The organism is Bacillus sp. FH, assembly GCF_052216825.1.
Taxonomy (GTDB): domain Bacteria; phylum Bacillota; class Bacilli; order Bacillales; family Bacillaceae_G; genus Bacillus_A; species Bacillus_A paranthracis.
Genome location: NZ_JBQOUU010000001.1, coordinates 1,441,089 through 1,497,955 on the forward strand (window position 1 = coordinate 1,441,089; position 56,867 = coordinate 1,497,955).

65 protein-coding genes, 1 tRNA gene and 2 riboswitches (2 of these 68 cut by a window edge) are annotated in these 56,867 nt (G+C 35.5%); of the genes, 18 read left to right on the forward strand and 48 right to left on the reverse strand.

Translation table 11 applies throughout. The features are described 5' to 3' along the window. From ACTT1L_RS07650 to gcvT, 7 genes are all read right to left on the reverse strand, one after another. Nucleotides 1–218, reverse strand: partial view of an ABC transporter ATP-binding protein gene (locus tag ACTT1L_RS07650; RefSeq protein WP_442821856.1) — the beginning only. Its footprint begins 655 nt before the window's first position; the window shows 218 of its 873 coding nt (coding positions 1–218); the start codon lies at nt 216–218; its stop codon lies beyond the left edge, outside the window. Nucleotides 219–221: 3 nt separating this feature from the next. Continuing rightward, entirely contained in the window at nt 222–596 is a 375-nt protein-coding gene (locus ACTT1L_RS07655; RefSeq protein WP_001021352.1) for a GntR family transcriptional regulator, read from the reverse strand. Between the two features lie 116 nt (nt 597–712). After that, a complete protein-coding gene (locus tag ACTT1L_RS07660; protein WP_000535935.1) occupies nt 713–904 on the reverse strand; it encodes a hypothetical protein in 192 nt (63 codons plus the stop codon). Nucleotides 905–974: 70 nt separating this feature from the next. Then, on the reverse strand, nt 975–1,178 hold the full coding sequence (locus ACTT1L_RS07665) for a DUF3929 family protein (protein ID WP_000262495.1): 204 nt from the start codon (nt 1,176–1,178) through the stop codon (nt 975–977). A gap of 361 nt (nt 1,179–1,539) precedes the next feature. Then, a complete protein-coding gene (gene gcvPB, locus ACTT1L_RS07670) occupies nt 1,540–3,015 on the reverse strand; it encodes an aminomethyl-transferring glycine dehydrogenase subunit 2 (protein ID WP_000795699.1) in 1,476 nt (491 codons plus the stop codon). Further along, nucleotides 3,012–4,355 (reverse strand): aminomethyl-transferring glycine dehydrogenase subunit 1, encoded by a 1,344-nt coding sequence (gene gcvPA, locus ACTT1L_RS07675; protein ID WP_000903231.1) that lies wholly within the window; start codon nt 4,353–4,355, stop codon nt 3,012–3,014. The genes gcvPB and gcvPA overlap by 4 nt, the downstream gene beginning before the upstream one ends. Nucleotides 4,356–4,375: 20 nt before the next feature. Beyond that, nucleotides 4,376–5,476: a glycine cleavage system aminomethyltransferase GcvT gene (gcvT, locus tag ACTT1L_RS07680; RefSeq protein WP_000631771.1), complete on the reverse strand. Its 1,101-nt coding sequence runs from the start codon at nt 5,474–5,476 to the stop codon at nt 4,376–4,378. 391 nt (nt 5,477–5,867) lie between these two features. On the opposite strand from gcvT, the gene ACTT1L_RS07685 reads away from it, so the two are divergent. Together ACTT1L_RS07685 and ACTT1L_RS07690 are read left to right on the forward strand one after the other, a co-directional pair. After that, a complete protein-coding gene (locus tag ACTT1L_RS07685; RefSeq protein WP_076874707.1) occupies nt 5,868–7,550 on the forward strand; it encodes a DEAD/DEAH box helicase in 1,683 nt (560 codons plus the stop codon). Next, nucleotides 7,537–8,331: a YqhG family protein gene (locus ACTT1L_RS07690; RefSeq protein WP_001183969.1), complete on the forward strand. Its 795-nt coding sequence runs from the start codon at nt 7,537–7,539 to the stop codon at nt 8,329–8,331. Before ACTT1L_RS07685 ends, ACTT1L_RS07690 begins: the two co-directional genes overlap by 14 nt. A gap of 36 nt (nt 8,332–8,367) precedes the next feature. Here the strand turns inward: ACTT1L_RS07690 and ACTT1L_RS07695 are convergent, their stop codons facing one another. Further along, nucleotides 8,368–8,499: a hypothetical protein gene (locus tag ACTT1L_RS07695; RefSeq protein WP_000064661.1), complete on the reverse strand. Its 132-nt coding sequence runs from the start codon at nt 8,497–8,499 to the stop codon at nt 8,368–8,370. A gap of 98 nt (nt 8,500–8,597) precedes the next feature. After that, nucleotides 8,598–8,825 (reverse strand): hypothetical protein, encoded by a 228-nt coding sequence (locus tag ACTT1L_RS07700; RefSeq protein ID WP_000032699.1) that lies wholly within the window; start codon nt 8,823–8,825, stop codon nt 8,598–8,600. A 73-nt stretch (nt 8,826–8,898) separates the two neighbouring features. On the opposite strand from ACTT1L_RS07700, the gene ACTT1L_RS07705 reads away from it, so the two are divergent. Together ACTT1L_RS07705 and ACTT1L_RS07710 are read left to right on the forward strand one after the other, a co-directional pair. Then, nucleotides 8,899–9,015 carry a GTP pyrophosphokinase gene (locus tag ACTT1L_RS07705; protein WP_071727059.1) on the forward strand — a complete coding sequence of 39 codons (117 nt, stop codon included), beginning with the start codon at nt 8,899–8,901 and terminating at the stop codon, nt 9,013–9,015. Nucleotides 9,016–9,149: 134 nt separating this feature from the next. Further along, on the forward strand, nt 9,150–9,782 hold the full coding sequence (locus ACTT1L_RS07710; protein ID WP_001073109.1) for a VC0807 family protein: 633 nt from the start codon (nt 9,150–9,152) through the stop codon (nt 9,780–9,782). Nucleotides 9,783–9,849: 67 nt separating this feature from the next. Here the strand turns inward: ACTT1L_RS07710 and ACTT1L_RS07715 are convergent, their stop codons facing one another. The 10 genes from ACTT1L_RS07715 to comGA form a co-directional block, all read right to left on the reverse strand. Further along, nucleotides 9,850–10,050: a YqzE family protein gene (locus tag ACTT1L_RS07715; protein WP_000106079.1), complete on the reverse strand. Its 201-nt coding sequence runs from the start codon at nt 10,048–10,050 to the stop codon at nt 9,850–9,852. A 38-nt stretch (nt 10,051–10,088) separates the two neighbouring features. Beyond that, nucleotides 10,089–10,586: a shikimate kinase AroK gene (gene aroK, locus ACTT1L_RS07720; protein WP_000836625.1), complete on the reverse strand. Its 498-nt coding sequence runs from the start codon at nt 10,584–10,586 to the stop codon at nt 10,089–10,091. Nucleotides 10,587–10,705: 119 nt separating this feature from the next. Further along, a complete protein-coding gene (locus ACTT1L_RS07725; protein WP_061132206.1) occupies nt 10,706–11,356 on the reverse strand; it encodes a 2OG-Fe(II) oxygenase in 651 nt (216 codons plus the stop codon). Nucleotides 11,357–11,531: 175 nt separating this feature from the next. Beyond that, nucleotides 11,532–11,903, reverse strand: a complete 372-nt coding sequence (gene comGG / locus ACTT1L_RS07730; protein ID WP_074543059.1) for a competence type IV pilus minor pilin ComGG — start codon at nt 11,901–11,903, stop codon at nt 11,532–11,534. Continuing rightward, a complete protein-coding gene (gene comGF, locus ACTT1L_RS07735; protein ID WP_000923058.1) occupies nt 11,900–12,370 on the reverse strand; it encodes a competence type IV pilus minor pilin ComGF in 471 nt (156 codons plus the stop codon). Before comGF ends, comGG begins: the two co-directional genes overlap by 4 nt. Beyond that, nucleotides 12,340–12,642: a competence type IV pilus minor pilin ComGE gene (comGE, locus tag ACTT1L_RS07740; protein ID WP_000829518.1), complete on the reverse strand. Its 303-nt coding sequence runs from the start codon at nt 12,640–12,642 to the stop codon at nt 12,340–12,342. Before comGE ends, comGF begins: the two co-directional genes overlap by 31 nt. Next, complete coding sequence (gene comGD, locus ACTT1L_RS07745; protein ID WP_000810387.1) at nt 12,635–13,090, reverse strand: comG operon protein ComGD; 456 nt, start codon at nt 13,088–13,090, stop codon at nt 12,635–12,637. Before comGD ends, comGE begins: the two co-directional genes overlap by 8 nt. Next, the gene (gene comGC, locus ACTT1L_RS07750) at nt 13,087–13,386 is read right to left on the reverse strand and encodes a competence type IV pilus major pilin ComGC (RefSeq protein WP_001178694.1); all 300 of its coding nucleotides are present in this window, start codon (nt 13,384–13,386) and stop codon (nt 13,087–13,089) included. Before comGC ends, comGD begins: the two co-directional genes overlap by 4 nt. Nucleotides 13,387–13,397: 11 nt before the next feature. Continuing rightward, entirely contained in the window at nt 13,398–14,429 is a 1,032-nt protein-coding gene (gene comGB, locus ACTT1L_RS07755) for a competence type IV pilus assembly protein ComGB (RefSeq protein ID WP_074543057.1), read from the reverse strand. Beyond that, the gene (gene comGA / locus ACTT1L_RS07760; protein WP_074543056.1) at nt 14,422–15,465 is read right to left on the reverse strand and encodes a competence protein ComGA; all 1,044 of its coding nucleotides are present in this window, start codon (nt 15,463–15,465) and stop codon (nt 14,422–14,424) included. The genes comGB and comGA overlap by 8 nt, the downstream gene beginning before the upstream one ends. 205 nt (nt 15,466–15,670) lie before the next feature. Between comGA and ACTT1L_RS07765 the strand changes: the two genes are divergently transcribed. The 3 genes from ACTT1L_RS07765 (at nt 15,671) to ACTT1L_RS07775 (ending at nt 18,236) form a co-directional block, all read left to right on the forward strand. Next, nucleotides 15,671–16,366 (forward strand): helix-turn-helix transcriptional regulator, encoded by a 696-nt coding sequence (locus ACTT1L_RS07765; RefSeq protein ID WP_000434109.1) that lies wholly within the window; start codon nt 15,671–15,673, stop codon nt 16,364–16,366. A gap of 125 nt (nt 16,367–16,491) precedes the next feature. Further along, a complete protein-coding gene (locus ACTT1L_RS07770; RefSeq protein WP_000440714.1) occupies nt 16,492–16,734 on the forward strand; it encodes a DUF2626 domain-containing protein in 243 nt (80 codons plus the stop codon). A 107-nt stretch (nt 16,735–16,841) separates the two neighbouring features. Continuing rightward, entirely contained in the window at nt 16,842–18,236 is a 1,395-nt protein-coding gene (locus tag ACTT1L_RS07775; RefSeq protein WP_001094339.1) for an L-cystine transporter, read from the forward strand. 173 nt (nt 18,237–18,409) lie between these two features. On the opposite strand, the gene ACTT1L_RS07780 is transcribed toward ACTT1L_RS07775, so the two are convergent. Both ACTT1L_RS07780 and ACTT1L_RS07785 read right to left on the reverse strand, forming a co-directional pair. Then, the gene (locus ACTT1L_RS07780; RefSeq protein ID WP_000877912.1) at nt 18,410–18,817 is read right to left on the reverse strand and encodes a hypothetical protein; all 408 of its coding nucleotides are present in this window, start codon (nt 18,815–18,817) and stop codon (nt 18,410–18,412) included. Between the two features lie 87 nt (nt 18,818–18,904). After that, nucleotides 18,905–19,120 carry a DUF3912 family protein gene (locus ACTT1L_RS07785; RefSeq protein ID WP_001008331.1) on the reverse strand — a complete coding sequence of 72 codons (216 nt, stop codon included), beginning with the start codon at nt 19,118–19,120 and terminating at the stop codon, nt 18,905–18,907. Between the two features lie 254 nt (nt 19,121–19,374). On the opposite strand from ACTT1L_RS07785, the gene ACTT1L_RS07790 reads away from it, so the two are divergent. Beyond that, nucleotides 19,375–19,686: a hypothetical protein gene (locus ACTT1L_RS07790; RefSeq protein WP_001093243.1), complete on the forward strand. Its 312-nt coding sequence runs from the start codon at nt 19,375–19,377 to the stop codon at nt 19,684–19,686. Nucleotides 19,687–19,722: 36 nt separating this feature from the next. Here ACTT1L_RS07790 and ACTT1L_RS07795 read toward each other — a convergent pair whose 3' ends face one another. From ACTT1L_RS07795 to ACTT1L_RS07815, 5 genes are all read right to left on the reverse strand, one after another. After that, the gene (locus ACTT1L_RS07795) at nt 19,723–20,211 is read right to left on the reverse strand and encodes a hypothetical protein (RefSeq protein WP_000764271.1); all 489 of its coding nucleotides are present in this window, start codon (nt 20,209–20,211) and stop codon (nt 19,723–19,725) included. A 147-nt stretch (nt 20,212–20,358) separates the two neighbouring features. After that, a complete protein-coding gene (locus ACTT1L_RS07800; RefSeq protein ID WP_000817964.1) occupies nt 20,359–20,619 on the reverse strand; it encodes a DUF3966 domain-containing protein in 261 nt (86 codons plus the stop codon). A gap of 96 nt (nt 20,620–20,715) precedes the next feature. Continuing rightward, a complete protein-coding gene (gene murG, locus ACTT1L_RS07805) occupies nt 20,716–21,774 on the reverse strand; it encodes an undecaprenyldiphospho-muramoylpentapeptide beta-N-acetylglucosaminyltransferase (protein ID WP_071741837.1) in 1,059 nt (352 codons plus the stop codon). A gap of 18 nt (nt 21,775–21,792) precedes the next feature. Further along, nucleotides 21,793–25,191 carry a methionine synthase gene (gene metH, locus ACTT1L_RS07810; RefSeq protein WP_309422256.1) on the reverse strand — a complete coding sequence of 1,133 codons (3,399 nt, stop codon included), beginning with the start codon at nt 25,189–25,191 and terminating at the stop codon, nt 21,793–21,795. Then, a complete protein-coding gene (locus tag ACTT1L_RS07815) occupies nt 25,191–27,023 on the reverse strand; it encodes a bifunctional homocysteine S-methyltransferase/methylenetetrahydrofolate reductase (RefSeq protein ID WP_000770344.1) in 1,833 nt (610 codons plus the stop codon). The genes metH and ACTT1L_RS07815 overlap by 1 nt, the downstream gene beginning before the upstream one ends. Before the next feature lie 70 nt (nt 27,024–27,093). Continuing rightward, nucleotides 27,094–27,203, reverse strand: a riboswitch (SAM riboswitch). A 203-nt stretch (nt 27,204–27,406) separates the two neighbouring features. Continuing rightward, nucleotides 27,407–27,516, forward strand: a riboswitch (SAM riboswitch). A gap of 93 nt (nt 27,517–27,609) precedes the next feature. Between ACTT1L_RS07815 and metI the strand changes: the two genes are divergently transcribed. The 4 genes from metI (at nt 27,610) to ACTT1L_RS07835 (ending at nt 31,277) form a co-directional block, all read left to right on the forward strand. After that, nucleotides 27,610–28,722, forward strand: coding sequence for a cystathionine gamma-synthase/O-acetylhomoserine thiolyase (gene metI / locus ACTT1L_RS07820; RefSeq protein ID WP_000103875.1), 1,113 nt, complete (start codon nt 27,610–27,612; stop codon nt 28,720–28,722). Further along, entirely contained in the window at nt 28,719–29,882 is a 1,164-nt protein-coding gene (gene metC, locus ACTT1L_RS07825) for a cystathionine beta-lyase (protein WP_061132154.1), read from the forward strand. The genes metI and metC overlap by 4 nt, the downstream gene beginning before the upstream one ends. A gap of 158 nt (nt 29,883–30,040) precedes the next feature. Then, nucleotides 30,041–30,553 carry a cysteine hydrolase family protein gene (locus tag ACTT1L_RS07830; RefSeq protein ID WP_000379161.1) on the forward strand — a complete coding sequence of 171 codons (513 nt, stop codon included), beginning with the start codon at nt 30,041–30,043 and terminating at the stop codon, nt 30,551–30,553. Between the two features lie 433 nt (nt 30,554–30,986). After that, nucleotides 30,987–31,277 (forward strand): ArsR/SmtB family transcription factor, encoded by a 291-nt coding sequence (locus ACTT1L_RS07835; protein ID WP_000894375.1) that lies wholly within the window; start codon nt 30,987–30,989, stop codon nt 31,275–31,277. Nucleotides 31,278–31,420: 143 nt separating this feature from the next. Here ACTT1L_RS07835 and ACTT1L_RS07840 read toward each other — a convergent pair whose 3' ends face one another. Next, the gene (locus tag ACTT1L_RS07840; protein ID WP_071741840.1) at nt 31,421–32,533 is read right to left on the reverse strand and encodes a class I SAM-dependent methyltransferase; all 1,113 of its coding nucleotides are present in this window, start codon (nt 32,531–32,533) and stop codon (nt 31,421–31,423) included. A 9-nt stretch (nt 32,534–32,542) separates the two neighbouring features. Further along, the gene (locus ACTT1L_RS07845) at nt 32,543–33,172 is read right to left on the reverse strand and encodes an MBL fold metallo-hydrolase (protein WP_000871248.1); all 630 of its coding nucleotides are present in this window, start codon (nt 33,170–33,172) and stop codon (nt 32,543–32,545) included. A 170-nt stretch (nt 33,173–33,342) separates the two neighbouring features. Here ACTT1L_RS07845 and ACTT1L_RS07850 point away from each other — a divergent pair, with 170 nt between their 5' ends. Then, nucleotides 33,343–33,516 (forward strand): DUF2759 domain-containing protein, encoded by a 174-nt coding sequence (locus tag ACTT1L_RS07850; protein WP_000524853.1) that lies wholly within the window; start codon nt 33,343–33,345, stop codon nt 33,514–33,516. 80 nt (nt 33,517–33,596) lie between these two features. Here the strand turns inward: ACTT1L_RS07850 and glcK are convergent, their stop codons facing one another. The 14 genes from glcK to ACTT1L_RS07920 all read right to left on the reverse strand — a co-directional run bounded on the left by glcK (nt 33,597) and on the right by ACTT1L_RS07920 (nt 47,820). Then, complete coding sequence (gene glcK, locus ACTT1L_RS07855) at nt 33,597–34,580, reverse strand: glucokinase (protein WP_061132152.1); 984 nt, start codon at nt 34,578–34,580, stop codon at nt 33,597–33,599. Between the two features lie 19 nt (nt 34,581–34,599). Then, nucleotides 34,600–34,800, reverse strand: coding sequence for a YqgQ family protein (locus ACTT1L_RS07860; RefSeq protein ID WP_000949156.1), 201 nt, complete (start codon nt 34,798–34,800; stop codon nt 34,600–34,602). Nucleotides 34,801–34,903: 103 nt separating this feature from the next. Beyond that, complete coding sequence (locus ACTT1L_RS07865) at nt 34,904–35,482, reverse strand: 5-formyltetrahydrofolate cyclo-ligase (protein WP_061132151.1); 579 nt, start codon at nt 35,480–35,482, stop codon at nt 34,904–34,906. Nucleotides 35,483–35,586: 104 nt separating this feature from the next. Next, nucleotides 35,587–35,736, reverse strand: coding sequence for a 50S ribosomal protein L33 (gene rpmG / locus ACTT1L_RS07870; protein WP_001265616.1), 150 nt, complete (start codon nt 35,734–35,736; stop codon nt 35,587–35,589). 69 nt (nt 35,737–35,805) lie between these two features. Next, nucleotides 35,806–38,160: a sugar phosphate nucleotidyltransferase gene (locus ACTT1L_RS07875; protein ID WP_061132150.1), complete on the reverse strand. Its 2,355-nt coding sequence runs from the start codon at nt 38,158–38,160 to the stop codon at nt 35,806–35,808. Between the two features lie 379 nt (nt 38,161–38,539). Beyond that, nucleotides 38,540–39,196 (reverse strand): phosphate signaling complex protein PhoU, encoded by a 657-nt coding sequence (gene phoU / locus ACTT1L_RS07880; protein WP_061132149.1) that lies wholly within the window; start codon nt 39,194–39,196, stop codon nt 38,540–38,542. Nucleotides 39,197–39,360: 164 nt separating this feature from the next. Next, entirely contained in the window at nt 39,361–40,176 is an 816-nt protein-coding gene (pstB, locus tag ACTT1L_RS07885) for a phosphate ABC transporter ATP-binding protein (protein WP_000226683.1), read from the reverse strand. Nucleotides 40,177–40,204: 28 nt separating this feature from the next. After that, on the reverse strand, nt 40,205–41,071 hold the full coding sequence (gene pstA / locus ACTT1L_RS07890) for a phosphate ABC transporter permease PstA (protein WP_442821857.1): 867 nt from the start codon (nt 41,069–41,071) through the stop codon (nt 40,205–40,207). A 1-nt stretch (nt 41,072) separates the two neighbouring features. Further along, nucleotides 41,073–42,023, reverse strand: a complete 951-nt coding sequence (gene pstC, locus ACTT1L_RS07895) for a phosphate ABC transporter permease subunit PstC (protein ID WP_442821858.1) — start codon at nt 42,021–42,023, stop codon at nt 41,073–41,075. 27 nt (nt 42,024–42,050) lie between these two features. Further along, complete coding sequence (phoX, locus tag ACTT1L_RS07900) at nt 42,051–42,968, reverse strand: phosphate ABC transporter substrate-binding protein PhoX (protein ID WP_061132146.1); 918 nt, start codon at nt 42,966–42,968, stop codon at nt 42,051–42,053. Between the two features lie 321 nt (nt 42,969–43,289). Beyond that, the gene (locus ACTT1L_RS07905; RefSeq protein ID WP_000516826.1) at nt 43,290–45,410 is read right to left on the reverse strand and encodes a peptidoglycan D,D-transpeptidase FtsI family protein; all 2,121 of its coding nucleotides are present in this window, start codon (nt 45,408–45,410) and stop codon (nt 43,290–43,292) included. 109 nt (nt 45,411–45,519) lie between these two features. After that, nucleotides 45,520–46,797, reverse strand: coding sequence for an MFS transporter (locus ACTT1L_RS07910; protein WP_000871368.1), 1,278 nt, complete (start codon nt 46,795–46,797; stop codon nt 45,520–45,522). A gap of 116 nt (nt 46,798–46,913) precedes the next feature. Then, entirely contained in the window at nt 46,914–47,525 is a 612-nt protein-coding gene (gene sodA, locus ACTT1L_RS07915; RefSeq protein WP_001052031.1) for a superoxide dismutase [Mn], read from the reverse strand. 221 nt (nt 47,526–47,746) lie between these two features. Beyond that, nucleotides 47,747–47,820 (reverse strand) — tRNA-Ile (locus ACTT1L_RS07920). 242 nt (nt 47,821–48,062) lie between these two features. Between ACTT1L_RS07920 and ACTT1L_RS07925 the strand changes: the two genes are divergently transcribed. The 3 genes from ACTT1L_RS07925 (at nt 48,063) to ispG (ending at nt 50,514) form a co-directional block, all read left to right on the forward strand. Continuing rightward, nucleotides 48,063–48,827: a DUF1189 domain-containing protein gene (locus ACTT1L_RS07925; protein WP_000021910.1), complete on the forward strand. Its 765-nt coding sequence runs from the start codon at nt 48,063–48,065 to the stop codon at nt 48,825–48,827. A 53-nt stretch (nt 48,828–48,880) separates the two neighbouring features. Further along, nucleotides 48,881–49,246, forward strand: coding sequence for a hypothetical protein (locus ACTT1L_RS07930; protein ID WP_000825406.1), 366 nt, complete (start codon nt 48,881–48,883; stop codon nt 49,244–49,246). Nucleotides 49,247–49,410: 164 nt separating this feature from the next. Continuing rightward, entirely contained in the window at nt 49,411–50,514 is a 1,104-nt protein-coding gene (gene ispG, locus ACTT1L_RS07935; protein WP_011040674.1) for a flavodoxin-dependent (E)-4-hydroxy-3-methylbut-2-enyl-diphosphate synthase, read from the forward strand. An 80-nt stretch (nt 50,515–50,594) separates the two neighbouring features. Here the strand turns inward: ispG and ACTT1L_RS07940 are convergent, their stop codons facing one another. The 4 genes from ACTT1L_RS07940 to ACTT1L_RS07955 all read right to left on the reverse strand — a co-directional run bounded on the left by ACTT1L_RS07940 (nt 50,595) and on the right by ACTT1L_RS07955 (nt 53,684). Further along, complete coding sequence (locus ACTT1L_RS07940; protein ID WP_001054512.1) at nt 50,595–51,008, reverse strand: Fur family transcriptional regulator; 414 nt, start codon at nt 51,006–51,008, stop codon at nt 50,595–50,597. Nucleotides 51,009–51,021: 13 nt separating this feature from the next. Continuing rightward, complete coding sequence (locus tag ACTT1L_RS07945; protein ID WP_000613823.1) at nt 51,022–51,855, reverse strand: metal ABC transporter permease; 834 nt, start codon at nt 51,853–51,855, stop codon at nt 51,022–51,024. Then, nucleotides 51,855–52,625: a metal ABC transporter ATP-binding protein gene (locus ACTT1L_RS07950; RefSeq protein ID WP_001059652.1), complete on the reverse strand. Its 771-nt coding sequence runs from the start codon at nt 52,623–52,625 to the stop codon at nt 51,855–51,857. The genes ACTT1L_RS07945 and ACTT1L_RS07950 overlap by 1 nt, the downstream gene beginning before the upstream one ends. 180 nt (nt 52,626–52,805) lie before the next feature. Then, complete coding sequence (locus ACTT1L_RS07955) at nt 52,806–53,684, reverse strand: YitT family protein (RefSeq protein WP_000435966.1); 879 nt, start codon at nt 53,682–53,684, stop codon at nt 52,806–52,808. Between the two features lie 150 nt (nt 53,685–53,834). On the opposite strand from ACTT1L_RS07955, the gene ACTT1L_RS07960 reads away from it, so the two are divergent. Beyond that, entirely contained in the window at nt 53,835–54,089 is a 255-nt protein-coding gene (locus tag ACTT1L_RS07960) for a DUF2624 domain-containing protein (protein ID WP_001048963.1), read from the forward strand. Between the two features lie 26 nt (nt 54,090–54,115). On the opposite strand, the gene ACTT1L_RS07965 is transcribed toward ACTT1L_RS07960, so the two are convergent. Together ACTT1L_RS07965 and ACTT1L_RS07970 are read right to left on the reverse strand one after the other, a co-directional pair. Next, entirely contained in the window at nt 54,116–55,012 is an 897-nt protein-coding gene (locus ACTT1L_RS07965) for a deoxyribonuclease IV (RefSeq protein ID WP_000912469.1), read from the reverse strand. A 230-nt stretch (nt 55,013–55,242) separates the two neighbouring features. Then, complete coding sequence (locus ACTT1L_RS07970) at nt 55,243–56,553, reverse strand: DEAD/DEAH box helicase (protein WP_000194027.1); 1,311 nt, start codon at nt 56,551–56,553, stop codon at nt 55,243–55,245. Between the two features lie 180 nt (nt 56,554–56,733). Here ACTT1L_RS07970 and vrrA point away from each other — a divergent pair, with 180 nt between their 5' ends. Next, nucleotides 56,734–56,867, forward strand: partial view of a VrrA/YqfQ family protein gene (gene vrrA, locus ACTT1L_RS07975; protein WP_000484140.1) — the start only. It continues 604 nt past the right edge of the window; only the first 134 of its 738 coding nucleotides appear in the window; its start codon is at nt 56,734–56,736; the stop codon falls past the right edge of the window.

The window sequence follows — 56,867 nt, forward strand, 5'->3', positions numbered from 1 at the left end:
TGCTTTATTTCCTTTTCGGCTTTCTTATTGTCCTTGCCAAAAATTTTTATATCGCCGCTATCTTTTCGAATTAAATTCATAATCATTTTGATCGTCGTACTTTTCCCGGCCCCATTCGGTCCGACAAATCCCATAATATATCCGCGTGGTAATGTAAAACTTATATTTTTTACTGCAAAATCTTCATAGCTTTTACATACGTTTTTTAACTCTAACATCTCTTATTCCCCCTCATATAAACACGCAATCATCTGCTGTAATTCTTCAAGTGAAAGCTGTAACGCTTTACTTTCATTTACAATCTCTTCCGCTTTACTTTCCAATAGACGAAGCCTTTGTTCTTTTAATAGTTCATTATTTTTACGTGAAACATAAGTCCCCTTCCCAGCAACAGTTTCTATATATCCTTCTTTCTCAAGCTCCTCGTACGCACGCTTCGTAGTAATTACACTAATCTGTAATTCCTTTGCTAAGCTACGAATAGACGGTAATTGGTCTCCACCCTTTAAACCACCATTTAAAATAAGCTGGCTTAATTGTTTTCTTATCTGTACATAAATAGGGTCTTGGGAAGAATTCGAAATAATAATATTCATGTTTTCCTCCAGTGTGTATATACTGTATATACCTTATATATACAGTATATACACAACATCCTATTTTTGGCAAGAAAAAAAGACCAACATTTTCCTGTTGGCCTTTCGTATATGTATCACTTTTCAAAGCGATCTAACATCTCATCTCTCATTCCGAAACTCACTACCGCAATTCCTACATACATAAACAGAAGGAACGCCGGATGAACTGTGTTGTACCAAGTGCTATCAACAATTAAATAAATCGTTAATGCCACAACAAGAACAAACGCTAAGATAAACATATAAAAGTGTCTTGTACTACCCATGATAAACTCCTCTCTTCTCACTTCACCATTCAACAGTATATTTTATCGAATAATTCGATATGACTCAAGGTTAACTTTCTGTTATGTAATCAAGTTCCACCTTTACAATGTCCTCACATGCTATTGAAATGATCGTTCCTTGCTTATCAATTGCCGTCACTTCTCTATTATCCATTACACGATGCGCTACTCTTTCTAGTACTTTTCCTTGATCTCGGTAACAAAATTCTTTTACATCTTTAATTGTTTCTCCATTTTCTAAATGGTATACCATCCTATAACATCGATATCCCACACTTTCACCCCCGTCTTGCTCGTTTTTTCACATATACATAAAAATGAGTAATTTTTGCCTCATCACACCTTCTTAATTTCAATAAAATTCTAACAAAAATAAATACTTTTATCAAACTGACTTTTTCAACAAAATCACCTATAAAACTGCTTCTTTACACCATTATGAAACAAAAAATATAAATTTTTAACATTTTCTTCACCACTTCTGCATAAAGTGAAACTTTAATCAGTGGGTGTTTTTGTTCATCTCTACTGATTACCAGGCCACAAATTGCGGAACAAATTCTCCATACAAAAAAAGAACTCGCATATAGCGAGTTCTTCCTTTGTTATTCTAATCAAACTTGTACAGGAGCTGGCTTTTCATAACGTAAAACTGGTTTACGTGCAGCCATCGTTTCGTCTAAACGTTTAATGACTGTTGTATGAGGTGCTTCTTGTACAACTTCTGGATTTTCTTCTACTTCTTTAGCGATTTGAATCATCTTATCAATGAAACCGTCTAATGTTTCTTTTGATTCTGTTTCCGTCGGCTCAATCATAATACATTCTTCCACATTTAATGGGAAGTAAATTGTTGGTGGATGGTAACCGAAATCAAGCAGACGTTTTGCGATATCTAATGTACGTACACCAAGTTTCTTTTGACGACGACCTGATAATACAAACTCATGCTTACAATGTCTATCGAATGGAAGATCATAAAATGGTGCTAATCTTCTCATCATATAGTTCGCATTTAATACCGCATACTCTGTTACTGCACGTAGTCCATCTGGCCCCATAGAACGAATGTATGTGTATGCACGAACGTTAATACCGAAGTTACCGTAGAATGGTTTTACGCGCCCAATTGCTTCTGGACGATCATAGTTAAAGTGATAGCCATTTTCCGTTTTCTCTAAAATTGGTTTTGGTAAGTACGGAATTAAATCAGCTTTCACACCTACTGGACCAGAACCTGGTCCACCGCCGCCGTGAGGACCTGTAAATGTTTTATGAAGGTTTAGATGCACAACGTCAAACCCCATATCTCCTGGGCGCGCTTGGCTTAATACCGCATTTAAGTTTGCACCATCATAGTATAATTTACCGCCTGCGTTATGGACGATTTCTGCCATTTCTAAAATATTTTCTTCGAATAAACCTAATGTATTAGGGTTTGTTAACATAAGTGCTGCTGTTTCTTCATTTACAACACGTTTTAAATCTTCTAAGTCAACAAGACCATGTTCATTTGATTTTACTGTAATTGTTTCAAAACCAGCTACAGTTGCAGATGCTGGGTTCGTTCCGTGAGCAGAGTCAGGAACAATTACTTTCGTACGGTTAAAGTCACCATTTGCTTCATGGTATGCACGAATTAACATTAAGCCTGTCCATTCTCCGTGTGCACCAGCTGCTGGTTGTAATGTAACAGTATCCATACCTGTAATTTCAATTAAATGCTCTTGTAAATCGTACATTAATTCCATTGCACCTTGTACTGTCTTTTCATCTTGCAACGGATGAATATTTGCAAATCCTGCGAAACGAGCTACACTCTCATTAATTTTCGGATTATATTTCATCGTACAAGATCCAAGTGGATAGAAACCAGAATCAACACCGTGGTTACGGTTTGAAAGTGCTGTATAGTGGCGCATAATATCAAGTTCAGATACTTCTGGTAGCTCTGCATCTTCTACTCGAATATAATCGCTCTCAAATACATCTTCTAGTTTCACTTCTTCTACATCTAATTTTGGCAGGCTATATCCTATGCGTCCTTCTTTACTTACTTCAAAGATAAGTGCTTGGTCTTGGTTCTTCATTGGATAGCCCCCATTTCGTTTACAAGTGTGTCAATTTCCTCTTTTGTACGAAGCTCAGTTACTGCTACAAGCATATGGTTCTCATGCTCTTTATAATCACGGCCTAGGTCGTAACCGCCGATAATATTCTTTTGTAATAATGCATCGTTTACTTCTTTCACTGGGCGCTTGCAATCTACAACGAACTCATTGAAGAATGGTCCAGCAAATGTAACTGTGAAGCCTTTCGCTTCAAATTGACGTTTTGCATATTGTGCTTTAGAAATGTTTTGACGCGCCATTTCTTTCACACCTTGTTTACCAAGTGCCGTCATTGCAACAGAAGCTGCTAATGCATTTAACGCTTGGTTTGAACAAATGTTAGACGTCGCTTTATCACGGCGAATATGCTGTTCACGTGCTTGTAACGTTAATACAAATCCACGTTTACCATCTGAATCTACAGTTTGCCCGACAAGACGTCCTGGAATTTTACGCATGAATGCTTTCGTCGTTGCAAAGTAACCACAGTGTGGTCCACCAAACTGCGTTGGGATACCAAATGGTTGTGCATCACCGATGACAATATCAGCACCAAATTTTCCTGGTGGTGTTAATGCGCCTAATGATAATGGATTTGAAGAAACGATAAATAATGATTTTTGTTGATGAACGATTTTTTCAATATCAGCTAATTTTTCAACCTGTCCGAAGAAGTTTGGATATTGAACGATTACACAAGCAACTGTATCATCTACTTCACTTTGTAATACGTCTAAATCTGTTACACCATCTTTATGATTAATTTCAACAACTTCAAGATGTTGACCTTTTGCATACGTTTCAAGTACAGCTCTTGATTCTGGATGAACTGCGCTAGATACAAGAATTTTCTTTTTACGAGTATGGCCAGCTGCTAGCATTGCCGCTTCAGCTAAAGCTGTACCTCCGTCGTACATAGAAGAGTTTGCTACATCCATTCCTGTTAACTCACAAATCATTGTTTGGAATTCAAAAATTGCTTGTAATTCCCCTTGTGAAATTTCCGGTTGGTATGGCGTGTAAGCTGTATAAAATTCTGAGCGAGAGATAACATGATCTACGATTACTGGAGCGTAATGGTCGTATACGCCTGCTCCTAAGAAAGAAGCATACTCTTTTAAGTTCGCATTTTTACTAGCCATTTGAGATAGCTCTTTTAAAAGCTCTGGCTCTGATTTTGCTTCTTTAATTTTTAAATCCCCTTTAAAACGAACACTCTCTGGAATATCAGAGAATAACTCATCGATCGTTTGAACGCCGATCGTTTGTAACATTTCTTTTTTGTCTTCTTCTGTCATTGGAAGATAACGATGCAACATGAAATCTACCCCTCTCCCCGTTACTTTGAACGTTTATAAAATGGTGTTGGAACAACTACTGCTTTGACGCGTTTATTACGAATTTCAATTTCTACTTCTGTATCAACTGCTGCGTATTTTACATCAATTAGTGCTAAACCAATGCTTTTCTTTAACGTTGGAGATTGTGTACCACTTGTTACTTCCCCGATCTTTTCTTCTCCAATAAATACAGGGTAATGCGTACGAGGAATTCCACGTTCAATTACTTCGATGCCGACTAACTTACGAGGTGCACCGTTTTCTTTTTGCTCTTTTAACGTTGCTTTTCCAAAGAAGTCTGCTTCTTTATTTGGTTTTACCGCAAAGCCAATTCCAGCTTCAATCGGTGTAATATCTTTTGATAATTCTTGACCGTAAAGTGGTAATGTTGCTTCGAAGCGAAGTGTATCACGAGCACCTAAGCCACATGGTTTTAAGCCTTCTTCTGCTCCAACTTCAAGAAGTTTCTCCCAAAGTTTTGCAGCATCTTCACTCTTACAGTAAATTTCAAATCCATCTTCACCTGTATAACCTGTACGAGATACAAGTGCTGGAATTCCATCTACAAGAATATCGTTTTTAAATTTAAAGAACTTAATTTCTTTCAAATCTTCTGACACAACTTTTTGTAAAATGCCTTCTGCTTTTGGTCCTTGAATTGCAAGCTGTGCAACTTCACTAGAAACATTGACTACTGTCGCATCGCCAATTACATGGCTAGCTAACCATTCGTAATCTTTCTCGATATTTGATGCGTTGATAACTAATAAATAGTCTTCTTCACCACGTTTGTAGATTAATAAATCATCTACTGTACCACCATTTTCGTAGCACATTGCTGTATATTGTGCGCCCCCTACCTTTAAGGTAGATACGTCATTTGTAACAACACGTTGTAAAAATGCTAAACTATCTACACCTTTTACCTCAACTTCTCCCATGTGAGACACATCGAACAAACCTGCCGCTGTACGTACAGCTTCATGTTCTTCTTTAATGCTTGAAAATTGAACTGGTAACTCCCAACCACCGAAGTCGATTGTTTTCCCACCATACTTCGCGTATACATCAAATAACGGTGTACGTTGTAATGTAATCATGATCTCTCCCCCTTATGCTCTGACAAATCAATAAAAGTTGTTACTCATTTCTAAACATTTTCATTCTAAAAAGATAGGATATACGGAATCTCATTATATTTTTTTATGAAAGCGTAAATAAAAAATCACTTTCTTGGATAAAATACGAAAGATTCCACACATTTCACACCATTATCCTAACATTATTCGCTATATTTCATCAATATTCTAGCATAAAAAATAATTTAGAATTTTTTACGCTTAATCTTATTACATACAGTTTTTAAGATTTAGTCCTTTATCTTTACTTATTGTTTACCTTTCAGTAAGTGTAATAGCGCCTTATTACAAGGCTTATATATTAAAGATTTTTTCATAATTACTTTAGTTTATAAAAGGTGGGAGAGTCGTAATGAATGTCGATATTTCCATAGATCGAACGTGGCAAAACAATTTTTTAAATAGAATTGATGAAGATGGTCCTTGGACAAACTGGGATTTATATCATTTAGCTTATGAAACAGAAAAATCATTACTTGTTCCTACTTTTGATGGATTACAAGCACCGAAACATTTATCCCATTTCACACCACTGCCTCATCAATTAGAAGTCGCTCAAAATGTTATTGAACAAATGAATGGTAAAGCGATTCTAGCAGATGAAGTAGGACTTGGAAAAACGATTGAAGCTGGACTTATTTTAAAAGAATATATGGTCCGCGGCCTTGTGAAAAAAGTACTTATACTCGTTCCAGCCTCTCTCGTATCACAATGGGCATACGAATTAAATACAAAGTTTTTCATTCCAGCTGTAGCTCAAAAGAAAAGCTACTCGTGGGAACAAGCCGATGTGATTGTATCATCAATTGATACTGCAAAACGTTCCCCACATCGTGATATCATTTTGAACTTAGAATATGACCTTATTATTATCGATGAAGCACATAAACTTAAAAATAATAAAACAAAAAACTATGAATTTGCACAGCGATTAAAAAAGAAATTTTGTTTATTATTAACCGCTACTCCTGTTCAAAATAAGATTGATGAAATTTTCAACCTTGTTTCTTTATTAAAACCAGGACACTTAGGCAATCAATCCAATTTCGAAGAATATTACGCTTCAAAAAATCGTTCAGCCGAATCTGATGAAGATTTAAAAGCTCTTATTAACAAAGTGATGGTCCGAAATCGGCGCCATAATACTGGGATTGATTGGCCAAAGAGACATGTACGTACAATTTTTGTTGAGTTTAATAAAGAAGAGCAAGATTTATATAACAATATTGAAAATTGGCGAGGACAAGATGCATTCACATCAGCTTTCTCATCGTTAACTTTAAAACGGGAAGCGTGTAGTAGTCGTGAGGCTGTTTACTATTCATTAAAAAAACATGTAGAAAAACGACAGAAGGAAAATGAACATTACGTAAAAGATCCGCATATCGATGTGCTAATGGAGAAAATTAATCATATTCCTTTTAACTCAAAAGCAAATAAAGCGCTAGAGCTTATAAAAGAAATTGATGATAAAGTCGTCATCTTCACAGAATATCGAGCATCACAAATGTACTTACAATGGTTTTTACAACAACACGGTATTTCTTCCGTCCCATTCCGCGGTGGATTTAAACGCGGGAAGAAAGATTGGATGAAGGAACTTTTCCAAAATCATGCGCAAGTGCTAATCGCAACGGAAGCTGGTGGTGAAGGAATTAACTTACAGTTTTGTAGCCATATGATCAATTATGATTTGCCATGGAATCCAATGCGTCTTGAACAAAGAATCGGACGTATTCACCGCCTTGGTCAAAAAAATGATGTTCATATTTATAACTTAGCCACAAAACACACTGTTGAAGAACATATTTTGAAACTGTTATATGAAAAAATCAATTTATTTGAGCGTGTGATCGGTGAACTTGATGAAATTTTAACGAGAATTAATATGAAAAACATCGATGCACACATTCAAGAAATATTTGCGCAATCAAAAAGCGAAGGAGAAATTCGAATTAAGATGGAAAACTTAACATCTATTATCGACTTTGCGAAACGAAATGAAGCTGAGGTGCAAGGCTATGCAGCAACATGAAATTCATAATTACTTATACAATTTTTTTGAGGCGAATAACTGTGAAATTTTAGAACGTTCTCCTCATCTATTGGATGTGCAATTAACAATTGAGATGGATAAATTATTAATGAACCGTCCTTTTTATTGGCACTATCTTGAGAAGACAGGAGGCGTACCGAATCCGATGCGCCTTACTCTTATTACAAATCCAGAAAATGAAGAAAACGATGGTGAACTTATTCACTACGGTTCACCACGTCTTCATCAAATTTTTCAAACGACAAAAGAATTAGGCTCTTACATACGCTTATATGAGGAAGTACGGCATAGCGGAGCGACACATACACCGCTCCATCCGTGGCTCGGTGTAAATATAAAAGTTTCCTATCAATGTGATCGAAAAAAAGATATCCTCCACTCCATTGGCATTCATCTTATTTCTGGCACAATGATTGCAAACTTTCATGAAACATTAACTAAAATTAAACTTACACCGAAAATACCTGACTTTTGTTTTACGCTCTCGCCTATTATTAAACCGCAAAGCGGTTTACAACGTATAGAGGATGCTTTAAAAAATATTATTGCAGAAGATGACCATACGTGGGCGAAAGAAGCAAGAGTGCGCTGGAATCACGATTTGGACCTTTTAAATCGTTTTTATGAAGAAAGTGATGAACTTCCTGAAAGCTATGAAATTGAAAAACAAGCACTGCAAGAACAATATGAACCCCGCATTACAGTACAAATTATTAACGGTGGACTCTTTTATGTTACGGCGAATCATTTTCTAACTTAAAAAGCCCCTTCTGTTTTAGAAGGAGCTTTTTTTGAGTTATCCTCTATCGCCATTACGCTCTTGTTGTTTTTGCTTTGCCATGCGTTTTTGATGCGCACGATCCTTTGCACTCACATGATTAGCATCAGTTGGAAGATTTTCTTTTGAACGACCAATTCCATTGCTCATTATTTCCCCTCCTTTTTATACCTTTCAAAATACACCCTTATTTTCAGCTAGAGACACCATCCTTATACAAAAAAAATAAGAGTAGCCAATGGCTACTCTTACTCACTCACATATTTTTGAAACATATCATGGATGCCTTTATTTACTAGGTTCGAGATCTGCTCGTCAGATTTATTCGGATAACGATCACGCAATCTGATAGATGCCTTCACCATTAAATTTTCTAATACAGAACGGCCGCCTTCTCCATAAATAATTTCAGCATATTCAACAAGCCTTCCATCCTCTACTGTCGCTGGATTATGATTGAAGAAAAATTTACTCATTGCCTCCACCTCTCTCTTTTGTTAACGTTTACATTTATATAAATTATTTATGTTATTTATTTCACAATATTGTATGCATGTATATTTAATTAGTTTCATTATAAAGCAACATATCGATAGTAAATATGTGATTTTCCGTCTATTTTGTGAACAAACTAAAAATGAAAGCGTTTCCTTTATTGTATACTAAAAAAACTTACTACGCTAGGGGTATTTTTTTCAATCTACTAAACATATACTTTTTCTTTTTCTTTTCCCACTAAACCTTATACAATTTTCAGAAATTATATTATAAAATATATGTATGACTTAAGGAGGCTGTATATGAATCAAAATAAAAAAGCTATATTAGATCTTGTCTTTTATCTCGTAATCCCATTCCTCATTTGGAAATTTGCAAAACCTTATATCGATCCTTATTACGCGATGTTACTTTCCTCTGTTCCGGGGATTATTTATACACTGTATACCTTTAAAAAAGAAAAACAGTTTAACGTAACAGGGTTCTTTATTTTAATTACACTCATTTCTAATACGACAGTAGATTTATTATCTGGATCAGCTGAACGAATGTTGTGGAACGATGCATATTATCACATCGTACTCGGCATTATCGTTATATGTACAATTTTTATAAAAAAACCACTTATGTTATATTTCGCAGCAGATATTGCTGCACTGCAAGGCCATGACCGTGATAAAAGTCGTGAACTGTATCGTGATAGTCGTATCTATCCAGCATTGCAATATTTAACGCTCTTTTTCGGTCTACAATTCATATTAAAAAGCTTCTTAAAAATTTATTTCATCTCTGTTTTCGGTGTAGATGGCTACGGTGAAATGAGAGCAATTATGACCGCTGTTGGATGGGGCATTTCCATTTGTATCGGAATTGGATTTGTCTGGGTGAACAATAAAATACATGCCGTTACAGAAGAAAAAGAGTCTATGCAGTAAATGAAAATCCCCTAGTAGTACGATGCTACTAGGGGATTTTCATTTTGCTACACATATTACGAAATCTTTAACTTGATTTTTTTCTTTTATTTTTTACGTTTTGATAAAACAAAGCAGCACTTAGCGGCATAACACCAAACCACTTATTCATAAATGGCTCTTTTTCAGCACGGCGTTGTTCTTTCTTTTGTTTACGATCTTCTTTTGGAGCATCCATATACGACACAAACTGCTGTGTCACAAAGCGAACATAATCATTAGTAGACATATTATCATCACCTCTACTTGATTAGTATGTCCACTTTTTTATTCATTAATCTTTTCTTTTAATTCATCCATAATTTGCTTTACAGACTTATTCGTCGTATCAATATGGATATGGGCCTCTTCATAATAAGCTCGGCGCAATTCGAATTTCATTACAAATGCATCTATATCTTTCTTCTGAAATAGTGGACGTGTCGTATCTTCACGAAGCCTTTCTGCAATTACATGTGGATCACAATATAAATACACGACAGTTCCATTTTCCTTCATCCACTTGCGGTTTTCCTCTCGCTCAATGATTCCGCCGCCAGTTGTAATGATTACATTTTCAACAGGTAGTGAACGTAACATCTCACTTTCATATTCCCGAAAAGCCATTTCACCTTCTTCGGCAAAAATATCACGAATCTCCTTCTCTTGCTTCTCTTCAATTTTTTGATCTGTATCTATAACATCCATATGAAGTTCTTTACTTAATGCTTTTCCAATTGTTGTTTTCCCAGCTCCCATATAGCCGGTTATGTATATAGATTTCATTTTCGTTCCTCTCAATCGTCATGTATTACTTGTTATTATAACGAAAGATGCTACTTTATTTAATAAAAAAACGTTTTGTTCTTCTTATACACTGAAGAACAAAACGTAACATACTCGCTTTATCTATAAGTACCTCTTCTCACCCACTGTGTTGCAATCCATTTCTCACCTTTCGTTACAGGTGCCCCTCCGTGTAACGTAAGCTCATTTAGTGATTGATCTTGATAGAAATACTCAAAGTATACTGCCATTCCCTTTCTAGGGTGCACAGAAAGATTTAATTTCGGAAAGAAAGTTTCTCCGCCTTCTTCTACATCATTTAAGTACATGACAAGCGTACTAATACGATTATTAGCAGCTGATCTACTATGTTCGGCAAAATAATCATAGTGTGCTTTATATTGTTGATCCACTTCATAATTTAAAATGTGTAATCCTTCTCCATGCGAAACAGGAACATTCATGATAGATGAAATTCGTTTTTCAATCTTCGCAGTAAGTTCATTATCATCTAAAAATGCACCACTACTCGTTCGAATATCATTTACATCACGTGATGAACCAACTTTAGAACGTGCTAATTTATTTTTAGACAATTCAATTAATTCATCACACTCTTCATCACTTAATACATTTCCTAACACGACAATAAGAGGTTCTTCGAATTTTGAAATAATTTGTATTTCCCTATCTTCTGTCATAATTGCATTTCCTTTATGATCAAAAATAGTTTGTTCCTTATTTTCACCTATTTGATTGTTGTTTGTCATTTCCCTATTCTCCCTAAAAATAATGATTGGATAGCATGAATATATCATATTCTTTCTACCTTTCTCTTTTTTGAGAAAATTTAAACTTTTAATTGTTTTATTTATCCATTTCCTTTTAAAAAACAGCCTATTTTCAAATGATAAATCATGGTTTTTTATCCATATATTTCACATACTATCCTTCTATCCAATCGAATATTTTCTCATCTTTTTTTCTATACCGAAAGCTTACTTTATAGAAAACTTCCTGTTTTATTTTGCACTGCAATGAAACGAGAATAACGTCGTTTTCAAATACGTAATTTCCACTCGCTTCGCCCTTTTCATATGAAAAGAAAAAAGTATCTTCCTTTTCTTTTTGCCGTAAGTCTTTTTTTATATTTGTAATAGATTGATTTAGTATTTCCTCCAGTACAAACTTTTGCTCTATTTCAATATAAATTTTTTTATCTATAAGCAACATATTCGTTTCGTATATAAAGAACGAAGTTAATAATATAAGAAAAATGATTGTTCCTGGCATCGTAAATCCATCTTGTTTTATCATACATGTATTCCCATTTCGCTATATCTTATAGCTACACCTTCATATTTTTTCCCACTCCTATCTTTCACATTGATAAAGAGCAAATGAGGTGTTACTTCATACGAAACCATTTCAACATTTTGTAATATAACTTCTCTTCCGCGCATGTTCACTTTTCTTATAAGGTGATTATTCAATTTTTCATACGTCACTTCATCTCCAGTGCGAAGACGGAAGCGCAACATACTCTCTCTATTTTCAGGAACTATTTTTTCCACAAATGATACTTCACGAAACTCTAACTGTACTTGTCCTACAAACACATCCCATTCCCAATTATTTAACCCTTTTGATTGCTTGTTTTCTATTCCAATAAAGCTTAAACGTGGTAAGAGTAAAAAGAAAAGTGATAACAGAAAAAAACATACGATCATTTCAATTAATGTAAATCCAACTTCTAATTCATTTTTTCTCCCGCATAAAAGCATTGTTCCATCATTTTTCCTTTCACATCTTTCCACATCGCACAAACTTCATTTCCTCCCCAATATGTGTAATATACATTTCCATTTATGACTTTTTCTTTCTGTTGTTTTGCCTCATTCTCATACATATATAAAGCTGCTTCTTTTTTTAATAATACAAATGCCTTATAACGAATTTGTATGTTTTTTCGTTCTTGCATAATCAATACTGTTTGCGGAAGTAGTAAAGATACCATCATCATTACTATACTTAATGCTACAAGCATTTCAGCCATCACTGACCCTTTTTGACATTTCACGATACGTAAATCTCCCTCTTCCAAGCTGGAATACAATCTCATATTTATAACTTCGATACGAAAGTAAAATCGTGCCACCTCTATTAATATTTCCACTCGGATTATATGTCATCGGATTTGGAAAAGTATTCAAATCCAATTGTATATCGCTATCATATTCTCTTTTAATGATAGAATGATCCGTACTCGATTCCCCTATATAATACATATGTCTATCTTTATGCCATCGTAATGTATAGTGTTTTTGACGATTTATAGCTAATTGTTGCATATACAAAATATCATTTGAAAACTGTCTTAAAAATTGTTCGATTTTTTGTTTTTCGTATAATGAATGTACATGAAAATACGTGACCATACTTAATACAGAAATGGCAAATAAAACGAGTAGCATTTCTAAAAGTGTAAAACCTTTTTGCTTCACAGTTTCCCACTTGTTACCGTGCCATCATTGGAAATATGAATAGCTTCACCATTCGGACACTCATCCTTTGTAATATATTTCCCATCAATTAGCTCTTTTAGCGAGGGAATTTTATTATGTTGTAGTTGATATACTTGTATTTGCGCTTCTATAGATTTCACATAGGCTTTACATCCTTTTCCTTCGACGGATGAGCGCTGCGTAACTACATTTGGAATAATTAATAGTAATAATACAGTGATGACGACCATAACTAATAACATTTCTAAAAGGGTAAACCCTTCCTCATTCTGCATGTAAATTCCTCCTATATAGAATTCATCATTTGAAACATTGGCATAATCATCGCTAAATACATAAGAACAACTATTGCTCCAATACACGTAAATAAAATCGGTTGAATAATCACTAACATACGTTTAATTTTTTGCTCCATCTTTTCCATAATCAGATCACTATAATCACCTAATTCAATCGCCAAATTACCGTTTGCTTGACCATGTGTAATAATATAAGAAAGTTCTTCCTCATAATATCCGCTTTTAGCAATAATAGATTGCAACGGTTCTCCCGCAATTAATTGGTGTTTAACTCGGCCCGCTTCATACTGAAAGAACGGCTGATACTTTTGCTCCATCATTATTGTTAGAGCCTCAAGTACTGATAGTCCTCCGTGTAATAAGCCGCTCAATTGAGTAGCGAAATAATGCGAATGCTTTAAAATAAGAAATGTTTTTACGAGGGGGATACGAAGCATAATTTTTACTCGCTTCATATGTGGGAGTTTCCGAAAGTACAATATATATACACTACAACCCACCATAACAATAAAAATAGTGCTAAAAATAAGATAGGGTAGTAGCTTAATTGTACTTAATATTTGTTCTGTGAATAACGGTGCTGTAGAACCAAATGAACTATATACCATGTCAACTTGTGGTAATAAAATGCGGTTAAAAATCAAAATCATGATTATTAAAAAGAACGCCAAAAACATAGGATACTGCATTATTTTCATCATATCTTTCCTATACTTATCCTTTTTATAAAGAAGTGCACTCCCTTGTTGCAACGCAAAAGAAATATCACCATGTTGCTCGGCATAAAATAAATAGCTTAACATCTCCTGATGAAACTTTAATTGATGAAAAGAATCGTGTAGACTTTTTCCATTTTTTAATCCATCAATCATGCGCTGCAATTGTACTTTCTTTTCTAAAGGTAATTGAAACCGTAAAAATTCTAATGCCTGCAAAAGAGAGTATCCTTTTTCTAATAGTTCTCCTAATCGTTTCAGTAATATTACTTGATCACTTAAACTCCATATTTTCTTAAACATAAACATCCTCTTCTAAAAATCCTAAAGCGTATCCTTTTCGCAACGAAGACTCTAATGTCTCATGCTTGTACGTGACACATTCCCCGTTTGCTTCTTTAATCGCTTGTTTTAACTCATATCCATATAACAACTCATAAATACTCGCTTGCCTTACTTGCCTCATTGATTTACATACAGTTGAGCACTTTCTTTTACAAAACGGACACTTCAATTCAACAAGTCGCTGTGCAGCTATAGCCAATAAAGATTGTTCAATCTCTTGCCTTGTTATGCCAAAGTCCATAAACCGAAGTATTGCTCCTTTCGCATCATTCGTATGCAGTGTCGTCATTACTAAATGGCCAGTCAAGCTTGCTCTTATAGCGATTTTTGCTGTTTCTTCATCACGAATTTCACCCACTAAAATAACATCTGGATCATGACGCAAAATAGCCTTTAGTCCCGCCTCATATGTGATACCTGCTTTTTCATTTATTTGAACTTGTAATACATCGTCATTTCTTTTTTCAACTGGATCTTCCAGTGTAACGATGCGGCGTGTTTTCTTTTTTCTAATTACCTCTAATAATGCATACATTGTTGTTGTCTTCCCCGATCCAGTCGGTCCAGTAAATACGAGTAACCCATGGGAATAATGTAAAAAAGAAAGTAGTTTCTTCGCTGTACTTGGAAATAACGAAAGATGAGATAACGGCTGAATAGATGCTTGTAAATGAAGACGAATAACGAGACTTTCTTGATATACAGTTGGAAGCGTGGAAAGACGTAAATACACTTCCTGTCCATCCATTTGTAAATACAGTGAACCATTTTGTGGCTTCCGCCTCTCCCCTATATCCATGGATGCTAAAAATTTAAAGTGTGAAACAAGTTTTTCTCCAAATTCCTTTTCAATGTATTGTTTCGTCATTAAATCTTTCCCTATGCGCAGTTGAATCACTACATCCTTCTTCCGGGGCACAATATGTAAATCCGAAGCTTGTACCCTACACGCCTCTTTCAAAATCGTATTCGCAAAGCTTTCAATTCCATTCATCATTTTTCCCTCCCCACTATGTATATAGCATGAAGAAATCCATCTGAAAAATCGGTATTTTTGCATTTTCACTAGATGAAAAAGGAAAAATATGTTTGTGAAATTATGAACAATTTCCGAATTATTGTCTAAAATTACCTATACCCATGTTTATCTGTATTATAATGTTATTATCTTGGATAAAGTGATAAAGGTGGAGATCCTCATGGAACAAGCTTTAAAAATTACAGGTGTTTTAGCTGACCCAACTCGTTATTACATTTATAAATATATTTCTCAAAAACATAGTTACGTAACTGTACAAGAAATTGCTGATGAGTTTGACATTCATCCAAACGTAGCGCGTTTACATTTATCTAAATTAGAAGATGTTCATATGCTGAAATCTGAAACGAAGAAAACTGGAAAAGGCGGACGACCAAGCAGATTATATGTATTATCTGAAGATGTTATCCAATTACAATTCCCATTCCGTGACTATCAATTGTTAGCAAGAATCGCGTTTAATTCTTTACTTAGCCTTGGTGCTGCTGGTGAAAAAGCGCTCTACGAAACAGGGAAACAATTCGGGGCCGAATTAATGCAACAACATATGCAGCGCTTAAATGTGAGCGAAGATGCTTTAACAGTGGAGCAAAAAGTTCAAATTGCAAAGGAAGCCTTTTCAACAGCTGGCTTATCACCTGCATTTGAATTAAGTGCAGATGGAACAAAAATTTTCTATGATGTACACAATTGTCCATTTAAAGAAGTTGCTGTCCATCACCCAACTGAAATTTGTAATATGCACGGAGATATGATGAAAGGGATTTTTGAAATCCTATTCCCTAACACGGAATTAACACGAAATGATAGTTTACTAGATGGATGTAAATCTTGTAATTATAAACTAACAATTTGATTTCTCATATAAAAAGAAGCCAATTATAATTGGCTTCTTTTTATATGAACGAATATTTACAATAGTAAGAAAAATAAACTATAATGAAGTGAGGTTTACTTTTTTTAGAAAAGGAGGGAGATGGCATGGAGCGCATGTTTCGCGTTCTCGGCTTTTGGACTGGAATTTTCTCGGTTATGTTTTACGTAGGGGATATGCATTCGACTGCACTACTATTTTTAGGACAAACAGGATTCTTCGTACTTTTAAGCTATTTAAATTTAACAGAGCGTATGTATATATACGTATTCGGGGCATATTTAACTGTTTTCTTCATAGGATTTACATACTACACGACATTTTTACTTGTCCCTGGGGCTGGACATTAAAAGATGGCATTTTGCCATCTTTTTTTTAATTCCGGAATTCCCTAGTTGACTTATAGGTTTTATTGATTTATATTCTATATAACAGATTGGAATTAGGGGGAATCATCATGAATACACTGCTTGTCGGAATTAACGTTGCAGTCATGCTCATTTTAGTTGGCGTATTATATTATATGCAACGTAAGCATGTATCTTTTAATAAACGTGTATTTACCGCTTTAGGAGTCGGAATTATCTTCGGTCTTATATTACAATTTATTTATGAGCCAACTTCTAAAGTAATTATTGAATCAAATACTTGGTTTGGCTTAATCGGTAACGGTTATGTGAAGTTACTTCAAATGATCGTTATGCCACTTATTTTAGTATCTATTATTTCAGCATTTACAAAATTACAGTTAACGAAAAACCTTGGTAAAATTAGTGGTCTTATTATCGGAATTTTAATTCTGACTACAGGAATTGCTGCAGCTGTCGGTATCGCTGCAAGTGCAGGATTTGATGTATCTGCAACTGGTCTGCAACAAGGTGATGCAGAATCTGCTCGTCTGAAGCTAGTTGAAGAAAGATTTACTTCTATTGAAAAAACAACAATTCCAGATAAATTATTAGAACTATTGCCTACAAATCCATTTCTTGATTTAACAGGCGCTCGTCCAACATCAACAATTTCTGTTGTAATATTTGCAGCATTTATCGGCATCGCCTTTATAGGTGTAAAACGAAAATATCCAGAACAAGCAGAGCTATTTAAGAAAATGCTTGATGCTGTATATGCAATTGTAATGCGTATGGTAACATTAATTTTACGTCTTACTCCATACGGCGTATTAGCTCTTATGGCAAAAACAGTTGCTGGTAGCGACATAAATGCTATTTTAAAACTTGGTAACTTCGTGTTAGCGTCTTACGTGGCACTTATCGTAATGTTCGTTATCCACTTATTATTAATTGCTCTATCTGGTTTAAATCCAATTCAATATTTGAAAAAGGTGTTCCCTGTATTAACATTTGCATTCACATCTCGCTCTAGTGCTGGTGCAATGCCATTAAATATTGAAGCTCAAAAAGAAAAACTTGGTATTTCTGAAGGGATTGCAAACTTCGCAGCCTCATTTGGAGTATCTATCGGACAAAACGGTTGCGCAGGTATTTATCCAGCAATGCTTGCAATGATGGTGGCTCCAACTGTAGGAATTGATCCATTACAACCACAATTTATTTTAACTTTAATCGCTGTCGTTGCTATTAGCTCATTCGGTGTTGCCGGCGTTGGTGGCGGTGCAACATTCGCAGCGTTAATCGTACTATCTACAATGAACTTACCAATCGGTATTGTCGCTCTTGTTATCTCAGTTGAACCATTAATCGATATGGGGCGTACAGCTCTTAACGTAAGTGGTTCTATGACAGCAGGTCTTATTTCTAGTAAATGGCTTGGTGAATTAGATCAAGATACGTACAATCAAGATGATACAAAAACTGGTGAAATTGCTTCATAATGAAAAGGACGCTAACAAAACGGTTAGCGTCCTTTTTAGTTCTTTTCATCTTCCTCTTTATCTTTTATACATAAGGCATAACATATTGTTTCAAACACTATGTACAGATATAAAGAAATTACACCGTTTTTCATTTTTTTAATAACTATTAATTATAAACTACAGATTAACTATTATTCCTCACCCGCAAACTGTAAAAATTCTTCCAACCGCTCCTTTAACTCCTCCTCTATCTCACAATAAGATTCATCAACAAGTTCACCACTTAACTTACTTCCCCAAAACCTTATTGGAAGCGGTACTCCTAAAAAATAACTACAACATTCCCAGATAGGAACTGTATAAAATTCAACCATCTTTCCTTCTTCATCTAATACAGCTATCGAAATTGATGAAGAATATCCTGTTTCAAAAGGATTTTCTTTATCTCTGATGAGTTCTATAAATAATTCCATGTTTTTTTCTATGTACAAATGTGAATAATCTTTAAAAAGTTTAAATGCTATTCTCTCTATTTCCTTCTCCATGCATTGAATGTTCTCTTTTAACTCCAATGTAAAATCTCGTTCTGTATACTTCATCTCCGTCTCCTTACACATAGAAAAAGAGAATACAATAACATATTCTCTTTCCTCACATATACTTCATTATCTCACAGCCCGTCCTTTTCACAAATAACCATTTTGTTCGCACCATTTATGAAATTGTCCTACGTCTACTCCAACTAACACGATATCCTTTAGCTCTACCTCAATGATTTGTTCTCCAATTACAATAGCAAACTGCGATTCTAATTTTGTCTCGTTTTTCTTTACAATTCCAATTCGGTTCCGATGCGGTCCATCTTTTATATATGCTTTTTGTCCTACAATATCAAAGTTCAAGATCTTCACCTCTTTTACTGCGCTCAAATTGGAAATACGATCTCCACCTCGGAAAATTTCCTTTCATTGCACTATTTCTCTATATATATGACGAAACAATAAAAGAGTCCTTCCTTCTTTACAATTATTTTTTCTTTGTTTCATTTTTGTGATTGAAACGTAAAGTTTATAATAAAATACACTTGGAAGCGCTTTCTATGTAATTTTTTATGTTATAATGTATAAGTAGAACTTCGTAAAGAGGGTTAAAAAAAATGAATACAAAAATGATAAAAAAAGTAATTGAAGCATTAAAAGTATATGGCTTTCAGAATGTATCATTCTGTGACAAAACGAAGCAATTTTTATTTCATAACGAAACAGATATTATGAGCGGCTATGCAGAAATAACATATAGTAGTCAATTTGAAAAATTCAACGTACAAATTCATCCTATTGAAACGCATCACCAAGCAGAGTTACAAGAGGTTGAAAGACATATACAAGCCTGTATAAGAAAAGTGGAATATTTAAACGCACTTCTTAGCGGACAAACGAAACTAGATGATAAAATTATTATAATGTAAAAAAAGAACGTGAGGTGATCACGTTCTTTTTTTACATTATACATTCATCTTTTCTTTCAGTTGTAATCCTGTAATAGACTCTAATACATCCATTGCTTCTCCAAATGTCATGTCAAAAATTGTTTTATCTTCTATGTATGGAAATTGTCTGAAACGCTTTTCTAACATTTTCACAGCATCCGACGTAAAGTGTGCACTATCGATGCCAAATTCTGTTTCAAGAAGAACGATCCAATCTAACACATGAAAACCTAATCCATTTACGAATGAAATAAGTTTTTCTTCTGACTGTGAAGATAAGAATACGTGTCGTTCCATCTCACTAAAAAGTTCTTCTCCTAAAATATCAGCTAATTCATCATCATGTTCGCGGTCAATGATTTCTTCATAACCATAATCATCTACAAGCTCCTCAACTTCTTCACTATCTGCAAAAAGTAATTGGCTAAGAAGTGCCTCTTTCTTAAATTCGCTATTTTGTACGACTTCTAAAAAGCTCGTTTCCCATCCATTTTCTAATTTCATATTATGTACTCCTTTATATATGTTTCTTATCATCACTGTACCCAAAAGATCACTTTTATAACCTTTTAGATAGTTACTATTATTTCACATGATTCATAACATAAGATGCAAATTCTGCTGCATCTCCTTCAAAAAAAATCCCCATCTTTAAAACTTATTTGCGTTTAAATGATGGGATGCCTCATGGTCTTCTTTTATTTTTTGTTTTTTATAACTTTCATCAGCTAACATTTCTAGTTCTGCTGTTATTTCTGATTTTTCAAGCTCTCTTTCTTGCGAAAACTTCCTTGAAATATAAACAATAACACTACCAACGTACAACACAAAGCATATAATAAGTGCAGTATTTTCATAGAGACTTAGCTCCAACACAGTCACTCCTAATCCATTCGTATTTTCACGCTTCATTAATTGGAATTTCCCTACTAATCCATTTGCTATTGTAACATAAAAACACCGTTTCTTGGAATCTTTCATCCTACTAAAAGAGGCATGATTGTTTCATCATGCCTCTGAAATATGTTGAATGATTGTTTGAATTGCTTCTTTTCCATTATATTTTTTTAGAGCTGTTCTATACACTTCATTATTTTGATTTAATTCTTCGACATGCCTTATAAGAGATTTCACAGTCACATCTTCTTCATACAATACGGAAGCATATCCTTGTCTCTCAAAAGACTCCGCATTTAGTATTTGATCTCCACGACTTGCAAATTTCGATAGTGGAATTAAAACCATCGGCTTTTGCAATGTTAAAAACTCAAAAATGGCATTAGAGCCCGCACGTGAAATAACAAAATCTGTTATGGCTAATATATCTGGCAGTTCTCCGTGTACATACTCAAATTGTTTATATCCTTCTTTATTTTGTAAACTATCATCAAGATTACCTTTTCCGCAAAGGTGAACAATTTGATATTTTTTCAGAAGTTCTGGTAACGCTTCTCGAACCGTTTCATTAATTTTTTTTGCGCCCAAACTTCCTCCCATGATTGTAATAACTGGCTTTTTACGTGAAAAACCTAAAAATGCTAAACCTTTTTCACGATTTCCCTTTAGTACTTCTTCACGTACAGGAGATCCTGTATAAATTACTTTTTCTTTCGGTAAATGTTTCGCAGCTTCTTCAAATGTAACAAATATTTTTGAAGCGAAACGGAGCGCAATTTTGTTTGCTAGTCCTGGCGTCATATCAGATTCATGTAATAAAACTGGTACCCTGTTTAACCATCCTCCAATTACGACTGGTACAGATACGAAACCACCTTTTGAAAAAATTACATCTGGTTTTAGTTTTCGAATCCTTACATACGCATCCATAACACCCTTCATCACAAGAAAAGGATCTTTTATATTTTTTAAATCAAAATAACGGCGTAGCTTTCCGCTCGCAATACTATAGTACGGAATGCCTTCCTTTTCTATAATCGTTTTCTCAATTCCTTGATGAGAACCAATATAAGAAATATCCCAATTTTGTTCTTGTAAATGTGGAATGATGGCTAAATTAGGTGTTACATGCCCTGCCGAACCGCCACCTGTAAAGACTATTTTTTTCATACGTCTCCCCCTTCTAGACTATAATACACTAAAATATCTTGCCTCGGGGTGAGAAAATACCATAGCCGTTACAGACGCTTCTGGCTCCATCATAAATCCTTCCGTTAATAAAATACCTATTTCCTCTGGATGAATTAAGCGAAATAACTTTTCTTGATCTGCGAGTTCTGGACATGCTGGATAACCGAAGGACACTCGTATCCCTCTATATTTCGTACGGAAGCGTTCTTCCATCGTCAATTCTGGCGAATCTGGAATCCCCCAGCGATCGCGAATGAGCATATGTGTTTTTTCAGCAAGTCCTTCTGCTAGTTCAAGCGCTAACGATTGAATAGCATGACTGCGTAAATAATCACCTTTCGCCTTCCACTCTTCAGCAATGTCACGAACACCTTCTCCAACCGTAACAGATAGGAAAGCAACATAGTCCATCTCATCTCCAACTGGGCGTAAATAGTCACCTAAAGTACGATATGGTGCTTTTCCTTGTCTTGGGAATGTGAAACGCTCTATAACACGCGTATGATCTTCTGGATCATATATTACAATATTCTGTCCGTCGCTTTGCGCTGGGAAAAATTGATACACTGCTTTCGGTTTTAACCAAGATTGTCCTTCCTGCAATAATTCATCTATTAAATCATTTAATTCATGCGCTCTTTTATCTCCCTCTCGCAAAAGTTTCTTCACACTTCCCTTTAGGCCAAGGTGATGTCCAAGCAGCATTTGTCTATTTAGAAATGGCGCGAGATGTGAAACCGGAACATCTCTTAATACAATTCGTTTTGTTGAATCCGGCACGATAACCTCAGCCTTCGGCAATGGCTCAATTACTGCTGGAATTTCTACTTTCTTCTCTTCTTTTGTTACGATATGAAGATGACGTTCTTTTTTATCCTGCTTCATCTTCTCACGCTCTTCTTCTTTTTGAAGCTTATTAATAATATCCAGCCCCGTCATCGCATCACTCGCATAACATACGAGCCCTTTATAAGATGGCGAAATGCGATTATCTGTAAACTTTCTCGTTAACGCTGCCCCGCCTACAACAATTGGAATATCAATATCCGCCGCTTTTAAATCTTCAGCAGTCGTTACCATTTGTTGAGCCGATTTTACTAATAAACCAGAAAGACCTATAATATCAGGCTTCTTTTCTTGTACTTCTTGCACAATTCGATCCGAGCGAACATTAATTCCTAAATTAATAATCTCATATCCGTTATTTGCTAAAATAATTTCAACGAGATTTTTCCCAATATCATGCACATCACCTTTTACAGTTGCTAATAATACTTTCCCTTTTTTCGCACTGTCACTAGATTCCATATGAGGCTCTAAATAACTTACAGCTGCTTTCATACTTTCAGCACTTTGCAGTACTTCAGCAACAATCAATTCATTATTATTAAATAATCGTCCTACCTCATCCATTCCTGTCATAAGCGGACCATTAATAATATCCAAAGGTTTTCTTCCTTCTGTAAGTGCGAGACTTAAATCTTCGTGTAAACCTTGTTTCGTACCTTCTACAATGTAATTTGCGAGCCTTTCATCAAGTGTTAATGTTTCTTGGACAACAACATCTTTCTTTTTTGCCACGCGATAGAAGTTTGTAAATTTCTCCAACGTCTCTTGCGTCGTTTCAAAAAGCAATGCATCTGCAAGGCGTTTTTCTTCATCAGGAATTGACGCATAGCGCTCTAATTTTTCCGTATTTACAATCGCGTAATCTAACCCTGCTTTCGTTGCATGATATAAAAAGACGGAATTTAACACTTCGCGACCAGCTGGTGGTAAACCAAATGATATGTTACTTACACCTAAAATCGTTAAACACTCTGGTAATGCTTCTTTAATAAGGCGAATCCCTTCTATCGTCGCAGCCGCCGAGCCAATATACTCTTCATCACCTGTCCCTACAGGAAATACAAGTGCATCAAAAATAATATCTGATGGGCGTATACCATATTTCGTCGTCAATAACTCATAACTTCTTTTCGCAATTTCTAGTTTTCTTTCCGCACTTACTGCCATTCCATCTTCATCGATTGTTCCAACTACAATTGCAGCACCATATTTACGAAGAAGCGGTGTCACTTTTTTAAATCGCTCTTCTCCATCTTCTAAATTAATTGAATTAATAACAGCTTTCCCTTGAATATAAGTAAGAGCTCGCTCCATCACATGTTCATCTGTTGAGTCAATCATAATCGGTACTTTTAACACTTTCGTAACCTCTGCCAAGAAGTTTTCCATATCTTCTATTTCATCGCGATCCGGGTCTGCCATACAAATATCAATAATATGAGCATTTTTCTTCACTTGCGCTCTAGCGATTTCAGCAGCCTCTTCAAATTTCCCTTCTGCTACTAATCTTTTAAATTTACGTGATCCAATAACATTTGTTCTTTCACCAACAAATAACGGTCTCATAGAGTCATCATATTGCAGTGCCTCTAATCCACTAACCCCATGTCCCGCTCTCTCTTGCTGTTCACGAGGTTTAAGAGACGTTAATGCGGATTTCATTGCTTTTATATGTTCTGGTGTTGTACCACAACAACCACCGATAATATTAACCCATCCTTCTTCTGCAAATCGCTTCACTTTCTCGGCAAGCGAGGATGGAGATTCATGATAATGTCCATCTTCATCAGGAAGACCTGCATTTGGATAACAAGAAATGTAACACTCCGATAAATCAGATAGAGAACGAATATGGTCTCTCATAAACTCCGGACCAGTCGCACAGTTTAATCCAACAGATAATGGCTTCATATGTTCTACCGATAAGTAAAAAGCCTCAATTGTTTGCCCAGCTAGAGTCGTTCCCATCGGTTCAATCGTTCCCGAAATCATGATAGGTACAACTGTATTTAGTTCATCAAAAGCCGCTTGAATTCCAATATAAGCAGCCTTCACGTTACGCATATCTTGACTCGTCTCAACGAGTAATACATCCACTTCTCCTTTCAACAATCCTCTTGCCTGCCGTGTATAAGCTTCAATTAATTCTTCAAACGTTACACCACCAGTAACACTAATCGCTTTCGTTGTCGGTCCCATTGCTCCCGCAACATATACTTCCTTCCCGCTTTCTTCGACTGCTTGCTTCGCTAAACGTGCTGCCTTCTCATTTAGCTCCTCGTCTAAATGAGATAACTCATAATCACTTAGTACAATATTGGTTGCCCCAAATGTATTTGTTTCAATAATATCCGCTCCAGCTTCAATATAGGCTTTATGAATCTTTAAAATAACATCTGGTCTTGTTTCTACTAAATACTCATTACACCCTTCGTACTCCTCTCCTCCGAAATCTTCCGCAGTTAAGTCCTCTTGCTGGATCATTGTTCCCATTGCACCATCTAATAGTAAGATGTTATTTTGTAATTTTTCTTCTATACATTTCATCAATTAATACCTTCTTTCACTTCTTGCTTTTCTCTCACATATTTAACAAGATGTTCTGTAATTTCATATTTTAAAAATGGTGTAATAAGATAAATGCCGTTAAAGTATTTCATCGCCGCATCGATCAATTCTTGAGAAATACGAATCCCTTCCTCAATTGCTGCCTCTTTCGTTTCATGTCCATCCATTCTCTCTCTTACTGCTTCAGGTAAAGTAATACCGGGCACCTCAAAATGAAGAAAATCTGCATTCCGTTTACTTATTAATGGCATAATTCCAATAAAAATAGGTTGTTCTAAATGCTTTGTCGCTTCATACACTTCTTCAATTAACGCGATATCATAGATTGGCTGCGTTAAGAAATATTCTGCTCCAGCATCTATTTTCCGTTCCATTCGCTTAACCGCTGCTTTTAAATGTCTTACATGCGGGTTAAATGCACCGCCCACAGAAAACCTTGTTGCCGGTCCAATGGATTTCCCTAAAACGGAACGCCCATCGTTCATTTCTTTAATCATTTTAATGAGCTCGATAGAGGACAAATCATATACAGAAGTGGCACCTGGAAAATCACCAACGCGCGCTGGATCTCCAGTTAAAGCTAACACTTCTTCCATGCCTAACGCTGATAATCCTAGTAAATGAGATTGTAGTCCGATGACGTTATGGTCTCTACATGTTAAGTGCGTCAATACCGGAATATCATGCTTCGTTAATAATGCTCCCATTGCCATATTCGAGATACGGGGCGATGCTAATGAATTATCTGCTAGAGTAATAGCATCTGCTCCAGCTCTTTTCAATGCTCTTGCACCTTCAAAAAACCGCTGCGTATCTAACGTTTTTGGTGGATCTAATTCCACTACTACGGTCGTTTGTTTTTTTGCTTTCTCTGCTAAAGTGACATGAGCTTTTGAACGTTTCTCATGTGTATGAACTACTTTCGGTCTTTGAACCGTATCCTTTTCTATTACAGGCGTAACATTTAGAGTAGCACGTTTCATACTTTCAATATGTTCTGGAGTCGTGCCACAACAACCGCCCAATAACCGAATACCTTGCTCAATAAATTTCGGTGTCATCGCTTCAAAATAAGCTGGACTTCCCTCATATACGTATCGTCCCTCTACATAATTTGGGAGACCTGCATTTGGATATGCTGACAAGTAACCATTTTTCGGAATCGATATCATTTTAAAAGCTTCCGTCATATGAAGTGGCCCTAGTTGGCAGTTCAATCCAACAACATTTGCACCGTAATCTAAAAGTTGTTTTAATATTTCATTTACATCATTTCCATTTTGAGTCGTACCCGCCTCATGTAACGCCAATTGCGCTACAATTGGAATATTTGTTTCTTTTCGTAACACCTGGACAGCATGAAGTAATTCAAACTCATCATAAAAAGTCTCTAATAGCAGTCCATCAACCTGTTCTTCTAATAATGCACTTGCCTGTTCCAGTAACATAAATTCTCGCTCCATATCAGTTGTCGTAACCGCCCCGATATGTTTCATACCACCAATTGTGCCTAAAATTGCATTTCTGTCTGTAACAGATGCTTTCGCCAGTTTTACTGCCGCTCTATTAATTTCAGTAACTTGATTTTCTAATCCATACATACGTAATTTCGCTTCATTTGCTCCGTACGTATTTGTTTGAATCACATCTGCCCCAGCCGCTACATATTGCTTATGAATCGATACAATTAAATCTGGATCAGATATATTCAATTCTTCAAAACTACTTTGCAAACCATGTGAATGTAATAACGTCCCAACCGCACCATCACCTATTACAATTCCTTTTGATAATAAATCTAGTAATTTCACAAATCTCCCTCATTTCTATCAATATAAAAACCCCCTCTTCACTTTGAAGAGGGGGACATAATCGATCCTCCTCTTATTATGCAAAACATTCGTTTTGCAGGTATTAGCACCGTTTCAAACATTTCGTTTGAAGGTTGCCGGGTTTCACAGGGCCTTTCCCTCCACCGCTCTCAATAAGAGTTTGTCTTTATTATTTTATTTATGTAGCTAAAAGGAAATGCGTTCCCCTTTTAACAATGTTTGTTAATTTTTTTATAAATTTAGCACGCACAAATACAAAAGTCAATGACACTTGCGGAAAAATAAAAATTATTTAAAATAAAGTTGCAATTCAATTATCTTTTGTTGTAAAGTTAAAAACATAATAAAATTTCATACGAACATTCTTATCTAGAGAGGTAGAGGGACTGGCCCTATGACGCCTCAGCAACCATTAACATTTGTTAATAAGGTGCTAATTCCAGCAAATTGTGAAAGATTTGACAGATGAGAAGAAGACTCTATTCAAACCGAAAGCCTTCTTCTTAGAAGGCTTTTTTATTTTATATTCAACTAATGGTTCAATTTAAAAAGGAGGAATTTTCACATGTCAACTATCGAAACAAAATTAGCGCAAATCGGAAACCGGAGTGAAACTACAACAGGAACTGTTAATCCACCTGTTTATTTTTCAACTGCTTATCGTCACGAAGGAATCGGTAAATCTACTGGATTTGATTATTCACGAACTGGAAATCCAACGCGCGGCCTATTAGAACAGGCAATCGCAGACTTAGAATGCGGTGAACAAGGTTATGCCTGTAGTTCAGGGATGGCAGCCGTTCTTCTTGTCCTTTCCCTATTCCGCTCTGGAGACGAACTTATTGTTTCTGAAGATTTATACGGTGGCACTTATCGATTATTTTCTGAGCACGAAAAAAAGTGGAACGTTCGATGTAGATACGTAAATACACAATCTATTAAACAAATTGAGCAAGCCATCACAACGAAAACGAAGGCTATTTTCATAGAAACTCCAACTAATCCATTAATGCAAGTTACCGATATTGCCGCTGTTGCAACTGTAGCGAAAAGACACGGACTACTTCTTATTGTAGACAACACATTCTACACACCTTATATACAGCAGCCATTAACAGAAGGTGCCGATATTGTACTTCATAGCGCAACGAAATATTTAGGTGGTCATAACGATGTACTAAGCGGACTTGTCGTTGCAAAAGGAAAGGAACTTTGTGAGGAAATCGCTCATTATCATAATGCCTCTGGTGCGGTCTTAAGTCCATTTGACTCATGGCTATTAATCCGTGGTATGAAAACGTTAGCGCTTCGCATGAGACAACATGAAGAAAATGCAAAAGCAGTTGTTGCTTATTTAAATGATGAGGATGGGGTGACAGATGTATTTTATCCTGGAAGAGGCGGCATGATCTCGTTTCGTCTGAAAGATGAAACATGGATTAATCCATTCTTACAATCTTTATCCTTAATTACATTTGCCGAAAGTCTTGGTGGTGTTGAAAGTTTAATGACATATCCAGCAACACAAACACACGCTGATATTCCTGAAGAAATTAGAACAGCAAACGGTGTATGTAATCGTCTTCTTCGATTTTCCGTTGGTATTGAAAATAGTAACGATTTAATTCAAGACTTAAAGCAAGCCATTAAACTTGTAAAAGAAGGTGTAAGAATATGAGTTATTCTATAGATACACTCTTACTGCACAACCAATATAAACATGACTCGCAAACAGGAGCTGTTAACGTTCCCATCTATAACACATCAACATTTCACCAATTTGATGTAGATACGTTCGGGAAATATGACTATAGCAGGTCAGGCAATCCAACTCGTGAAGCTCTTGAAGACATCATTGCTTTATTAGAAGGCGGAACAAAAGGATTTGCCTTCGCATCAGGAATTGCAGCGATTTCTACTGCATTCCTCCTCCTTTCACAAGGTGATCACGTACTCATTTCAGAAGACGTATACGGAGGAACTTATCGAATGATAACTGAAGTTCTCTCCCGTTACGGTGTTTCACATACATTTGTTGATATGACCAATTTAGAAGAAATAAAGCAAAACATTAAGCCAAATACAAAACTCTTTTATGTAGAAACACCTTCCAATCCACTTTTAAAAGTGACAGATATTCGTGCTGTTTCTAAACTTGCAAAATCTATTGGCGCCCTTACTTTTGTTGATAATACATTTTTGACACCACTATTCCAGAAACCACTTGACCTTGGCGCTGATGTCGTTCTTCATAGTGCCACAAAATTCATTGCCGGTCATAGTGATGTTACTGCCGGATTAGCAGTTGTAAAAAATACTGATCTCGCTCAAAAACTTGGCTTTTTACAAAATTCATTCGGCGCTATTCTAGGCCCGCAAGATTGTTCTCTCGTACTTCGTGGTCTAAAAACATTGCATGTACGTCTTGAGCATTCAGCTGCTAATGCCAATAAAATTGCACACTATTTACAAGAGCACGCTAAAGTTCAAAATGTCTATTATCCAGGATTACAAACACATCTTGGATTTAACATTCAACAATCTCAAGCTACATCAGCAGGAGCTGTCCTATCTTTCACTTTACAATCAGAAGACGCACTTCGCCAATTTTTATCAAAAGTAAAATTACCTGTCTTTGCGGTTAGTTTAGGGGCTGTCGAATCGATCCTTTCCTACCCAGCTAAAATGTCACATGCAGCACTATCGCAAGAAGCTCGTGATGAAAGAGGGATTTCAAATTCATTACTTCGGCTATCCGTCGGTCTTGAAAATGTTGACGATTTAATATCCGATTTTGAAAATGCCCTTTCTTATGTAGAAGAGCCTGTAAATGCATAGAGCGAAAAGAAGATATGAAATTAAATTTTCATATCTTCTTTTTATGTTTTCGATTATACTTTTTACTTTTCGTATAGTTCATAAAAAAAGAAAGAGTACACCCATTTCCAAGTAATGAATTAATTGATATATTAAGAAGTAAAAAAGGGGCAAAAATAATGGATACTTGTGCAGATATTTTAATCGTTATCGATCTACAAAATGGAGTATGTTATAGCGAAGAACATTTATTTGACTTACAAAATTTACTTACAAAAGTAAATAAAAGAATTTCTTCATACAGAAAATCAAATAAACCAATTCTTTTCGTTCAACATTGTGATGATGATTTAGTACCTGAAAAAGAACTTTGGGCTATTCATTCAGATTTAGATGTTCAAAAACAAGATTTTTTTGTAAGAAAAACACATGCCAATTCTTTTTATAACACAAACTTGAAAGAGATTTTAGATCAATTATCTGTACATCGTATTGAATTTTGTGGTGCCCAAACAGAGTACTGTATGGATACCACGATTAAATTTGCCCATGGACTAGGGTACGAAAACTTCATGTTCCAGAAAGCAACCTCTACGTTAAATAATCCATTTATGTCCGCAAAAGAGACAATTGATTTTTATGAAAATATATGGAACCACAGATTTTTAAAATTGATGAAAGATGAAATCTAGAATACATAACTAACATCTTGGTAATTCTAAGATTTATCAGCTATATTCAAACATTTCATTTTCACCATAAAGAAGCTGACTACATTCGGCTTCTTTTCTTTTAACCTGTTTTATATTCTATATATAACATTATAATTCCTTTGTCATATTATTTTAAAAATTTCGTATATTCATTTGAAAGAATAAGAAAATCATGATAAAATTGTGTTACAAATATATCTATATCTTTCAATTTTTAAAACGCATCGAAATTTTCACCCAAAAATGTCATTTTACAAAACCGTGCTAAATTATCTACTTTATTTACATCAGGGTCTCTTTTCTTACAATTTCTTTACTTTAGGAATGTTTTTCTGCAACAACTGTTTTCTTTTCTTTAATTTTTTGGTATGTATAGTATGGTATAACAGCTCACACGGAGGTGGAAAAGAACATGTTAGAAACCTTTCAAAAAGAAATAGAACTATATGAAAGCAATGCAGAATTATTGAAAGTACTTGCTCATCCTGTTCGCTTATGTATTGTAAAAGGATTAATTGAACGCGGTCCAAGCAACGTTTCTACAATGTACACTGGCTTAAACATGCCACAATCTACAATTTCACAGCATTTAGCAAAGTTAAAAAGTGCTAAAATCGTTTCAAGTGAAAGAAAAGGATTGGAAATTTATTACAAAGTAGAAAACGAGACAATTATTCAACTCGTTCGCGTATTATTGGGTTAGGGACTCATAGACAGAAAAAAAGGATGTATTTTATATTTTTCATCTCATATCTTTAATATAAATATATATCATGAGAGGAAATATATGATGCTACATAAGTCGTATTAAAAAACAAGACACAGAACTATGCTGTGTCTTGTTTTTTATATTTTCAAATACCGATCCAAGTGTAACTGTTGCATATGTTTCGTATGTATAACAACATCACATGCACTCCCTAATCCTCCGCTCAAAATCATAGAATGAACTGCACGATTTTGTTTTTGAATTTCAGAAAAAGGATCCCGATCTTGATGATTCGTAAGCAGCTCTAGTATTCCTGCTGCTAACAAAAACTCAGATTGTTTCTTATGCCATACCATATTCATACCTTGCAGGCTAAACATTTCTTTCAGTTCGTCCCAATGAATATGAGTAGTAAGATCCATTTCACCTGGATACGCTAAAGGATTACGAATTAACTTATGCTCATAATATCCTCGTAAACTACCTTCTTGATGTGCAGGATGCATCCATTCTTCTTTTGTATATCCATAATCAACTGTAATACATACACCTCGTTGAAACCATTTCGCAATTTCTTTTATATATTCTTCCATCGCAATCGGCACTTCAAACCGCTGTCCTTCAGCAAGATGAATATTATATTTCAATAAGTATCGGCCAATTGTTTTATGTAATGGCCTACATACTTCTGCAAGTTTCCCTTCCTCTGTGTACGTAACACGTACTTCATACAATATTCCATTTCTCTTCTCAATTACTTCAACAGGAAATGCATCAAATAACTCATTCGAAAAAAGAATCCCTTCAAACGATTCTCCCATTTCATTATGCGATCTATAATATGACACATTAGAAAACAAACAAAGAGTCTTTTGCTGCAATTTTCTATGAAAAGGGCTCATTTCAATCATTGAATAGTTTAAATCAATAAAGGTTTCCGGTGATAATTGCTTCCATTCTTGTAAAACATCATAAGCAAACCTTCCTGTCCCCCCACCAATCTCACAAATATGTGGAGTAACTTCACCATTTTCAACAAGACGAATAAAAAACTTAGCAAAAGTTTTTGCAAACACAGAGGATACGTTGCTACTTGTAAAAAAATCCCCTTGTCTTCCTATTTTTTCACGTTCTTTCATATAATATCCATGTTCCTCTGCATATAATGCGAGGTTCATATATGTACTGTATGAAATTGAATAATCCTTTTCTTTTTCCATCCATTCTTTTAAAATGAGCTCCATCCCCATACTAGCTCCTTACTGTAAAAATGGATTATTTTCTTTTTCAAAACCAATGCTTGTTTCTGGACCATGTCCACATAACACCGCTGTTTCATCAGGTAATACAAATAATTTCTCTTCAATACTTCCAATCAACTCTGCAAAACTTCCACCAGGTAAATCTGTTCTTCCAATACTCATTTGGAATAATACATCTCCAGAAAATACAGCATTCGCCTCTTTACAGTAATAAGAAATACTGCCTGGAGAATGTCCTGGTGTCTCAAAAATTTCAAAGTTAAATGAACCAATTGCTAATGCACCTTCTGCATCAATAATATGATCAGCTGGTTTTGCTGTAATGCTGCGATTCATCATAAAGATTTGAGAACCATTTACAGTTGCATCGCCTAACCAATCTGCTTCTTCTTTATGTACGTACACAGGAATATGAAAAGCGTCTCTTACCGCATCAACAGCACCAATATGATCAAAGTGAGCATGTGTTAATAAAACAGCCAGTGGCTTTAATTGTTCTTCTTGTAAATATGTAACGAGCTTCTCTCCTTCGTGACCAGGATCAAAGATAATACACTCATTTTGCTCATTCGTTAAAATATAAGCATTTGTTTGTAATGGGCCTAACGGCATTTGTATCCATTTCATATGAAAATCTCCTCCAATTATTAAACTTACTTTCAATGATACAACATTTTTTTCTCTTAGGAAAAGAAAGGATGCTATCTCGACAATCATTTTTAAAACATGTACAATATAAAAGAGTAAACATTCCAAAAACTCATATTAAGGAATGGGTAGACAGAGGAGGATATTGTATGGGCCTTGTTATTATTTTTACGCTTGTCACTCTGTTAGCTGTATTTGCTACGCTTAGAACACTTCGCGAAAAGAATTTTCTCGCGGGCGGCTTTGCAATTGCAACTGTACTCGTTTTCGGATGGTTTACAATCATGACTGTTCTATATAACGGGTACCCACCAGCAGCTTAATTCATTTACATGCTCGTCTTCATCAAGATTTCGCACAAAAAGAGGAAGGGTTTCCCCTTCCTCTTTTCATACTTCACAACTTATATCATCTTCGCTTCGTATTTGTGCTTTTTTACAAGCCAAGCTCCTCCGATAACACCTGCATCATTACCAAGTGTTGCAATAGCTAACTTCGTGCTCTTTACAGCACGTGAGAAAGCATATTGCTCAAAATAGCGTTGAATTGGTTCTAAAAGTGCATCTCCAGCTTTAGAAACGCCTCCGCCAATAACGATTTTCTCTGGGTTCAACGTGCTAGAAAGGTTCGCTACAGCTAATCCTAAATAAGAAGCTACCTTTTCTACTACTTCGCCTGCTAGTTCATCACCTTGTCCATGTGCTTCAAATACGTCTTTTGATGTGATACGTCCTTCTTCTGCTAACATAGAACGTAGAATACTTTCTTTATCAGTCTCTTGTATTTTTTGCATAGCAACACGCACAATACCTGTTGCAGATGCTACAGTTTCTAGGCAACCAGACTTCCCGCAATTACATGGGAAAGCATTCTCTGTAACGACTGTAATGTGTCCGATTTCACCAGCAGCACCGCTTACGCCGTGTACAATCTCTCCATTGGCAATTACACCGCCGCCAACACCAGTGCCAAGCGTCATACAAATTAAATCTTTTGCTCCTTCACCAGCACCTTTCCACATTTCACCAAGCGCTGCTAAGTTCGCATCATTATCAATCACAACAGGTAATCCTGTTTCTACTTCTAATAAATCTTTTAACGGATAGTTCTTCCATCCTAAGTTAACCGCTTCATAAATCATTCCAGACGCCACGTGTACAGGGCCAGGAGCTCCCATACCAATACCGATTAACTTACTTTTTAATTCGCCTAACTCTTCTAACTTTTTATCAATAGCTTTCGCTACATCAAGTGTAATATGTTTTCCTTGCTCATTTATATTCGTAGGGATTTCCCACTTATGTAAAATTTCACCGTATACATTAATAAATGCTAATTTAATCGTTGTACCACCAAGGTCAACACCAACTAACCATTTCTCTTCCATGTTACTTACCTACCTTTATCTAATTCTTATTTAGCTCTTTTTGAATTTCTTGCTTCAATAAAAATAAAGCTGTTTGATAGTCTTGTGAATCGATTAGCTGTGATTGATTTAATTCACGCAATTCATCTTGCATTAATTGTAAATCTGCAATTCGATCTCCCGTATAAATAATCGTACCAAATTTCTTTAGCAATTGCTGAATATCATATATAGATAACATTTCATCACCCTCTATGCTCACTTACTATAAAAAATTATAATAAGAAAACGTTCACATATTTTATTATAATCAAGAAGAAAAAGTCTCGTCAATTTTTATTTGTCTATACAAGCCCATTTTTAACCATTGTTCCTTTTTCTGTAATAATTTTTTCTATATTTTTATCAAACGGCTCTATTGGAATATGGTCTACCATTTGAAAACTATAAGCTAATGATAGCGTTTTCCCTTTATAATGCATGAGATAACGATCATAATAGCCACCACCATATCCAATCCGTTCTCCTCGCTCTGTATAAGCTACACCTGGTACAATTTGAAGGTCAATTTCATCTGCATTCACTTCTTCCGTAAGCGCTGGAATTGGCTCACGTAAATTCATATACACTGTTTCCAATTGATCAAAATTACTAATTTGCCTAAAGGACATTGTTCTTGTTTCTTTATTACACTTCGGAACAACAACTTTCTTTCCTTCTTCCCAAGCTTTTTCGATAATAGGATATGTATTCACTTCATTTTCCATTGAAAGAGTGATTCCAATTGTTTTAGCTTCAGCCCACTCTTTTTGTGCATACAACGAAAATGCAATTTGCTCTGATAAAGTTGTATACCGTTCTTTTGATAAAGAATTCATGTGCTCTATTATTTGTTTACGTAAACGTAGTTTCTCTTCTCTCACACATTTTCCCCCTCACAGTGATACTTTGCTCTACGATGATAGTGTATCACTTTTAAGAGAGGAATCGAATAAAAAAAGAAACAGTAGGAAAATATTCCTACTGCTTACTTTGTTTCACGGTGTAACGTAGACTTCTTGTCACGCTTGCAATACTTTTTAAGCTCGATACGCTCAGCGTTGTTACGTTTGTTTTTCTTTGAGATATAGTTACGATCTCCGCATTCTGTACATGCTAGAGTAATATTCACACGCATTCTTATTTCCCTCCAGTACTAATAACTTAAATCAGACTATACTATAATACCACTTTTAAAATAAAAATTCTACACCTTTTGATATTGTCTAATTTTTTCTATAAGATTTTTCATGTTTTCCCTTGCTATTACTGGGTTTCTAGCATGTGAATACACTAAAAATTTCGGTTGTTTTGTGTCAGAAACGATATAAGACCACTCTTTTTCGGTATATTTGAACTGTACTCCTTCAAATATGCCTTCTTCCTTCCTTTCGATATCAGCCAATAATTTCCTCATCACCTTCCCTTTTTCATTCCACGAACATACAACTTCATCACAAAGTAAATAAAGCGGCGGGGATTGCTCTACTATGCTGAGAAAGGTTTTTCCCTGCAATGCTATTAACTCGAATAATTTTCCAATTCGATATAAAATATCTCGCTTCCATCTCGCTTGAAACGATTTTTTTTCATCCTGCGTATAAAATAGAAGATAACATTCTCCTAATTTCAAAGACATTGGGTAAATATTTCCTGCCGATTCCAGTAATAAATCTGGAATATCAATCTCTTCAAAATCCGTCCCTTGGTAAATATTACTATGATTATCATATAACTCGAAATAATTTCCTTGCTCTGAAAACATAAGCGCCATATTTGCTTTACTTGATTTCATTAAAGCTTTCACATGATCCTTTTGTTCACCAGCATAAATCCACGTAACTGTGCATCCGAGTCTTTGCAAAAAGAGCATAAGCAAATGTTGTAACATATCATTTCTCTTATTAATAAGAAGATGGAACTTCTGTTTTTTTATTTTCTCAATATCAATACGCTCTAATACAGCCTCTATATAATTATGTAAAGAAACGTGTACTAGCTTATTCCGCCCCATTTCCTTCTCACATACGTAATAAAACGACTCAGACATATACACTTGTTCTATCGCTTTTTGCTGCTTATACGTTAACTGTGCCCCATCCTTACCATACAACTTTATAACAATCTCTTTTTCTTTTTCCGCTTGAATGAAAACCCCGCCCGCACATTGCAAATCTTGAATGCTGTACTGAAAAAGTGATTCGTTCATTTCTTTGCATTCCATCGTATGAATCCCAATACCATGAATTGCATGAAGAAAAAGATTTTTATAAGAAGTCGTTTCTATATGTTCTTGACTCCCGATTAATATACTTTCCCCTTTTGTAAAAAGAGATCCGTACGCCATCGCAACCTTTACAATAAATTGAGGCGTAATCTCCACATTACCTCTTCCTACAATGCGGCTTTTTTGCAACCATCCTGCACTCTTCTCACTTTCTTGAACACCAGCCGATCCTACTACCGAATGACTATCAATCGCCTTATATGGCCATAGTTTTCCCTTTTGCTTAATTACCGTACTTTTCCCTATATGACAATGGTCCGCTACAATGCTTTTTTGAAACAATGTAACATCATCTTCCACCATTGTATGTTCTCCTATTGTCGTTTCTAGTAACTCACAATATTTCCCAATGTGCACATTTGCAAAAATAATACTCTTTTGAAGATGAGAATAACTTGAAACAACACTATTTTTCCCGATAATAGAGTATGGCTCAATTACAGATCCAGCACCAATTCTTACTCCTTCACCAATAAAAGAAGGACCGTGAATTTTCGTTCCTTTTCCAATCGTTACCCCTTCTCCCATCCATACCATCGGTAATACTTCCGTATACGGGATAGGTACTTGCAATTTTTTCGTTAACAAATCAAATTGTGCTTGTCGATATTGATCAAATGTACCGATATCTAACCAGTAACCTTCTGACAAATATGCAAATAATGCGTTCTTATTTGCCAATAACGGAAACACATCTTGACTAAAATCAAAAAATTCTCGGGGCGGTATGTAAGAAAAAATTTCTGGCTCCATAATATATATACCTGTATTCACAATATTAGAGACTACTTCATTCCAACTCGGTTTTTCTATGTATCGTGTAACCTCTTGTTCTTTGTTCATTACAACTAAACCAAATGAGAGTGGATTTTCTACTTCCTTTACAAACATAGTTACCGTTCTTTTCTTTTGTTTATGAAACGTAATTCCTTCTGATAATTGAAAATCAGTTAACGCATCCCCACTTATGACAACAAACGGTTCATCCAAAAATTTTTCCGCTTGTTTAATACTCCCTGCAGTTCCAAGCGGTGGAGAGTCTTCAAAGTAGTACAAGTTAACGCCCCATTTGCTACCGTCACCAAAATATTGCTTAATAGCTGTACTCATATACTGAACAGTAATTGCAATCTCACGTATACCATGCTGACGCAATAATTCAATGTTGTATTCTAAAACTGGCTTTTCTAATAATGGCAACATCGGCTTTGGAGTATTACATGTTAATGGTCTAAGGCGTCGTCCTTTTCCTCCAGCTAAAATAACCCCCTTCATATACTTCAGCCTCCACTTATATAATGTTCAGTAACTTCATATACGATATGTATATTATCTACCCAGCATTAACTAGCAGTATAAAATAAAGTGAAACTTTAATCAGTGGAGGTTTTCTTCATCCCCTACTGATTATTAGCCTTGACCAATCGGGCCGACAGGCAGTAAAGTTCCCCTTATATACATTCACCTTTCAACAACTGAAGAAAGCGCTTACTATTAACTTTTAAAATATTACTTAATAAGCGAATAACATATACGCCCTATTTTTTCCATTATATTATGATACATCTTATCATCATAAACTAAAGGAAACAACGAGCTTTTTTTGTCATGTTTTGACTAAAAAAAGCAGGTGATGTTTCACCTGCTTTTTTCTTTATTCATTTAATAAGTAATGCTTTCCCTTTACTAAATAAAAAACATTTTCAGCAATATTTGTAATATGGTCTGCTACACGTTCGATATATCTCGCTACAAAGGATAATTGTGTAATTTGTGTAATTGCTTCTGGTTGTTCTGGAACTGCAGATATAAATTCACGAATCGCTTTCCCATATATTTCATCAACAGAATCGTCCATTTCGGCAATTTGCTTCGCAAAAGTTAAATTTTCTTGCTCATATGCATCTAGCGCTAACTGTAACATCTTATTTGCAATCGCAAACATCTCATCAAGATTGTGCAAACTAACAGACACGTCTTTTTCCCCGAGACGAATGGTTGATTTCGCAATATTAACAGCATGATCTGCAATCCGTTCTAAATCTGTCGCTGTTTTAATTGAAATGAAAATCCTTCTTAAATCACTCGCTACAGGTTGCTGCTTCGTAATGAGCATAAGCGCAAGATCATTTATTTCCTCTTCTAAATTATCCATACGATAATCACCATCTATTACCTCTAACGCTTTCTCTACATCCTTTTTATGAAGCCCTTCCATAGCAAGCAATAAAGCTTCTCTCGCTAGTTCACCAAGCTCAATCACCTTTTGCTGTAACGTTTTTAAATCACATTGAAATTGTTCTCGTACCATTGTTTCTTCCCCCTTAATATTATGTGCCACTATATATAACTCTCCTACCTAGCCTACTTATAATAAACCTTAAGATAGGAGAAGTATTACTTCTCCTATCTTAAGGTAAAAATAAGAAATACCCTCTGTTAAGAGGGTATTTGCTCTTAGCCTTGCTAGCGACATCAACCGAATCGGCCTGTAATATAATCTTCTGTACGCTTATCTGAAGGTGTCGTAAATAATTTATTTGTATCTGTATACTCCACAACTTCTCCACTTAAGAAGAAAGCAGTTTTATCTGAAATACGCGCAGCTTGTTGCATGTTATGCGTTACGATAACGATACTAAAATCTTTCTTTAACTCTTGAATTAATTCTTCTACTTTTAATGTTGAAATTGGATCTAGTGCTGATGTTGGCTCATCCATTAAAATAACGTCTGGTTCAATCGCTAAACAACGTGCAATACATAGACGCTGTTGCTGTCCACCAGATAAACCGTATGCATTATCATGCAAACGATCTTTTAACTCATCCCAAATCGCTGCTCCACGTAAACTTTTTTCAACAATTTCATCTAACGTTTTCTTGTCGCTAATCCCATGAATTTTCGGGCCATATGCTACATTTTCATAAATAGATTTTGGAAATGGATTTGGTTTTTGGAACACCATTCCTACATGTGTTCGTAATTCTTCAACTGGATATGATTTATCAAATATATTGCGCTCTCTATATTCAATTACGCCTGTAGTTCGCACGATTGGTACTAACTCTACCATACGATTTAATGTTTTTAAGTACGTTGATTTACCACAACCACTTGGCCCGATAATTGCTGTAACTTCATTCTCATGAATACTTAAGTTAATATCTTTTAAAGCATGGTCTTCTCCATACCATAAATTTAAGTTTTTCGTATCAAATACTACTTTCTTTGGCGCAGTCTCGATTTTCTCCTCGTTTTTCACCTGTACATTTACTACTGTTGCTACCATTTGAATTCCCCTTTCATCCATTTCCAACTTATTTTCGATTTCGTAACCATAGGACAACTATATTGATCAAGAGCAACAAACCTAACAAAACAATCATCCCAGCAGCTGCTACATACTGAAATTCTTCCTGTGGTCTACTCATCCAATTAAAAATTTGAATTGGTAAAACTGTAAATCTATCAAACATACTAAACGGAACATAATTTGCAAATGCAAGTGCCCCGATAACTAATAACGGTGCCGCTTCTCCAATCACTCTTGATATCGCTAACGTACAACCTGTTATAATTCCTGGGAACGCATATGGCAATACAACTTGATACATCGTTTGCCACTTCGTAGCACCTAACCCGTAAGAAGCTTCTAATAATGACCTCGGTACAGATCGTATCGCTTCTTGACTCGCTACAACAACTGTCGGTAAGACGAGTAAGCTCATCGTCAGTGCCGCTGCAATAATACTCTCACCTAAGTGAAGAGCGTATACAAAAATGGTTAAGCCGAGTAATCCAAATACGACGGAAGGTACTCCCGCTAACGTTTGATTATTAATTTCTATTGCCTTTTTAAATATAGATTCCTTCGCATATTGCTCTAAATAAAGAGCAGTTCCGACCCCAAATATAAAGGAGAGTGGTATAACAATACTCATAAATAATATTGTTCCTGACAAAGCTGCAGCAATCCCAGCTTCTTTCGGATTACGCGAAGCGAAGTTTGTAAAGAAATCTAACGAAAGGTAACTGACACCTTTTTCAAAAATTTGAAAAAGCAAAATAAGCAGGATTACTATTGAAAACAAAATTGCCATATAAAATAACAATTTGTAAATTCGATCTTTAAAAAAACGTGATGCCATATTTTCTTGTATTTTTTTATGATTCAACATGCGCATATTATGTCACCCTCCTAAAGCGGCGCATAATAAACTGCGAAATGATGTTCATTATAAAAGTAAACAAGAATAACGTTGCGCCTACAGCGTACATGCTGTAATAAGTAATTGTTCCATGCGGAGCATCACCTAAACTCACTTGCACAATATAAGCTGTTAACGTTTGAATAGAGTGTGTCGGATCGAGAGATACGTTCGGTGTGGACCCTGCTGCAATTACAACGATCATCGTTTCACCGATTGCTCTTGAAGCAGCTAATATAATCGCTGCCATAATCCCTGCGAAAGCTGAAGGAAACACGACTTGTTTTACCATCTCAAACCGAGTTGCTCCAAGTGCCAACGAAGCTTCTTTCGTTCCTTTTGCTACAGCTCTCATTGCATCTTCAGACAGAGATGCAATTGTAGGTATCATCATAAAGCCAATAACAATACCTGGACTAATCGCATTAAAAAACTGTAAATCAGGTATAATCCGTTGTAAAAGCGGTGTAACAACTGTTAATGCAAAAAAGCCATATACAATTGTCGGGATACCTGCTAATAGTTCTAACATCGGTTTTAATACTTTTCTTACACTGTTTGAAGCATATTCACTTAAAAATACGGCACACGCTAAACCGATAGGAACTGCTACGCACATAGCGATTGCTGTTACAAGTACCGTTCCACATATAAGTGGTAATATACCGAATTTAGGATTTTCAAAAAAAGGTAACCATTCTTTCTCTGTCAAAAAGGAGAGCAATGATATTTTTTTAAAAAACCTTATTGTTTCATTAGAAAGCGTAAAAATAATTCCAAGTGTCGTCGCAATAGACACGCTAGCAATTATTTTTAGTAATAATGGAACGATTCGATTGATTCGCTGCGTTTTTTTTCTATGTTTTGTATTTCTTTCAATCAAATGTTGTACAGAAAATGTAATTTGACTTTTGTCATTATAAGCCAAAGATGAAAACCCCTTTCCACCCTGACATTACCTTTTTATTTCTGTTAACATCCGCAGCTGTTCATTGTATTTTTCTTTTGGTAATTTTACATATCCAACCTCTTCAGCAAGATTACCAACATGCTGAATCATAAACTCAATATAATTTGCTACATTCATTTTATTTCGGATAGATGCATGATTCACATAAGCGAATAGCGACCTAGATAACGGCTTATACTCACCTGATTGGATGGTATCTTTCGTCGGAAGTACACCATTCACTTTTATTGCTCTCACCTTATCTCGATTGGCCATATAATAAGCATATCCTACAAAACCAATGGCATTTTTATCATTCATTACCCCTTGCATAATAACTTGATCATCTTCAGACAAAGAGACTTTTTTTACAATGCGACTTTTTTGTAAGATGACATTTTGAAAATAATCATACGTACCAGAGTCTACACCTGGCGCATAAAACTTTACCTGTTCACATGGCCATGATGAATGAATTTGTGACCATCGCTTTTCACTTTCATCTTCACTCCATAATAGACGTAACTCGTCTACCGTCATATTATCTACCCAAGTATTTTGACGGTTCACAACGATCGTAAGGCCGTCATAAGCGACTTCAAACGGTGTAAACTGAATGGAGTTTTTCTTCATTTCATTTTCTTCCACTTGTTTCATTACTCTCGAAGCATTATTTATATCTACTTCTCCTTTACTGAAACGATTAAATCCTCCTCCTGTCCCAGAAACACTGATGGAAATTTTCACGTTTGGATGCACCTTTGTATATTCCTCCGCTACTGCTTCTATAATAGGAAAAACCGTTGAGGATCCATCAACTCTCACTTCTCCCATTTCATTCACAGCAAATGCAGTAGACGTGCCAACATAAAAGAAACATGTCGACAGTATGAAAACTTTAATTGATGCACTTATCCATTTCACGTGTTCTTCCTCCTAGAAGTAACCGGAAATAACAGGATTACAGATATAAGAATACTGCTAAACTATTAATTCGGTTTTAATTGTTTGTAAAAGTTTTGTAAAGTTCCACAAGAATCAACATTAGGTAAATTATTAATCCGTAGCCACTGTTCATCTTCACTGAGGATTGGTCCATAACTTCCATAGTGAATGCATACGTATTATTTGCAAGGTCCCTTAAAATTCCGATATGATCTGCTTGTCCACTTTATTAAAACGTATGCATGAATCAAAAAAAAAGCACACTATCTTTTCAGATAGTGTGCTTTTTTTACAACTTTTTTATTCATCATCTTGCTTTTTATTTTTCTTATCTATTTCCTCTTGTGTAGCTTCGCCATTTTCTACCTTTTTCAAATCAAAGTACGCGTCCATAATGTCACGACTAATATATCCGTTAATACCTGATTTATCATCTACCCAAGGGACAACAACAGAAAATGCTACTTCAGGGTCTTCAAGTGGCGCATAACCTACTAATGTTAAGTTATATGTTTCTTTACGCTCACCGTTTGCTTTTCTACCAATCTCTTTATCTCCGCCATACACAGTTTGAGCTGTACCTGTTTTACCAGCAGCTTTATATGATGCGCCTGTAAAGTATTTCGCAGCTGTACCACCAGACTCATTAAATACTTGTCTAAATCCTTCCTGAACACGTTTAATTTGTGATTCAGGCATATCAATACGGTTTAGTACTTTTGGTTCCATTGAGTGAACGACTTTTCCAACTTCACCTTGTTTCGCTTCCGGTTGACGAATTTCTTTTACAACTTGCGGCTGCATACGGTAACCACCATTTGCAATTGTTGAAACATACTGTGCTAATTGAAGTGGTGTATATGTGTCATACTGTCCAATTGATAAATCTAATAAGAAACCAGGCTGATTTCCTCTACCTATTTGACCCGCAGATTCGTTTGGTAAATCGATACCTGTTTTTACACCAAGTCCAAACTGTCCAAAATAATAGCGCATCGTATCAAATGCTTTTTTTGGTACATCTAACGTACCACCTCTCACATATTGAACACCTGCGATATTCATCGCTGTTTTAAACATATATACGTTAGAAGACATTTTTAATGCTGTCAGATCATTAATAGATCCCATCGTCTTCCAAGAAGATTTTTTCGGCGTTCCTTTCAATACGATTGGTTCATCCAGTTGGTAGGAACCCGGTTGAATCGCTTTTGTTTGATATCCTGTAAGTACTGTCGCACCTTTTACAGTTGATCCCATCGGATAAGAACTTGTCATCGTTCCTAATGCGAAATCTTGCACTTTCGTTTCGCCATTTTCTTCTACTAACTGTTTCCCTGCCATAGATAAAACTTCACCATTTTTTGGATTCATCATTACAACGAATGCGCGATCTAAAAGAGGTTGTCCCCCTTTATATCTCAATAAATTTTTCGTGATAATTTCTTCTACACGCTTTTGTAATTCCATATCAATTGTTAAATTCAGATTGTTACCACTTTGCCCTTTTGATACATTAATCGTTTCTAAAATATTACCGTTTTTATCCGTAATATTTCTCACTTCCGCTTTATTACCATGCAAACTATCTTCATATTGCTGCTCAAGATAACTTTTCCCTACGCGGTCATTTCGATTATAATCACGAACAAGATAGTAATCTAGTCTTTCTCTAGGTAAACCTTCATCAGACGTTGACACGCCGCCAAGTACACTTCGGAATAAATCATCATAAATATACTTTCGATCCCAATCAACATTCGTATCTACACCTGGTAATGTTGCTAGATTTTCACTAATAATCGCATATTCTTGTTCTGTAGCATCCTTTTTAATGACTTGTGGCGTCATCGCATATCCACCGTCCATTTTGCTTTTAATCGCTAGCACTTCTAAATCTTTTGCGGATAATTGATTCACTTCTTCTTCTGTCACGCGATTTCGTTGACGCTCATCTAATTCTTTATCGTCAATTTTTTTATCTTTAAACTCTTGACGATCTTTTTTCGTAATTTTTTCTTGCGCTTCTTCTTTATGAATAGCAAGCCAATAATCTTTTTTATCGCGATCTGTTAATTTATCTGTCGGTACTTCAATCAAATCTGCTAATCTTTTCGCTGTTTCTAAGCGAGCCTCTGCAGTTGATCCTTTCATTTTTGTAAATGTAATCGTACGTACAGCTGCATTATCTACTACAGCTCGCCCATAACGGTCAAATATTTTCCCACGTGGTACAGGATTACTTATCGTCGAGTTTTCTTTCCTCTCCACTTCATTCTTATATTCCTCACCGCGAACAATTTGTACATAACCAAGCCTTACAATAACCGCGGAGAACATTAAAAACACGCAGAAAAACAGCACGTTTAACCGAAAAGGAACGTGAGTCTTTTTCTTTTGTTGTTTCTGCTTCTTGCCCATACAAACCCCCTCTACCAACAGCTATGTAATTTGAAAGGGACACCTTCATACAGGTGTCCTCACTGCTGTCTTACATCTTTTTCTATTCTAGCATAAAACAAACGATAAGTTAACCTTCTGGTTCTGTTTGATTCTGCGTGGTTCCTTGCGCTACGACACTTGTGTTCCCTGCATTTCCTTCATCATATTTGACATTTTTAACTGCAAAATAAATAAGAAAATGTCCAGCACCTAAAATACATAGTAAGACAGGTAAACTCTTTTCAGGCGGAAAGAATAATACAGCACATAAAAAACTTAAAACTGAACAAATTCTCCCGGCATTTAACCATAATTCTCGGACAACAACATACTCTACACGCCACTCTCTCGCATTTTTCGCTCTACCAATTACATCATATGTCATCGATCCATATGGAACGAGTAAAATAGGGTATGCAATCGCAATGCATGCTGCATAAATAAGTAATTTTGTGTATGTAACATTGAATATAACTAAAAATACAACAGCATATAAAATAATGCCTCCAAGTAAAATTGCTTTTTTTCGCCACTCTTTCTTTAACATACGGGCGACTAAATAGTAACATACAAATGATACAGCAGAATTTACTAAGCTATATTTCCCTAATGCAAGCTCACTATCGGTTGCTAAGTACACATATACTGAAATAACAAAAATGAATGTCCCCTCTCTCAATCCTTGGAAAAAATGAGCGCGTGTAATTCTCCCCCAATTTTTATCAATCCGTCGCTCTTTCAAAACTTGTGTAACCTCATAACGACCTTCACATTCTCTCTTAGATACAAAAAAGCTTAAAACGACAGCAATTGCAAATAACAATAACGAGAGAAAGAATATGACCGTATAACCACTCCACTTCTCCATACGTGAAATTGTGTATCCAGCTGCTATCGGTCCAATCATGCCAGAGAAGGATGTAAGAAGCCCAAGAAACCCATTAAAGAAATCTCTTGTTTCTGGTTCTGTAATCTCAAATGTTAATAAGTTAAACGCGAGCCAGTAAAAACCATATCCGACTCCTAAAAGAGCCCCCATTAATAAAATATAGTGAGAAGCGCTTTTCCCCGCTACTAAAACAACGATAAAAAAAATCGCTAACGTGCCTACGCCTATTCGTAACAAGATCGAGCGATCAATACGCTTCGCTAATTTCCCACCTATAAGAAATGTGAGGGGCTGCAATACAACGCTGGCCAAATTATACAAGCCGAGATTCACATAATTTTGTGTTTGTTTCCATAAATAAATGTTAACAAACGTATTCGATAAAGAAATTGCGAGCGTGTATAAACCTCCAATAAGGAGTAATAACACTAAATCCCGATTCACTTCAACGTCACCAATTATATGTTTCCACTTCATACACAACTCTCCTTTACTTCATGTTCTAGTCTTCCAAAGACAAGCTCAATTATGTAAAAGGAAAGCATAGAAAAAAGCTAGGAGCATTCTCCTAGCTTTTTCTATCGTTATTACAATTATTTTGCTTCTTGGTAACGTTTTTCAGCAGCGTTCCAATCTACAACGTTCCAGAATGCACCGATGTAGTCTGGACGACGGTTTTGATAATTTAAGTAGTAAGCATGTTCCCAAACATCTAAACCGATAACTGGAGTTTTACCTTCAGTTAGAGGAGAATCTTGGTTTGGCGTGCTTGTTACTTCTAACTCACCATTATTTACTACTAACCAAGCCCAACCAGAACCGAAGCGAGTTGCGCCAGCTTTTGCGAATTCTTCTTTGAATGCATCGAAGCTACCGAATTTCGCTTCAATTGCAGTTGCAAGTTCGCCTACTGGTTGTCCGCCGCCGTTTGGAGATAAGATTGTCCAGAAGAATGTGTGGTTAGCATGTCCGCCACCATTGTTACGTACTGCTGTACGGATTGCTTCTGGTACTTCGTTTAAGTTTGCAACTAATTCTTCTACGCTTTTGTCAGCTAATTCTGCATGACCTTCTAAAGCAGCGTTTAAGTTTGTGATGTACGTGTTATGGTGCTTTGTATGATGGATGTTCATTGTTTCTTTGTCAAAGTGAGGCTCTAAAGCATCATACGCATAAGGTAAATTTGGTAATTCGTGTTTTGCCATTGTTATATTCCTCCCAGTTTATGTATTGCCACTTAAGTGACATACAACTACATTCTACCCTAATTGCCATAGGGTGCAAACAAATAAATCACATTGTCTTGCTATCATTAAAGTAGCAAAATTCCCACTTCTTTTCAATTAAAATGCTCATATATTTGATAAAAAAAGCTCCCTTCTACAAGGAAGCTTCCTACTGACATAATAAACATGTGAAATGGATATGGACCCTGTAGGACTCGAACCTACGACCGGACGGTTATGAGCCGTCTGCTCTAACCAGCTGAGCTAAGGGTCCACAATTATGTATGTAATAATACATCAAATAAAGGAATTCCTATCGGATATCCCCTTTAAGAAATGTAAGATAAATTTACCATATAGAAAAGAAAACTGTCAATTGTATTTTTTTCATTTAAAAGAAGAAAATTAATAAAAAGAAATTCAGTTATCGCTACTATATGTAAATATAATATATCTTGAGATTCCCTAGATTCCTACGTTACAATGATTTTATACATACATAAAGGAAGTGAATCTATGTCCATATTTACCCAATTAGTCAAAAGCGTATATTCGCCTAAAGATATGGCGCTATTCCGTTTTCAAAAAATCGGAAAAACCATTTTGTATATTATGCTACTTTGTCTAATCACTACTATTCCAAGAACATTCTTTTACGGTAGCTTTATCCAAGATAGTGTTACTATGGTAAATCAAGCAATTGAAAAAGATTTACCTGATTTTAAAATCGAAAATGGTGAACTAAAAGCTGATATTGAACAACCTATTCAAAAAGAAGAGGGAGATGCTCTTTTCGTATTTGATCCAAATACAACAGATATCGAAAAGTATCAAAATAAAACTGGTTTATTTATTTTAAAAGATAAAGTAGTTTCTATAGGAAATGGCCAGACGCAAACATACTCCTACAATGATTTATTAGGGACATCTCTTGAGAAAAAAGATTTGCAAGATTTCATTTCTGTATTTGATAGTATTTATCCAATTTTATTAGCCGTTATCGGAGTGTTAGTATATCTATTCCAATTGTTCATTACTTTCTTAGGAATTACTTTACTTGCGTTTATCGGTTCTGCTATGAGTGGTCAACGTAAATTATCTTATAAGCAAGTATGGACGTTAACTGCCTACAGCTACACAATTCCAACCATCTTCTTTATGATTATGGATTTATTCAAAATCGTTGTACCTGGCTCAACATTCATTTATATCGCAGTTGTTTTAATTGTCCTATACTTAACAATTAAAGAAGTTCCAAAACCGAACGAAAAAAATGCCTAAATAGGCATTTTTTTTTTGGACAAGCATATATTCCTAGCAAAGGAGTGAAGAATATGAAGAGATTAGGTATATTCTTATTCGTGCTTGTTCTTGGTTATATATTTTATTACGATATAAAAATCGGCACTTTACCGATGTTAAGTTCATATAAAAAGACAAATGCGGCCGAAACGATAAAACAAGAAAGTACAAATACAAAACAAAAGAAAGAAAACAAAGCGGAAAAAGAAACAGATGTCACTTATAAAACAATTGAAGTCAAAACAGGTGATACGGTTCTTTCCATTACAGAAGCGATTAATAAGAAGAAAATTCCTTCTATCGAAAAAGTAATTGATGATTTTAAACAATTAAATAAAAATACACCTGCTACAAAAATACAACTTGGAAAGTCTTATAAATTCCCGTTATATCAATAAGCAATCACTTAATCCTTGTCAATTACATAAAGGCGCTGATACAATAGTAAAAGTGAAACCGAGCACTTCGGTTTCTATAGCCCTGTATCACGTATACTATCATTGATATAAGGGACTAAATAAGAAACTTCTTTTATAAGGAGAGCGATCTATTCGTGAATGAAATGACTCATCGTACAAAAACACGTCCAGTTAAAGTCGGTAATTTAACAATTGGCGGTAATAATGAATTAATTATACAAAGTATGACAACAACAAAAACACATGATGTTGAAGCAACAGTTGCTGAAATTAAACGTTTAGAAGAAGCTGGCTGCCAAGTCGTGCGTGTTGCTGTTCCAGACGAACGCGCAGCAAATGCTATTGCTGATATTAAAAAACAAATCAACATTCCACTTGTTGCTGATATTCATTTTGATTATCGCCTTGCTTTAAAAGCAATTGAAGGCGGCATTGATAAAGTACGTATCAATCCAGGTAACATTGGTCGTCGCCATAAAGTAGAAGCTGTTGTAAATGCAGCAAAAGAACGTGGTATTCCAATCCGTATCGGTGTAAACGCAGGTTCATTAGAGCGTCACATTTTAGAAAAGTACGGATACCCAACTGCAGATGGTATGGTTGAGAGCGCCCTGCATCACATTAAAATTTTAGAGGACTTAGATTTCCATGATATTATCGTATCTATGAAAGCCTCTGATGTTAACTTGGCAATTGAAGCATACGAAAAAGCTGCACGTGCTTTTGATTATCCACTACATTTAGGTATCACAGAATCTGGAACGTTATTTGCCGGAACTGTAAAAAGTGCCGCTGGTCTTGGAGCAATCTTAAGTAAAGGCATCGGAAATACACTACGTATTTCATTAAGTGCTGACCCAGTTGAAGAAGTAAAAGTTGCGCGTGAACTATTAAAGTCATTCGGCCTTGCATCTAATGCAGCAACACTTATTTCTTGTCCAACTTGCGGTCGTATTGAAATTGATTTAATTAGCATCGCTAACGAAGTGGAAGAGTACATTTCTACCCTACAAGTACCAATTAAGGTTGCAGTACTTGGCTGCGCCGTAAATGGTCCTGGGGAAGCTCGTGAAGCTGATATCGGTATTGCCGGCGCGCGCGGAGAAGGACTATTATTCCGCAAAGGGCAAGTCGTTCGTAAAGTACCAGAAGAAATAATGGTAGAAGAACTGAAAAAAGAAATCGACGTAATTGCTGCTGAAATGGCTGCTGAACGAGAAAAAGAAAAAGAAACACAAGAACAATAAAAAGAAGGTTGCCCACAACATTTGTGAGCAACCTTCTTTTCTACGTAAAAAAGCTCGTCAGTTATAGAACTAACGAGCTTTTACTTTGCACATTTTGGACAACGTCCGTATATTTCAAACTTATGACCTGTTACTTCATAACCATTAAAATCTTTATTCATAAAATCCATCGGGCAAGAAGTAATCTCTTTCGTCCCTCCGCAATCTAAACAAATAAAATGATGATGATGTTCCATAATAGAACATGTAAAACGAAAATGTTTTTCACCGTTTAATTCCGTTTGTTCTAAAACACCGATTTCAGCAAACACCGTTAAGTTACGATAAATCGTGTCAAAGCTAAGACCTGGATAATCATCCTTCATATGCTCTAAAACGTCCTTCGCTGTTAAATAACGATTGTGAGCTGCAAATAACCTGAGCATTTCTTCCCTTTTCCCAGTATGTTTGTATCCTTTATCTTTCATTAGGCGTAAAGCTTCTGTTAGATTCATATCTATCCCTACTTTATGCAGTTTTTTTCTTTTTCCATAAAATCGCACCAATTAAAATAAGAACCGCTATCATAACAATTGTACCACCTGGTGCTAAATCAAGTTGATACGAAGCAAACATTCCACCAATTACTGCAATTTCACCAAATAAAATGGAGAAGAAAATTGTTTGTTTAAATCCATTCGCAATACGAATACTTGCTGCAACTGGTAACGTCATTAATGATGATACGAGAAGAACCCCCACTACACGCATTGATACCGCAATGACAAGCGCAACCAATATAATGAAAATAAAGTGAATCCACTTTGCACTCAAACCGGTTGATACAGCGTATTCTTCATCAAACGATAGTAAAAATAACTCTTTGTATAATAAAGTAATCGTTACAATAACAACAATTGCTACAATGCCGATAATTATTAAATCCGTACTTGTTACAGCACTTACACTACCAAATAAATAACTAAATAAATCTGTGTTAAACCCATTTGCAAGTGAAATAAAAATAACGCCAATCCCCATTCCTGCTGAAAGAATAATTGGAATTGCTAATTCTTGATAATGTTTATATACAGTACGTAGTTTTTCAATAAGTAACGCCCCACCAATAGAAAAAATCATCCCCATATATAACGGATTTAAAAATCCCCCTGTGAAAATTGTTTTTTCTAGTAGTAAACTTGCAGCAATACCCGATAATGTCACGTGGCTTAATGCATCCGCAATAAGCGACATGCGGCGAATGACAACAAATACACCGATAAGCGGCGCAACAAGTCCTATTAAAATTCCTGCATATAAAGAGTTTCGTAAAAAGTCATATTGTAAAAAATCTTGTATCATTATATCCTCCCGTGATGCTCATGCTCGTGTTCTAAACGATGAACATGGTGTCCATATAAGACGGACATTTCTGCATCTTCTAACTCTCGGAACTTTTCTACATTTCCATGGAAATGTAAATGTTTGTTTAAGCATGCAACATGTGTTACTTTCTCGGTAACAGCTCCCATATCATGCGTAACGAGAATTAATGTGATTCCTAGCCTTTTGTTTAAATCCTCTAATATCTCATAAAAACTTTCTACATTCTTCACATCAATTCCAACAGTGGGCTCGTCCAAAATAAGTAATTCAGGATCACTAACGAGCGCACGAGCAATAAATACGCGCTGTTGTTGTCCACCAGAAAGTTCTCCAATATTACGCCCTTGAAACTCACTCATTCCTACATCAGCAATCGCTTTTTCTACCTTTTTCTTATCGTTTTTCGTAAAAAAGCGAAACAGCCCTTTTTTCGAAACGAGTCCCATTGACACAACTTCAAACACAGTTGCCGGAAAACCAGAATTAAAGCTATTTGCCTTTTGCGACACATAACCAACTTTGTTCCATTCTTTAAACTTCTTACTATCAACACCAAACAAACGAATGCTTCCCTGTTTTGGCTTTAAAACGCCTAATAAACATTTTAGCAAAGTGGATTTCCCTGAACCATTTGGCCCAACTAAACCTAAAAAAGCTCCCTTCGGAACTTGCAAATTTATATCTTCTAACACATTTCGATCTTCATATCGAAATGACAATCCTTCTATTTCTAATATATTGTTCATAGCATCTCACCTATTTTAATTCAGAATGATTCCGATTTATATCTATTTGAATTATAGTACAGCTTATTATAGTTGTAAACCAATCTGCCTAAAATATATCTACTTTTTCAAGAAACCTTACTATTATAACAAAAAGCAGAGAAAAATTCTCTGCTTTCAAAAGATATTATAATTAATTTTTTAGTGAATAGCCGATTTAAACTTACCACCATTTGTCTCTTGTGTACTCATAATCGTAACAAACGCATTCGCATCAATTTCATACACAATTGATTTTAACTTTGTCACTTCTAGACGTGTTACCACTGCATAAATAACTTCCTTTTCTTTATCCGTGTAACCGCCTTTCGCTACAAGCTTTGTAGTTCCACGACCAAGACGATGCAAAATCGCATTTGATACTTCCTCATATTGATCTGATACAATTAAAACAGCTTTCGTTTCATCTAAACCTTGAATGACTGTATCAATTGTTTTGAATGCAATGTAGTACGTCATAACAGAATACATCGCTTGTTCCACACCAAATACAAATGCTGCCCATGCAAAAATGAATAAGTTCACAAACATTACAAATTCGCCTACGGAGAAAGGTAATTTCTTCGTTAATAAAATACCCATAATTTCTGTTCCGTCCATTGATCCACCATGACGAATAACGAGCCCTACACCAAGACCTAAAATAAGACCACCAAACACTGTAGCTAAAATTGGCTCTGTTGTAAATGGCGGAACAGCATGTAACGTTGATTCAATAAACGCTAAAGCTACAATACCGAACGCCGAAGATAACATGAACGTTTTTCCAATTTGCTTATAACCCGAATACATAAATGGGATATTGAGAATAACGACCAAAGTAGAGAAACTTAACCACCAAATATTAGGAGTAAGATAATCTAATATAAGAGAAATACCAATAATTCCACCATCAATAATTTTATTTGGCATTAAAAATAATTCAATCGCTACCGCTGCGCATGCTGCTCCAAAAATAATCATAACTAAACGATACATAAGATGGATAACACTTTCTTTTCGATGTTGCTTCTGCTCCATAAGTCCTCCCTTATACTCTTTTTCTATAGTTTTGTCCTTATATTATAACATACGCTTCTTTTTCTCATGAAAAAAGAAGCTCTATATGAATATGTACAAGCTACGTACTCATATATTTCGATAGAAGAACGTGTGAAGGAGGATAACTCGATGAACCTCATTAAACAACTTGTAAATAAAAAATTAAATCATATTTCTACAAAGGAATTATTGAAATATAGTAAAGAATATGATGTTCCAATTACGACTGCACAAGCTGATCAAATTGTTGGACTTATGAAAGGAAAGAATATTAACATTTACGATAATGACGAACGACTAGCGCTCTTAAAACAAATAGCTCAAGTAACCTCGCCCGCTACTGCCCAACAAGTAAATACTTTATTTCAACAACTACTAAAATAAGGAGGGGATATTCCCCTCCTTATTGCTTATTGCGCTTTAATTTTCTCAAGAAGCCCTTCATCAAAAGTACCATTTTTCAGCATTTCGATTTCCAATTTATATGGCGGCTTCTTGTCCTTTTTATCTTCACCTACATATGGTGTTTCCAGAATTTTTGGTACGTGCATTAATTGCGGATGATGCACAATATGATGCAATGCTTTATAACCGATATGACCGAAACCGATATTTTCATGACGGTCCTTTCCTGCGCCGCGTACATTTTTACTATCATTAATATGAAGTACTTGTAAACGATCGATACCAACAATCTTATCAAATTCGTTTAATACACCGTCAAAGTCATTTACAATGTCATATCCTGCATCGTGCGTATGACACGTGTCAAAGCATACCGATAGTTTTTCATTATATGTTACACCATCAATAATTTTTGCAATTTCTTCAAAGCTACGGCCGCATTCTGTTCCTTTTCCTGCCATCGTTTCTAACGCAATGTTCACCGTCTGATCTGGCGTTAATACTTCATTCAGTCCTTTAATAATTTGTTGAATGCCAGCGTCTGCCCCTGCACCAACGTGCGCACCTGGGTGAAGAACGATTTGTTTTGCCACACCTAATGCTGATGTTCTTTCAATTTCCATACGAAGGAAATCTACACCTAATTGGAATGTTTCTGGCTTCGTCGTATTTCCAACATTAATAATATATGGCGCATGTACGATAATCTCTTCGATACCGTTTTGTTCCATATGTTTTCTTCCTGCTTCTATATTCAATTCTTCAATTGGTTTTCTTCTCGTATTTTGCGGTGCACCTGTATAAATCATAAACGTCGTTGCACCGTATGAAACAGCCTCTTCACTTGCTGCTAATAACATTTTCTTACCACTCATAGAAACATGAGATCCAATCTTTAACATACAATCACCTCTTCAATATACAATAGATATAATGATAGCATAATTTGTAGAAATATGTAGTGAATTGTTTGTTCACAAAAAACGCACTACATAAATTTATACGACTATTTAAACAGACTATACTCTTCATTTACATTATCTAGATGAAGCGAAACTTTAATCAATATTTTCTATCCATATTGATTACGGCTCTCACAAATAGCTGGATAAAAAAAGATAAGGGAAATCCCTTATCTTTTTTTATTGCTATATTTTCTTTTCACTTTGTCACGTTCTGTTGCAAGTTTACGTTTATAGTTTGGTTTTACTTTTTTCGGTTTTTTAACAACTTTCGTTGCCATAACATCAAGTTCATCATTTGGTTTTTTACGGCTCTTACGACGACGACGTTCACCTAAATCCGCCCACTCATCTCCGCGTAAATCTACATGTTTAAACTCGATATGACGTTGTTTTTCTAAACTATCTAACGCTTCTTCGTTTGCTGGATCATAAATCGTCACTGCAATACCTGAATAGCCTGCACGTGCTGTTCTTCCCACTCGGTGAACGAAGAAATCTAAATCTGATGGAAGTTCGTAGTTAATAACATGACTAATTCCTTCAATATCAATACCACGAGCTGCTAAATCAGTTGCAACAATATATTGGAATTCAAGGTCACGAATTTGTTTCATCATTTTTTTACGATCACGAGGTGATAAATCTCCGTGAATTCGTCCAACTTTTAAGCCGCGTTCCGTTAATCCGTCAGCAACTTGATCTGCCATTTTCTTCGTATTCGTGAAAACAACTGCTAAATACGGCTTAAATTGTAGCAACATTCTTTTCACTAAATCAATTTTGTTACGATGTTTAGAAGGCACTAAATAATGCTCGATATTTCCAGCCGCAACTTGTTTTGGATTGATATGAATATGCTCTGGATTCTCCATGTATTTCTTCAGAAACGGTTTTAGTTTTTGAGGAATTGTTGCAGAGAAAACTAACATTTGCAAGTTTTTAGGCATGCGTGCTGCAATCTTATCTACATCATGAATGAATCCCATATCAAGCATTAAGTCTGCTTCATCGACAATAATTGTATTTGCTTTATGAACAAACAGTGCTTGTTCTTCTACTAAGTCTTTAATACGTCCTGGTGTTCCAACTACAATATGAGGTTGTTTTTTCAACTTTTCAATTGATCGTTGTTTATCAGTTCCACCAATTAAACAACGTGCTGTAATCATTTGATCTTCCGCACAGAACTTTGTTAATTTCACGATTTCTTCGTAAATTTGTTGTGCTAACTCACGAGTAGGCGCTGTAATAACAAGTTGTACTTCTTCACGACCTGGGTTAATTCTGTTCAATGTAGGAAGTAAGTATGCATGTGTTTTCCCAGAACCTGTTTGGGATTGTCCAATTACACTTACACCTTTTTTCACGACCGGGAAAATTTTCTGTTGAATTCCTGTCGGCTCTGTAAAGCGTAGTTCACGAACTGCATCTATTAAAAATGGTTTAAAATCATACTGTGTAAAAGTTTGTTGTGTCATAAGTTACACCTTCTTTCTAAATTTCTACTGCGCGCACAAATCAGTCAAGTCTACATTATATCGAAATCTACAAGTAAAATCCATCTTTAGTTTAGGTTTTTACTTCAAAAACTAACCTTCTTCCCTCTTATTGCATATTGTATGTGTATATACCTAACTGAAGAAAGGAGGATTTCTCACATGTTTCCAAAATCCCCCATGAGGCAAATGTATCCGAATCCAGGGCAGCAACCTTATACACCATATCCAATTCCACAACTACCACCGATGGCACAAAAAAAGAAAGGATTTCTTGCTAAACTCTTTAAAAAACA

Excerpts from the sequence above, each read along its gene's own strand:
- ACTT1L_RS07655 (WP_001021352.1), bottom strand. The coding sequence starts at position 596 with ATGAATATTATTATTTCGAATTCTTCCCAAGACCCTATTTATGTACAG.
- ACTT1L_RS07660 (WP_000535935.1), bottom strand. The coding sequence starts at position 904 with ATGGGTAGTACAAGACACTTTTATATGTTTATCTTAGCGTTTGTTCTT.
- ACTT1L_RS07665 (WP_000262495.1), bottom strand. The coding sequence starts at position 1,178 with ATGGTATACCATTTAGAAAATGGAGAAACAATTAAAGATGTAAAAGAA.
- gcvPB (WP_000795699.1), bottom strand. The coding sequence starts at position 3,015 with ATGAAGAACCAAGACCAAGCACTTATCTTTGAAGTAAGTAAAGAAGGA.
- gcvPA (WP_000903231.1), bottom strand. The coding sequence starts at position 4,355 with ATGTTGCATCGTTATCTTCCAATGACAGAAGAAGACAAAAAAGAAATG.
- gcvT (WP_000631771.1), bottom strand. The coding sequence starts at position 5,476 with ATGATTACATTACAACGTACACCGTTATTTGATGTATACGCGAAGTAT.
- ACTT1L_RS07685 (WP_076874707.1), top strand. The coding sequence starts at position 5,868 with ATGAATGTCGATATTTCCATAGATCGAACGTGGCAAAACAATTTTTTA.
- ACTT1L_RS07690 (WP_001183969.1), top strand. The coding sequence starts at position 7,537 with ATGCAGCAACATGAAATTCATAATTACTTATACAATTTTTTTGAGGCG.
- ACTT1L_RS07695 (WP_000064661.1), bottom strand. The coding sequence starts at position 8,499 with ATGAGCAATGGAATTGGTCGTTCAAAAGAAAATCTTCCAACTGATGCT.
- ACTT1L_RS07700 (WP_000032699.1), bottom strand. The coding sequence starts at position 8,825 with ATGAGTAAATTTTTCTTCAATCATAATCCAGCGACAGTAGAGGATGGA.
- ACTT1L_RS07705 (WP_071727059.1), top strand. The coding sequence starts at position 8,899 with ATGCATGTATATTTAATTAGTTTCATTATAAAGCAACATATCGATAGT.
- ACTT1L_RS07710 (WP_001073109.1), top strand. The coding sequence starts at position 9,150 with ATGAATCAAAATAAAAAAGCTATATTAGATCTTGTCTTTTATCTCGTA.
- ACTT1L_RS07715 (WP_000106079.1), bottom strand. The coding sequence starts at position 10,050 with ATGTCTACTAATGATTATGTTCGCTTTGTGACACAGCAGTTTGTGTCG.
- aroK (WP_000836625.1), bottom strand. The coding sequence starts at position 10,586 with ATGAAATCTATATACATAACCGGCTATATGGGAGCTGGGAAAACAACA.
- ACTT1L_RS07725 (WP_061132206.1), bottom strand. The coding sequence starts at position 11,356 with ATGACAAACAACAATCAAATAGGTGAAAATAAGGAACAAACTATTTTT.
- comGG (WP_074543059.1), bottom strand. The coding sequence starts at position 11,903 with ATGATAAAACAAGATGGATTTACGATGCCAGGAACAATCATTTTTCTT.
- comGF (WP_000923058.1), bottom strand. The coding sequence starts at position 12,370 with ATGCTTTTATGCGGGAGAAAAAATGAATTAGAAGTTGGATTTACATTA.
- comGE (WP_000829518.1), bottom strand. The coding sequence starts at position 12,642 with ATGGCTGAAATGCTTGTAGCATTAAGTATAGTAATGATGATGGTATCT.
- comGC (WP_001178694.1), bottom strand. The coding sequence starts at position 13,386 with ATGCAGAATGAGGAAGGGTTTACCCTTTTAGAAATGTTATTAGTTATG.
- comGB (WP_074543057.1), bottom strand. The coding sequence starts at position 14,429 with ATGTTTAAGAAAATATGGAGTTTAAGTGATCAAGTAATATTACTGAAA.
- comGA (WP_074543056.1), bottom strand. The coding sequence starts at position 15,465 with ATGAATGGAATTGAAAGCTTTGCGAATACGATTTTGAAAGAGGCGTGT.
- ACTT1L_RS07765 (WP_000434109.1), top strand. The coding sequence starts at position 15,671 with ATGGAACAAGCTTTAAAAATTACAGGTGTTTTAGCTGACCCAACTCGT.
- ACTT1L_RS07770 (WP_000440714.1), top strand. The coding sequence starts at position 16,492 with ATGGAGCGCATGTTTCGCGTTCTCGGCTTTTGGACTGGAATTTTCTCG.
- ACTT1L_RS07775 (WP_001094339.1), top strand. The coding sequence starts at position 16,842 with ATGAATACACTGCTTGTCGGAATTAACGTTGCAGTCATGCTCATTTTA.
- ACTT1L_RS07780 (WP_000877912.1), bottom strand. The coding sequence starts at position 18,817 with ATGAAGTATACAGAACGAGATTTTACATTGGAGTTAAAAGAGAACATT.
- ACTT1L_RS07790 (WP_001093243.1), top strand. The coding sequence starts at position 19,375 with ATGAATACAAAAATGATAAAAAAAGTAATTGAAGCATTAAAAGTATAT.
- ACTT1L_RS07795 (WP_000764271.1), bottom strand. The coding sequence starts at position 20,211 with ATGAAATTAGAAAATGGATGGGAAACGAGCTTTTTAGAAGTCGTACAA.
- ACTT1L_RS07800 (WP_000817964.1), bottom strand. The coding sequence starts at position 20,619 with ATGAAGCGTGAAAATACGAATGGATTAGGAGTGACTGTGTTGGAGCTA.
- murG (WP_071741837.1), bottom strand. The coding sequence starts at position 21,774 with ATGAAAAAAATAGTCTTTACAGGTGGCGGTTCGGCAGGGCATGTAACA.
- metH (WP_309422256.1), bottom strand. The coding sequence starts at position 25,191 with ATGAAATGTATAGAAGAAAAATTACAAAATAACATCTTACTATTAGAT.
- metI (WP_000103875.1), top strand. The coding sequence starts at position 27,610 with ATGTCAACTATCGAAACAAAATTAGCGCAAATCGGAAACCGGAGTGAA.
- metC (WP_061132154.1), top strand. The coding sequence starts at position 28,719 with ATGAGTTATTCTATAGATACACTCTTACTGCACAACCAATATAAACAT.
- ACTT1L_RS07830 (WP_000379161.1), top strand. The coding sequence starts at position 30,041 with ATGGATACTTGTGCAGATATTTTAATCGTTATCGATCTACAAAATGGA.
- ACTT1L_RS07835 (WP_000894375.1), top strand. The coding sequence starts at position 30,987 with ATGTTAGAAACCTTTCAAAAAGAAATAGAACTATATGAAAGCAATGCA.
- ACTT1L_RS07840 (WP_071741840.1), bottom strand. The coding sequence starts at position 32,533 with ATGGGGATGGAGCTCATTTTAAAAGAATGGATGGAAAAAGAAAAGGAT.
- ACTT1L_RS07845 (WP_000871248.1), bottom strand. The coding sequence starts at position 33,172 with ATGAAATGGATACAAATGCCGTTAGGCCCATTACAAACAAATGCTTAT.
- ACTT1L_RS07850 (WP_000524853.1), top strand. The coding sequence starts at position 33,343 with ATGGGCCTTGTTATTATTTTTACGCTTGTCACTCTGTTAGCTGTATTT.
- glcK (WP_061132152.1), bottom strand. The coding sequence starts at position 34,580 with ATGGAAGAGAAATGGTTAGTTGGTGTTGACCTTGGTGGTACAACGATT.
- ACTT1L_RS07860 (WP_000949156.1), bottom strand. The coding sequence starts at position 34,800 with ATGTTATCTATATATGATATTCAGCAATTGCTAAAGAAATTTGGTACG.
- rpmG (WP_001265616.1), bottom strand. The coding sequence starts at position 35,736 with ATGCGTGTGAATATTACTCTAGCATGTACAGAATGCGGAGATCGTAAC.
- ACTT1L_RS07875 (WP_061132150.1), bottom strand. The coding sequence starts at position 38,160 with ATGAAGGGGGTTATTTTAGCTGGAGGAAAAGGACGACGCCTTAGACCA.
- phoU (WP_061132149.1), bottom strand. The coding sequence starts at position 39,196 with ATGGTACGAGAACAATTTCAATGTGATTTAAAAACGTTACAGCAAAAG.
- pstB (WP_000226683.1), bottom strand. The coding sequence starts at position 40,176 with ATGGTAGCAACAGTAGTAAATGTACAGGTGAAAAACGAGGAGAAAATC.
- pstA (WP_442821857.1), bottom strand. The coding sequence starts at position 41,071 with ATGCGCATGTTGAATCATAAAAAAATACAAGAAAATATGGCATCACGT.
- ACTT1L_RS07905 (WP_000516826.1), bottom strand. The coding sequence starts at position 45,410 with ATGGGCAAGAAGCAGAAACAACAAAAGAAAAAGACTCACGTTCCTTTT.
- ACTT1L_RS07910 (WP_000871368.1), bottom strand. The coding sequence starts at position 46,797 with ATGAAGTGGAAACATATAATTGGTGACGTTGAAGTGAATCGGGATTTA.
- sodA (WP_001052031.1), bottom strand. The coding sequence starts at position 47,525 with ATGGCAAAACACGAATTACCAAATTTACCTTATGCGTATGATGCTTTA.
- ACTT1L_RS07925 (WP_000021910.1), top strand. The coding sequence starts at position 48,063 with ATGTCCATATTTACCCAATTAGTCAAAAGCGTATATTCGCCTAAAGAT.
- ACTT1L_RS07930 (WP_000825406.1), top strand. The coding sequence starts at position 48,881 with ATGAAGAGATTAGGTATATTCTTATTCGTGCTTGTTCTTGGTTATATA.
- ispG (WP_011040674.1), top strand. The coding sequence starts at position 49,411 with ATGACTCATCGTACAAAAACACGTCCAGTTAAAGTCGGTAATTTAACA.
- ACTT1L_RS07940 (WP_001054512.1), bottom strand. The coding sequence starts at position 51,008 with ATGAATCTAACAGAAGCTTTACGCCTAATGAAAGATAAAGGATACAAA.
- ACTT1L_RS07945 (WP_000613823.1), bottom strand. The coding sequence starts at position 51,855 with ATGATACAAGATTTTTTACAATATGACTTTTTACGAAACTCTTTATAT.
- ACTT1L_RS07950 (WP_001059652.1), bottom strand. The coding sequence starts at position 52,625 with ATGAACAATATATTAGAAATAGAAGGATTGTCATTTCGATATGAAGAT.
- ACTT1L_RS07955 (WP_000435966.1), bottom strand. The coding sequence starts at position 53,684 with ATGGAGCAGAAGCAACATCGAAAAGAAAGTGTTATCCATCTTATGTAT.
- ACTT1L_RS07960 (WP_001048963.1), top strand. The coding sequence starts at position 53,835 with ATGAACCTCATTAAACAACTTGTAAATAAAAAATTAAATCATATTTCT.
- ACTT1L_RS07965 (WP_000912469.1), bottom strand. The coding sequence starts at position 55,012 with ATGTTAAAGATTGGATCTCATGTTTCTATGAGTGGTAAGAAAATGTTA.
- ACTT1L_RS07970 (WP_000194027.1), bottom strand. The coding sequence starts at position 56,553 with ATGACACAACAAACTTTTACACAGTATGATTTTAAACCATTTTTAATA.